Source organism: Microbacterium sp. M1A1_1b (genome assembly GCF_053345565.1).
Window position 1 is genome coordinate 790,792 of the sequence record NZ_JBKFAJ010000001.1, and the last position, 56,944, is coordinate 847,735.

52 protein-coding genes, 1 pseudogene and 1 riboswitch (1 of these 54 cut by a window edge) are annotated in these 56,944 nt (G+C 72.0%); of the genes and pseudogenes, 13 read left to right on the top strand and 40 right to left on the bottom strand.

Annotated features, from left to right (window positions below):
- The 16 genes from ACLBWP_RS03925 to ACLBWP_RS04000 form a co-directional block, all read right to left on the bottom strand.
- Nucleotides 1-138 carry the start of a cell division protein SepF gene (locus tag ACLBWP_RS03925; RefSeq protein WP_447654138.1) on the bottom strand. The gene continues 429 nt to the left of window position 1, outside the view, so only the first 138 of its 567 coding nucleotides appear in the window; its start codon is at nt 136-138; its stop codon lies beyond the left edge, outside the window.
- 61 nt (nt 139-199) lie between these two features.
- The gene (locus tag ACLBWP_RS03930) at nt 200-925 is read right to left on the bottom strand and encodes a YggS family pyridoxal phosphate-dependent enzyme (RefSeq protein ID WP_447654139.1); all 726 of its coding nucleotides are present in this window, start codon (nt 923-925) and stop codon (nt 200-202) included.
- 43 nt (nt 926-968) lie between these two features.
- Nucleotides 969-2,132, bottom strand: a complete 1,164-nt coding sequence (ftsZ, locus tag ACLBWP_RS03935) for a cell division protein FtsZ (protein WP_447654140.1) — start codon at nt 2,130-2,132, stop codon at nt 969-971.
- 311 nt (nt 2,133-2,443) lie between these two features.
- Nucleotides 2,444-3,670, bottom strand: coding sequence for an FtsQ-type POTRA domain-containing protein (locus ACLBWP_RS03940; protein ID WP_447654141.1), 1,227 nt, complete (start codon nt 3,668-3,670; stop codon nt 2,444-2,446).
- Nucleotides 3,667-5,106, bottom strand: coding sequence for a UDP-N-acetylmuramate--L-alanine ligase (murC, locus tag ACLBWP_RS03945; protein ID WP_447654142.1), 1,440 nt, complete (start codon nt 5,104-5,106; stop codon nt 3,667-3,669). Before murC ends, ACLBWP_RS03940 begins: the two co-directional genes overlap by 4 nt.
- Complete coding sequence (locus ACLBWP_RS03950) at nt 5,103-6,236, bottom strand: UDP-N-acetylglucosamine--N-acetylmuramyl-(pentapeptide) pyrophosphoryl-undecaprenol N-acetylglucosamine transferase (RefSeq protein ID WP_243563715.1); 1,134 nt, start codon at nt 6,234-6,236, stop codon at nt 5,103-5,105. The genes murC and ACLBWP_RS03950 overlap by 4 nt, the downstream gene beginning before the upstream one ends.
- Nucleotides 6,233-7,540, bottom strand: coding sequence for a putative lipid II flippase FtsW (ftsW, locus tag ACLBWP_RS03955; protein WP_447654143.1), 1,308 nt, complete (start codon nt 7,538-7,540; stop codon nt 6,233-6,235). Before ftsW ends, ACLBWP_RS03950 begins: the two co-directional genes overlap by 4 nt.
- Nucleotides 7,506-9,050: a UDP-N-acetylmuramoyl-L-alanine--D-glutamate ligase gene (gene murD, locus ACLBWP_RS03960; protein ID WP_447654144.1), complete on the bottom strand. Its 1,545-nt coding sequence runs from the start codon at nt 9,048-9,050 to the stop codon at nt 7,506-7,508. Before murD ends, ftsW begins: the two co-directional genes overlap by 35 nt.
- A complete protein-coding gene (mraY, locus tag ACLBWP_RS03965) occupies nt 9,043-10,146 on the bottom strand; it encodes a phospho-N-acetylmuramoyl-pentapeptide-transferase (protein ID WP_243563719.1) in 1,104 nt (367 codons plus the stop codon). Before mraY ends, murD begins: the two co-directional genes overlap by 8 nt.
- On the bottom strand, nt 10,143-11,651 hold the full coding sequence (locus ACLBWP_RS03970; RefSeq protein WP_447654145.1) for a UDP-N-acetylmuramoyl-tripeptide--D-alanyl-D-alanine ligase: 1,509 nt from the start codon (nt 11,649-11,651) through the stop codon (nt 10,143-10,145). The genes mraY and ACLBWP_RS03970 overlap by 4 nt, the downstream gene beginning before the upstream one ends.
- A complete protein-coding gene (locus tag ACLBWP_RS03975) occupies nt 11,648-13,279 on the bottom strand; it encodes a Mur ligase family protein (protein ID WP_447654146.1) in 1,632 nt (543 codons plus the stop codon). Before ACLBWP_RS03975 ends, ACLBWP_RS03970 begins: the two co-directional genes overlap by 4 nt.
- 35 nt (nt 13,280-13,314) lie before the next feature.
- A complete protein-coding gene (locus ACLBWP_RS03980) occupies nt 13,315-15,084 on the bottom strand; it encodes a peptidoglycan D,D-transpeptidase FtsI family protein (RefSeq protein ID WP_447654147.1) in 1,770 nt (589 codons plus the stop codon).
- Between the two features lie 60 nt (nt 15,085-15,144).
- On the bottom strand, nt 15,145-15,855 hold the full coding sequence (locus ACLBWP_RS03985) for a hypothetical protein (RefSeq protein ID WP_243563723.1): 711 nt from the start codon (nt 15,853-15,855) through the stop codon (nt 15,145-15,147).
- A 1-nt stretch (nt 15,856) separates the two neighbouring features.
- Entirely contained in the window at nt 15,857-16,828 is a 972-nt protein-coding gene (gene rsmH / locus ACLBWP_RS03990; protein ID WP_447654148.1) for a 16S rRNA (cytosine(1402)-N(4))-methyltransferase RsmH, read from the bottom strand.
- Between the two features lie 105 nt (nt 16,829-16,933).
- The gene (gene mraZ, locus ACLBWP_RS03995; protein WP_123653803.1) at nt 16,934-17,365 is read right to left on the bottom strand and encodes a division/cell wall cluster transcriptional repressor MraZ; all 432 of its coding nucleotides are present in this window, start codon (nt 17,363-17,365) and stop codon (nt 16,934-16,936) included.
- 410 nt (nt 17,366-17,775) lie between these two features.
- Complete coding sequence (locus ACLBWP_RS04000) at nt 17,776-18,162, bottom strand: DUF3040 domain-containing protein (protein WP_243563725.1); 387 nt, start codon at nt 18,160-18,162, stop codon at nt 17,776-17,778.
- Nucleotides 18,163-18,245: 83 nt separating this feature from the next.
- On the opposite strand from ACLBWP_RS04000, the gene ACLBWP_RS04005 reads away from it, so the two are divergent.
- Complete coding sequence (locus ACLBWP_RS04005; protein WP_447654149.1) at nt 18,246-19,364, top strand: polyprenyl synthetase family protein; 1,119 nt, start codon at nt 18,246-18,248, stop codon at nt 19,362-19,364.
- 206 nt (nt 19,365-19,570) lie between these two features.
- On the opposite strand, the gene ACLBWP_RS04010 is transcribed toward ACLBWP_RS04005, so the two are convergent.
- Nucleotides 19,571-19,927: an Rv2175c family DNA-binding protein gene (locus ACLBWP_RS04010; RefSeq protein WP_447654150.1), complete on the bottom strand. Its 357-nt coding sequence runs from the start codon at nt 19,925-19,927 to the stop codon at nt 19,571-19,573.
- 231 nt (nt 19,928-20,158) lie between these two features.
- On the opposite strand from ACLBWP_RS04010, the gene ACLBWP_RS04015 reads away from it, so the two are divergent.
- On the top strand, nt 20,159-21,349 hold the full coding sequence (locus ACLBWP_RS04015) for a LysM peptidoglycan-binding domain-containing protein (RefSeq protein ID WP_447654250.1): 1,191 nt from the start codon (nt 20,159-20,161) through the stop codon (nt 21,347-21,349).
- 147 nt (nt 21,350-21,496) lie between these two features.
- Nucleotides 21,497-23,515, top strand: coding sequence for a Stk1 family PASTA domain-containing Ser/Thr kinase (pknB, locus tag ACLBWP_RS04020; RefSeq protein ID WP_447654151.1), 2,019 nt, complete (start codon nt 21,497-21,499; stop codon nt 23,513-23,515).
- Between the two features lie 73 nt (nt 23,516-23,588).
- On the opposite strand, the gene ACLBWP_RS04025 is transcribed toward pknB, so the two are convergent.
- From ACLBWP_RS04025 to ACLBWP_RS04035, 3 genes are all read right to left on the bottom strand, one after another.
- Nucleotides 23,589-24,974 carry a class II 3-deoxy-7-phosphoheptulonate synthase gene (locus ACLBWP_RS04025; protein WP_447654152.1) on the bottom strand — a complete coding sequence of 462 codons (1,386 nt, stop codon included), beginning with the start codon at nt 24,972-24,974 and terminating at the stop codon, nt 23,589-23,591.
- A gap of 61 nt (nt 24,975-25,035) precedes the next feature.
- Nucleotides 25,036-25,761 carry a lysophospholipid acyltransferase family protein gene (locus ACLBWP_RS04030; RefSeq protein ID WP_243563732.1) on the bottom strand — a complete coding sequence of 242 codons (726 nt, stop codon included), beginning with the start codon at nt 25,759-25,761 and terminating at the stop codon, nt 25,036-25,038.
- Between the two features lie 35 nt (nt 25,762-25,796).
- Nucleotides 25,797-26,750 (bottom strand): ROK family glucokinase, encoded by a 954-nt coding sequence (locus ACLBWP_RS04035; protein ID WP_243563733.1) that lies wholly within the window; start codon nt 26,748-26,750, stop codon nt 25,797-25,799.
- 122 nt (nt 26,751-26,872) lie between these two features.
- Here ACLBWP_RS04035 and ACLBWP_RS04040 point away from each other — a divergent pair, with 122 nt between their 5' ends.
- The gene (locus ACLBWP_RS04040; RefSeq protein WP_447654153.1) at nt 26,873-28,768 is read left to right on the top strand and encodes an AMP-dependent synthetase/ligase; all 1,896 of its coding nucleotides are present in this window, start codon (nt 26,873-26,875) and stop codon (nt 28,766-28,768) included.
- Nucleotides 28,769-28,863: 95 nt separating this feature from the next.
- On the opposite strand, the gene ACLBWP_RS04045 is transcribed toward ACLBWP_RS04040, so the two are convergent.
- The 3 genes from ACLBWP_RS04045 to ACLBWP_RS04055 form a co-directional block, all read right to left on the bottom strand.
- Entirely contained in the window at nt 28,864-28,998 is a 135-nt protein-coding gene (locus ACLBWP_RS04045; protein ID WP_279397084.1) for a hypothetical protein, read from the bottom strand.
- Nucleotides 28,999-29,127: 129 nt separating this feature from the next.
- Entirely contained in the window at nt 29,128-29,631 is a 504-nt protein-coding gene (locus ACLBWP_RS04050; RefSeq protein ID WP_243563735.1) for a peptide deformylase, read from the bottom strand.
- A gap of 1 nt (nt 29,632) precedes the next feature.
- Complete coding sequence (locus ACLBWP_RS04055; RefSeq protein ID WP_447654154.1) at nt 29,633-33,043, bottom strand: pyruvate carboxylase; 3,411 nt, start codon at nt 33,041-33,043, stop codon at nt 29,633-29,635.
- A 60-nt stretch (nt 33,044-33,103) separates the two neighbouring features.
- On the opposite strand from ACLBWP_RS04055, the gene ACLBWP_RS04060 reads away from it, so the two are divergent.
- Complete coding sequence (locus ACLBWP_RS04060; RefSeq protein ID WP_243563737.1) at nt 33,104-33,916, top strand: ParA family protein; 813 nt, start codon at nt 33,104-33,106, stop codon at nt 33,914-33,916.
- Between the two features lie 479 nt (nt 33,917-34,395).
- Here the strand turns inward: ACLBWP_RS04060 and ACLBWP_RS04065 are convergent, their stop codons facing one another.
- The 5 genes from ACLBWP_RS04065 to ACLBWP_RS04085 form a co-directional block, all read right to left on the bottom strand.
- Nucleotides 34,396-34,920, bottom strand: coding sequence for a MerR family transcriptional regulator (locus ACLBWP_RS04065; protein WP_395868411.1), 525 nt, complete (start codon nt 34,918-34,920; stop codon nt 34,396-34,398).
- 255 nt (nt 34,921-35,175) lie between these two features.
- A complete protein-coding gene (ftsR, locus tag ACLBWP_RS04070) occupies nt 35,176-35,880 on the bottom strand; it encodes a transcriptional regulator FtsR (protein ID WP_243563739.1) in 705 nt (234 codons plus the stop codon).
- A complete protein-coding gene (locus tag ACLBWP_RS04075) occupies nt 35,880-36,359 on the bottom strand; it encodes an FHA domain-containing protein (protein WP_243563740.1) in 480 nt (159 codons plus the stop codon). The genes ftsR and ACLBWP_RS04075 overlap by 1 nt, the downstream gene beginning before the upstream one ends.
- Before the next feature lie 463 nt (nt 36,360-36,822).
- Entirely contained in the window at nt 36,823-37,815 is a 993-nt protein-coding gene (locus ACLBWP_RS04080; RefSeq protein WP_243563741.1) for a FecCD family ABC transporter permease, read from the bottom strand.
- Entirely contained in the window at nt 37,812-38,846 is a 1,035-nt protein-coding gene (locus ACLBWP_RS04085; RefSeq protein ID WP_447654155.1) for a FecCD family ABC transporter permease, read from the bottom strand. Before ACLBWP_RS04085 ends, ACLBWP_RS04080 begins: the two co-directional genes overlap by 4 nt.
- A 158-nt stretch (nt 38,847-39,004) precedes the next feature.
- Between ACLBWP_RS04085 and ACLBWP_RS04090 the strand changes: the two genes are divergently transcribed.
- Nucleotides 39,005-40,531 (top strand): S1C family serine protease, encoded by a 1,527-nt coding sequence (locus ACLBWP_RS04090; protein ID WP_447654156.1) that lies wholly within the window; start codon nt 39,005-39,007, stop codon nt 40,529-40,531.
- On the opposite strand, the gene ACLBWP_RS04095 is transcribed toward ACLBWP_RS04090, so the two are convergent.
- Together ACLBWP_RS04095 and ACLBWP_RS04100 are read right to left on the bottom strand one after the other, a co-directional pair.
- Complete coding sequence (locus ACLBWP_RS04095; protein ID WP_447654157.1) at nt 40,528-41,715, bottom strand: hypothetical protein; 1,188 nt, start codon at nt 41,713-41,715, stop codon at nt 40,528-40,530. The two genes, ACLBWP_RS04090 and ACLBWP_RS04095, sit on opposite strands and share 4 nt — an antisense overlap.
- 217 nt (nt 41,716-41,932) lie before the next feature.
- Nucleotides 41,933-42,190 carry a hypothetical protein gene (locus ACLBWP_RS04100; protein WP_447654158.1) on the bottom strand — a complete coding sequence of 86 codons (258 nt, stop codon included), beginning with the start codon at nt 42,188-42,190 and terminating at the stop codon, nt 41,933-41,935.
- 34 nt (nt 42,191-42,224) lie between these two features.
- Here ACLBWP_RS04100 and ACLBWP_RS04105 point away from each other — a divergent pair, with 34 nt between their 5' ends.
- A complete protein-coding gene (locus ACLBWP_RS04105) occupies nt 42,225-42,587 on the top strand; it encodes an RNA-binding S4 domain-containing protein (RefSeq protein WP_243563748.1) in 363 nt (120 codons plus the stop codon).
- A 28-nt stretch (nt 42,588-42,615) separates the two neighbouring features.
- Here ACLBWP_RS04105 and ACLBWP_RS04110 read toward each other — a convergent pair whose 3' ends face one another.
- From ACLBWP_RS04110 to ACLBWP_RS04125, 4 genes are all read right to left on the bottom strand, one after another.
- Nucleotides 42,616-43,557 carry a DnaJ domain-containing protein gene (locus tag ACLBWP_RS04110; protein WP_447654159.1) on the bottom strand — a complete coding sequence of 314 codons (942 nt, stop codon included), beginning with the start codon at nt 43,555-43,557 and terminating at the stop codon, nt 42,616-42,618.
- Between the two features lie 98 nt (nt 43,558-43,655).
- Nucleotides 43,656-44,750 carry a winged helix DNA-binding domain-containing protein gene (locus ACLBWP_RS04115; RefSeq protein WP_447654160.1) on the bottom strand — a complete coding sequence of 365 codons (1,095 nt, stop codon included), beginning with the start codon at nt 44,748-44,750 and terminating at the stop codon, nt 43,656-43,658.
- Nucleotides 44,751-44,782: 32 nt separating this feature from the next.
- Nucleotides 44,783-45,529 (bottom strand): phosphotransferase enzyme family protein, encoded by a 747-nt coding sequence (locus tag ACLBWP_RS04120; RefSeq protein ID WP_447654161.1) that lies wholly within the window; start codon nt 45,527-45,529, stop codon nt 44,783-44,785.
- Between the two features lie 168 nt (nt 45,530-45,697).
- On the bottom strand, nt 45,698-46,603 hold the full coding sequence (locus ACLBWP_RS04125) for an NUDIX domain-containing protein (protein WP_243563754.1): 906 nt from the start codon (nt 46,601-46,603) through the stop codon (nt 45,698-45,700).
- Between the two features lie 68 nt (nt 46,604-46,671).
- A riboswitch (TPP riboswitch) is annotated at nt 46,672-46,767 on the top strand.
- On the opposite strand from ACLBWP_RS04125, the gene thiM reads away from it, so the two are divergent.
- The 3 genes and pseudogenes from thiM to thiD all read left to right on the top strand — a co-directional run.
- Complete coding sequence (thiM, locus tag ACLBWP_RS04130) at nt 46,756-47,601, top strand: hydroxyethylthiazole kinase (protein ID WP_447654162.1); 846 nt, start codon at nt 46,756-46,758, stop codon at nt 47,599-47,601. Its footprint overlaps the riboswitch before it by 12 nt.
- Nucleotides 47,598-48,347 carry a thiamine phosphate synthase gene (gene thiE, locus ACLBWP_RS04135; RefSeq protein WP_447654163.1) on the top strand — a complete coding sequence of 250 codons (750 nt, stop codon included), beginning with the start codon at nt 47,598-47,600 and terminating at the stop codon, nt 48,345-48,347. Before thiM ends, thiE begins: the two co-directional genes overlap by 4 nt.
- 14 nt (nt 48,348-48,361) lie before the next feature.
- Nucleotides 48,362-49,717 (top strand): annotated as a pseudogene (thiD, locus tag ACLBWP_RS04140) (bifunctional hydroxymethylpyrimidine kinase/phosphomethylpyrimidine kinase); the annotation flags it as partial.
- 53 nt (nt 49,718-49,770) lie between these two features.
- Here thiD and ACLBWP_RS04145 read toward each other — a convergent pair.
- The 4 genes from ACLBWP_RS04145 to ACLBWP_RS04160 form a co-directional block, all read right to left on the bottom strand.
- Entirely contained in the window at nt 49,771-50,313 is a 543-nt protein-coding gene (locus tag ACLBWP_RS04145) for a metallophosphoesterase family protein (RefSeq protein ID WP_447654164.1), read from the bottom strand.
- On the bottom strand, nt 50,310-50,831 hold the full coding sequence (locus ACLBWP_RS04150) for a MarR family winged helix-turn-helix transcriptional regulator (RefSeq protein ID WP_447654165.1): 522 nt from the start codon (nt 50,829-50,831) through the stop codon (nt 50,310-50,312). Before ACLBWP_RS04150 ends, ACLBWP_RS04145 begins: the two co-directional genes overlap by 4 nt.
- A 189-nt stretch (nt 50,832-51,020) precedes the next feature.
- A complete protein-coding gene (locus ACLBWP_RS04155) occupies nt 51,021-51,482 on the bottom strand; it encodes a VOC family protein (protein WP_243563759.1) in 462 nt (153 codons plus the stop codon).
- A 21-nt stretch (nt 51,483-51,503) separates the two neighbouring features.
- Entirely contained in the window at nt 51,504-51,800 is a 297-nt protein-coding gene (locus ACLBWP_RS04160; RefSeq protein ID WP_243563760.1) for a GNAT family N-acetyltransferase, read from the bottom strand.
- A 51-nt stretch (nt 51,801-51,851) separates the two neighbouring features.
- On the opposite strand from ACLBWP_RS04160, the gene ACLBWP_RS04165 reads away from it, so the two are divergent.
- Entirely contained in the window at nt 51,852-52,502 is a 651-nt protein-coding gene (locus tag ACLBWP_RS04165) for an NADPH-dependent F420 reductase (protein ID WP_447654166.1), read from the top strand.
- 258 nt (nt 52,503-52,760) lie between these two features.
- A complete protein-coding gene (locus ACLBWP_RS04170) occupies nt 52,761-53,630 on the top strand; it encodes a hypothetical protein (protein WP_447654167.1) in 870 nt (289 codons plus the stop codon).
- Nucleotides 53,631-53,713: 83 nt separating this feature from the next.
- On the opposite strand, the gene ACLBWP_RS04175 is transcribed toward ACLBWP_RS04170, so the two are convergent.
- Nucleotides 53,714-54,571, bottom strand: coding sequence for a LysR substrate-binding domain-containing protein (locus ACLBWP_RS04175; protein WP_243563763.1), 858 nt, complete (start codon nt 54,569-54,571; stop codon nt 53,714-53,716).
- A gap of 122 nt (nt 54,572-54,693) precedes the next feature.
- On the opposite strand from ACLBWP_RS04175, the gene ACLBWP_RS04180 reads away from it, so the two are divergent.
- The gene (locus ACLBWP_RS04180) at nt 54,694-56,019 is read left to right on the top strand and encodes an MFS transporter (RefSeq protein ID WP_447654168.1); all 1,326 of its coding nucleotides are present in this window, start codon (nt 54,694-54,696) and stop codon (nt 56,017-56,019) included.
- 189 nt (nt 56,020-56,208) lie between these two features.
- Here the strand turns inward: ACLBWP_RS04180 and ACLBWP_RS04185 are convergent, their stop codons facing one another.
- Nucleotides 56,209-56,856 carry an NAD(P)-dependent oxidoreductase gene (locus ACLBWP_RS04185; protein ID WP_447654169.1) on the bottom strand — a complete coding sequence of 216 codons (648 nt, stop codon included), beginning with the start codon at nt 56,854-56,856 and terminating at the stop codon, nt 56,209-56,211.
- Between the last annotated feature and the right edge of the window lie 88 nt (nt 56,857-56,944).

Consider the following 56,944-nt stretch of genomic DNA (forward strand, 5'->3'; position numbering starts at 1 on the left):
GGCGTCGTGGTGCGTCGCCGCGGGTGCCGAGGCCTGCTGCGCGCGCTGCTGGTGCTGCGTCGGCTGCTCGTCCTCGTACTCGAGTTCCTCGTCGGCGAGGCCGAGGTAGACCATCGTCTTCTTCAACGGACCGGCCATGGTTCCTCCAGGGGTGTGCGTGCACGTCGTGCCCCGCTGCTCGGGATGTACTGTGTCGAGGCTAGGGCGCGGTCGGCCGGTTTCCCGTGATTGCCGTCCCGATCCGCAGGTGTGTCGCGCCCTCGGCGATCGCTTCGGCGTAGTCACCGCTCATGCCGGCGGAGATGTCGGTCGCACCGGGGGCGATCAGGCGGACGCGCTCGGAGATGCCGCGCAGCCGGGCGAACGCCGGACGCGGGTCCTGGCCGAGCGGGGCGACCGCCATCACGCCACGCAGACGGATCGTGCCGGTGGCCAGCACACGCTCGACCATCGCGTCGACGGCCTCGGGCTGGACGCCACCGCGGTCGGGGTCGTCGGTCAGGTTCACCTGGACGAACCCGTCGATCACGGGCGGCTCCGGCTCGGCCTCGGTCGGTGCGAACGCGTCCACCACCGAGTCGCGGTCGAGGGACTGCACGACGTGGGCGTAGCGGCGTGCCTGGCGGGCCTTCTTCGACTGCAGCTGGCCGACGAAGTGCCACGTGAGCCCGAGGTCGGCGAGTTCGGCGGCCTTGGCCTGGGCCTCTTGGTGGCGGTTCTCCCCCACGTCGGTGACGCCCAGCGCGGCGAGCTCGCGCACGAGCGACGCCGGGTGGTACTTCGTCACGACGACCAGCGTCAGCTCGTCGGCGGACCGCCCTGCGGCTCGCGCCGCGTCGGCGATGCCCTGTCTGACGGACGCGAGTCGAGCCTCCGGTCCGGTGTCGGACGGGAGGCTCGGCTCACGCTGGGCGGCGTCGCTCACGCGCGCAGACGGGTCACTGCAGGACGGGTCACTGCAGGACGGGTCACTTCAGGAAGTCGGGGACGTCGAGCTCGTCGTCGTCACCGTCGAAGGCCGGGTCGGCGGCACGCTGCGTCGGCGGCTCGTGCTCGGAGGACGCCCACGACGGGCTGGACGTGGTCGAGTCCTCGATGGCGTGCGAGCCACCGGCAACGGGCGCCGTGGCGTTCGACTCGGGGTCGACCCAGCTGGCCCGACGTTCCTTGACCTGCGACGATGGCTCGCCGCCGTCGAAGCCGGCGGCGATGACCGTGACTCGGACCTCGTCGCCGAGGGTGTCGTCGATGACCGCACCGAAGATGATGTTCGCCTCGGGGTGGACGGCTTCCTGCACCAGGCGTGCGGCGTCGTTGATCTCGAAGATGCCGAGGTTCGAGCCACCCTGGATCGAGAGCAGCACGCCGTGCGCACCGTCGATCGAGGCCTCGAGCAGCGGCGACGCGACGGCGAGCTCGGCGGCCTTGATGGCGCGGTCGGCCCCGCGCGACGACCCGATGCCCATGAGCGCGGAACCCGCACCCTGCATGACGCTCTTGACGTCGGCGAAGTCGAGGTTGATCAGACCCGGGGTCGTGATCAGGTCGGTGATGCCCTGCACGCCGGCGAGCAGCACCTGGTCGGCGGTCGCGAAGGCCTCGACCATCGAGATGCCGCGGTCCGAGATCTCGAGCAGCCGGTCGTTCGGCACGACGATGAGCGTGTCGACCTCGTCCTTGAGCCCGGCGACACCGTTCTCGGCCTGCGACTGACGACGCTTGCCCTCGAAGCTGAACGGCTTGGTGACGACGCCGATGGTGAGCGCGCCGATCGACTTCGCGATGCGGGCGACGACGGGAGCACCACCCGTGCCGGTCCCACCGCCTTCACCGGCGGTGACGAAGACCATGTCCGCACCGGCGAGGGCCTCTTCGATCTCCTCGGCGTGGTCCTCGGCGGCACGTCGGCCGACCTCGGGGTCCGCGCCGGCGCCCAGGCCGCGGGTGATCTCGCGGCCGACGTCGAGCTTGACATCGGCGTCGCTGAGCAGCAGCGCCTGGGCGTCGGTGTTGATCGCGATGAACTCGACCCCACGGAGGCCCAGCTCGATCATGCGGTTGACGGCGTTGACGCCGCCGCCGCCGACACCGACGACCTTGATCACGGCGAGGTAGTTGTGGTTCGTGGTCACGTGAGTCCGGCCTCCGTTTGAACCCTCAACCTTTACTTGAAGTTCAGGGTCTTTGCTGCTAGGTGTGGTGCTTGCGACGACGCTACGGGGGCGCTCGCCACGGTGTCGTCCCGCCACGCCGCGTGTCGGCGATGTGGTGCCGCAATTCTGTCCGCTCGTGCCGCCAGGCGCGAGCCGGCCGCGCCGAGTCTCGGCCCCGCGGACAGTTCGCGGCGTCTGGAGCGCACGATCTGTCCGCAGCGGCGAGACTCGGCGCGCAGACGCGACGGGTGGCAGGCGCGCAGGTAGGCGCGCAGGCACGCAGGCGGGCGTCAGGACTGGTTGCGGATGATGCCGTTGTCCGGTGCGGAGACGTCGTACTCCACCGCGGTGCCGGGGTCGCGGCTGGCGTGGTCCTTGACCAGGGCGTCGAGCAGCGCGGCCTTGGCGTCCGAGTCGTCGGGACTCCCCCACACCACGCGTGAGCCGTCCTGCATGGTCAGGGTGACGTCGTCGGCGGTCGAGGCCGCCACACCGGCCACCTGAGCGCGCACGGTCGACGGCAGCGCGAGCACGACCTCGGTCATCGTGCGGAACACGCTCGACCCGAGCTTCGCGCGACCGATGTCCGCGACGGGCATCGACTCAGGCTGCTTCGGCGACGACTGCACGACGATCCCCGCGGGGTCGACGAGCTGGAACGCATCACCGCTCTTGACGGCGACGACCGGGGTGCGCTCGGTCACGGTCACCACGAGCGTGTGCGGCGGCTCCTCTTCGGTGACGTAGCTCTCGATGAGCGGGAACCCGGCGATGTCCCGCCTGATCGCGCCGAAGTCGAGCCGGGCGAGCGGGGTCCCGATCTGGCCGGACAGCGCCTGGCGCAGCTGCGTGTCGTCGACGCGGCTGGTCCCCTTGATCTCGATCGTGCGGAGGGCCATCAGGGGCGAGAACACGGCGACCAGGATCGACACGCCCAGCACGAGCACGACGCTGGCGGCGGTGATGCCGATCGCTCGGCGGTGCCGCGAGCGCCGGGTGAACCGTCGGACCTCGGCGCGCTCGAGCAGCCGTCGCCGCTTGCGGGCGGCCCGCGCCTCGCGGGCGGTCTCCGCCGCGCGGACCTTCGTGCCGATGGGCGCGTCCGGCACGTCGGCTGCGTCCGTGTGCTCGGGACTGGAGGCCCGGTGCAGGTCGATCACGTCGGTCACGCCGGCGACGTGGTCACCCTCGTCCGCCGTCGCCCACTCGGACCCCGTCGCGTGGTCGGACCCCGTCGCACCCCCGGGTGCACGTCGCGCCCCGTCCTGCGCGGGCGCGACGTCCGCGACGGGGTGCGACGCTCGCAGGCCGGAGGTGGTGGGGGCGTCCGAGGCGACCGTCTCGTCGGCCGCAGCCGGCGTGTCGGTGTCGGGCCGGGCCTCCTGGGCGTGGCCCGCACCGCGACGGACGGACAGCCGCGGCATGCGCGGGACCCGACGCTCACGCGGCGCGCGCTCGCTCGCTGCCGACGCGTCCGGGGCCGCCGGACGGTCGTCGAAGCCCTCGGGACGCTTCACCGGGTGGGTGCTCCCTCGACCCGGAGCGTGCTGTCGTCCTGCAGCGCGCTGAGCACCTGCGGGATGATCCGGTACACGTCGCCGCAGCTGAGGGTCATGATGATGTCACCGTCACGCGCGACCTCGGCCGCACGGGCCGAGGCGTCGGCCCAGTCGGGCAGGTACTCGACGCGCGACTGGTCGACGAAGCGCTCCTGCACCAGGGCGCCCGTGACGCCGGGGACAGGGTCCTCGCGCGCGCCGTAGACGTCGAGCACGACGGTGTGGTCGGCGAGGTCCTCGTAGACCTTCGCGAAGTCGCCCGCCATCATCTGCGTGCGCGAGTACAGGTGCGGCTGGTGGATCGCGATGATCCGGCCGTCGCCGACGACGTTCCGCGCGGCCTTGAGCGCGGCCGCGACCTCGGTCGGGTGGTGGGCGTAGTCGTCGTACACCGACACGCCGCGCTCGACACCGTGCAGCTCGAAGCGCCGCTCGGTACCGCCGAAGGCCTCCAGCCCACGGATCGCGTCCTCGGGTGCGACGCCCAGGCCGACCAGCACCGCGAAGGCACCGACGGCGTTGATCGCGTTGTGGCGCCCCGGTACCCGCAGGGTCAGGTGGTGCGAGCGCCCGTCCGCACGGAAGTCGACCTCGACCCCGGCGGACTCGACGATGCGCTCGATGCGGACGTCGGCGTCCGCGGCCTCGCCGAAGGTCAGGATCTCCGGTGCGTCCGGCCGGGCACGGACGCCCTCGGTGACGCGCTTCGCCCCGGCGTCGTCGCTCGACACGACGACCCGCTCGCTGGCCTTTCCCGCGAACTCGACGAAGGCCTCGATGAACGCGTCCTCGGTGCCGTAGTGGTCCAGGTGGTCGGCGTCGACGTTGGTGATCAGCGCGACGGCGACGTCGTACAGCAGGAACGAGCCGTCGGACTCGTCGGCCTCGACCACGAACAGGTCGCTCGAGCCCGGCGCCGAGCTGGTGCCGAGCGACTGGATCACACCGCCGTTGACGAAGCTCGGGTCGAGGCCCAGCTCGACCATCGCGGTGACGATCATGCCGGTCGACGTGGTCTTGCCGTGCGCACCCGCGACGGCGACCAGGCGGTGCTCGGCGATGAGCGCGGCCAGGGCCTGGGAGCGGTGCAGCACGGGCAGACCGCGGCGCTGGGCCTCGAGCAGCTCGGGGTTGTCCGGCCACAGGGCGCTCGTGACGACGATCGTGTCCGCGTCGCCGACGTTCGCGGCGTCGTGCCCGATGTGCACCTGGGCGCCGAGCTCGCGCATGCGGCCGGTGGTGGCGGTCTCGCGGGAGTCACTGCCGGTGACGGTGTGCCCGGCGGCCAGGAACAGCCGGGCGATGCCACTCATGCCGGAGCCGCCGATGCCGACGAAGTGGACCGTGCCGAGGTCGTCCGGGATCGGCTGGGTCAGGTCCGGCTTGATGGTCATGGTCGTTCCTCCGTGGTGCTGCCGGTGCGCTCGGTGCTGCCGGTGCGCTTGCTGGTGGCGGTCCGCGCGGCGTCGAGCGCGAGCTCGGTCATCCGGTCGGCGCCGTCGCGGTGTCCGACACTGCCGGACCGGACCGCCATGTCCGCGATGCGGGCACGGTCCTGCAGGACGTCCAGCAGGTGGAACGTCACCCAGTCCTGGTCGAACTCCTGGTCGTCCACGAGCACCGCTCCACCCGCCTGCACGACGTCGCGGGCGTTGTGCCGCTGCTCGCCGTTGCCGACAGGGTACGGCACCAGCACGCTCGGCAGCCCGACCGCGGTGAGCTCGCACACCATGCCCGCACCCGAGCGCGAGACGACGAAGTCGGAGGCGGCGTACGCCAGGTCCATCCGGTCGCAGTACGGCAGCACCGTGTAGCCGTCCAGGTCGCTCGGGCCGATGTCGCTCGCGGCGCCCACCACGTGCAGCACCTGCCAGCCAGCGCCCACGATGCTGGCGGCCGACCGGTTGACGGTCCGGTTGATGCTCCGGGCACCCGAGGACCCGCCCGTGACCAGCAGGACCGGCCGCGCGGGGTCGAGCCCGAACTCCGCCAGCCCCTCGGTGCGGCTGGCGCGCCGGTCGAGGCGCTCGACCTCGCGTCGCAGCGGCATGCCGACCACGCGCGCATGGCGCAGGCGGGTGTTGGAGAACGTGACCCCGACGTGCGTGGTCAGGAACGCGGCGAGCCGGTTCGCCAGCCCCGGCTTGGCGTTCTGCTCGTGCACGACGATCGGGGTGCCGGTGCGCTTGGCGGCGATGTAGGCCGGCGCGGACGCGTAGCCCCCGACACCGAGCACCACATCGACACCCCGGTCGCGGATGATCGCCTCGGTCTGCTTGACGGCACGCCAGAACGCCGCGGGGAACCGGAGTGCCGCAGCGTTCGGCTTCCGGGGGAACGGCAGACGCGGGATCGTCAGGAGCTCGTACCCGCGCATCGGGACCAGGCGGGACTCGAGCCCCTCGGCCGTGCCGAGCACGATGACCCGGTCGTCGGGCGATCGCTCGGTCAACCGGTCGGCGACCGCGAGCAGGGGGTTCACGTGCCCGGCGGTGCCGCCGCCGGCGAACAGGTAGGTGTTCATCGGAGTCGCCCGTCGACGAGCGGCTCGCGGTGCGCGTCGGGAAGGCGCCGCGCGGTCCCGCCGGCTGCCAGCGTGTGTCGGCTCGGCAGGTCGCGGGCGAAGGACAGCACGACGCCGATGGCCACCAGGGTCATGATGAGCGCCGAACCACCGGCCGAGATGAGTGGGAGCGGCACGCCGAGCACGGGCAGCAGGCCCAGGACGACGCCGATGTTGACGAGCGCCTGGCCGATGATCCAGGCGAGCACACCACCGGTGACCGTCCGGACGAACGGGTCGTCGGAGAGCCGGATGATGCGGACCATGCTGACGGCGAGCACGACGAAGAGCGCCAGGACGACGACCGCGCCGATCAGGCCGAGCTCTTCACCGATGATCGCGAAGATGTAGTCGTTGTCCGCCTCGGGCAGCCAGGACCACTTCGCCTTGGAGTTGCCGAGGCCGACGCCGAACACGCCACCGGAGGCCAGCGCCCACATGCCGTGGACGGGCTGCCAGCACAGGTCCTGGTACTGGCTGGTGTCCGTGCAGCCCGACAGCCACGCGCTGATGCGGGACGACCGCGAACTCGACGCCATGGTGATGAACGGCAGGAGCACGAGGATCGCGCCGACGCCGATGCCGAGGTGCCGCAGCCGGACCCCGCCGACGAACATCGCGCCGAAGACCAGGATCATCATGACCATCGCGGTCCCCTGGTCACCGCCGAACAGGACCAGGCCGATCGACCCGGCGGTGACCAGGCCGATGGGCGGCAGGATCTGCTTCCACTGGTCGAGCTTGTTGCGCTTCTGGTAGATGATCGTGCCGATGCCGAGCACCAGCGCGAGCTTGAGGATCTCGGACGGCTGCGCGGTGAAGCCGCCGAGCTTGATCCAGTTCCGGTTGCCCTGGATCGAGTAGCCGAGCGGCGTCAGGACGACCGCGGCCTGCACGATCAGGCCGAGCACGATCACCCAGCGCGAGTACTTGCGCCAGACCCCGGTCGGGATGCGGCTCGCGACGAGCATCAGGGGCACGCCGATGATCGCGTACAGCCCCTGCCGGGTGAAGGCGCCGAAGAAGTCGTGGGTCTTGGCGTACTGCTCGACGCTCGACGACGACAGCACCATGACGACGCCGAACACGACCAGGAACAGGGTGACGCCGAGGATCGAGTAGAACGTGCTCGACTCGGCGACGAAGACGTTCTTCACCGCGACGACGGCGCCGTTCGGCCGCCGACCGCCGGCGCGCTGCGTCGTCGTGGTCGAGCCGGTCGTGCGCGGGCTACGCGTCCCCGCCGGGATGTCCGGTGTCGCCATCGGTGTTTCCTCCCAGGTGATCGTGGACCGCCGCAGCGAATCGCTCGCCCCGGTCCGCGTACGAGACGAACTGGTCGAACGACGCAGCCGCCGGGGCGAGGAGGACCGTGTCGCCCGGTCTCGCGACCGATGCGGCATGTCGGACCGCCTCGGGCATGACCTGATCAGTGTCCGGTGCTTCGACCTGCAGGACCGGCACCGCGGGCGCGTGTCGCGCGAATGCCTCGAGCACGGGACCCCGATCGGCGCCGATCACGACGACACCACGCGCGGTCGGACCGAAGCGCGCGACGAGCCCGTCGATGTCCACGCCCTTGAACTGCCCGCCGAGGATCCACACGACGGTCTCGAACGACGACAACGAGGCGGTGGCGGCGTGCGGGTTCGTGGCCTTGGAGTCGTCGACCCAGGCGATGCCGTCAGGGCCCGTGGCGACGAGCTCGGTGCGGTGGTGGTCGGCGCGGAAGGCCTGCACGGCGCGCTGGATCGAACTCGGGCGGACGGCACCGGCCCGGGCCAGCGCGGCGGCGGCGAGCACGTTCATCGTCATGTGCGGGCTGGCCAGACCGGCCTGCACCAGGTCGGCGTGGGTGGCGAGTTCGAGGGCGCTGTTGCGTCGGTCCTCGGTGAAGGCCCGGTCGCACAGCACGTCGTCCACGATGCCGACCTCGCTCGGGCCCGGGATGCCGGGTGTGAACCCGACGGCCCGGCAGCCCTCGACCACGTCGGCGTCCTCGACCATGCGCCGGGTCGCCTCGTCCGTGACGTTGTAGACGCACGCCAGCACCGTGCGCTCGTAGACCTTCGCCTTGGCGGCGCGGTAGGCGTCGGCGGACCCGTGCCACTCCAGGTGGTCGTCGGCGATGTTCAGGCAGGTCGACGCGAGCGGCAGGACCGCGCCGTCGCCGGCGTCGGCCAGGTAGTGCAGCTGGTGGCTGGACAGCTCGACGACCAGCACGTCGAATCCGTCCGGGTCGCGCACGACGTCGAGCACCGGCACGCCGATGTTGCCGCACGCGACGGCGCGCAGCCCCTCGGCCTGGAACATGGCGGTGGTGAGCTGGGTGGTCGTGGTCTTGCCGTTGGTGCCCGTGATGGTCACCCACGGCGCGGCGACCGGCCCGCGCACGACCTTGTCGCGGACGCGCCAGGCGAGCTCGATGTCGCCCCAGACCCTGCTGTTGACGACGGACCACTGCACGCTCGCGTTGTGCGGGGGCAGCCCGGGCGACACCACGACCACGTCGGGAGCCTGGTCGACCAGCGCTGCGGGCACGACGTCGAGCGGGGTCTGCACGAACCGTGCACCGATCACGTCGAGCAGCTCGACGCTGTCCGCCGGCGCGTCCGTCGAGTAGACCGTCACCGTGCTGCCCAGCTCGACCAGGGTGTCGGCGACCGAGAACCCGGTCGCACCGAGCCCGAGCACCGCCACGTCGAGGCCCTTCCAGCCCTCGGCGTACCAGCTGTCGAGTCCCTGCAGCCGCTCCGAGGAGCCGTGGTCAACCAACGCGCGCGATCCATTCGAGGTAGAAGAGGCCGACACCCGCGGCAACGCAGAGTCCGGCGATGATCCAGAACCGCACGACGACCGTGACCTCGGCCCAGCCCTTGAGCTCGAAGTGGTGGTGCAGGGGACTCATCCGGAAGATCCGCTTGCCGTGGGTGATCTTGAAGTACGCCCGCTGCAGGATGACCGACCCGGTGACGATGAAGAACAGGCCACCGATCAGGATGAGCAGGAGCTCGGTGCGGCTGAGGATGGCGAGTCCGGCCAACGCGCCGCCCAGGCCGAGCGACCCGGTGTCGCCCAGGAAGATCTGTGCGGGCGAGGTGTTGTACCAGAGGAACCCGATCAGGCCACCGCAGACCGCGGCGGCCACCACGGCCAGGTCGAGCGGGTTCGTCACGGTGTAGCAGGCGTGCTCGGTGCTGGCGTCGAGCCGGGCACCGCCGCAGATCTGGTTCGACTGCCAGAACCCGATGATGACGTACGAGCCGATCGCCAGGATGCTCGAGCCCGTCGCCAGGCCGTCCAGACCGTCGGCGACGTTGACGCCGTTCGACGTGGACACCGTGAGCAGGACGATCCACGCCAGGAACAGGATCGTGCCGATGACCGTGCCGAGTGCCATGAAGTCCAGCCACGGGATGTCCCGGATGGCGGAGATCATCGTGGACGCGGGCGGCTTGCCGGTCGAGCTCGGGACGACCAGCGCCACGGTCGCGAAGATCACGCCGACGATGACCTGGCCGAGCACCTTGGCCCAGCCGCCGAGCCCGAGACTGCGCTGCCGTCGGACCTTGAGGAAGTCGTCGACGAAGCCGACGAACCCGAGCCCGACCATCAGGAACAGCACGAGCATGCCGGACAGCGTCACCGAGTCGCGCCCGGCCAGGTGTCCGACGAAGTAGCCGATCACCGTGCCGAGGATCAGGACGATGCCACCCATGGTCGCGGTGCCGCGCTTGGTGTGGTGCGACTGCGGACCGTCGTCGCGGATGAACTGTCCCCAGCCCAGACGGTGGAACAGCTTGATGAACAGCGGCGTGAGCAGCAGGGTGAACACCAGCGACACGCCGCCGGCGATCAAGAGGGCGATCATGCGGACACACCTCCGAGGCGGTCGCCCAGGTGACGCAGCCCGGCCGACTTCGAGGACTTGACGAGGACGACGTCGCCGGGGCGGACCATCTCCTGCAGGGTGTGGACGGCGTCGTCGACGTCCTCGATGAACACGGACTCGCCGTCCCACGATCCCTCGAGGGTGGCGGCCTGGTGGATGGGCATGGCGCCGCGGCCAACGACCACGAGCTGGCCGATGCCGAGCCGGACGACGAGTCGACCGATGCGGTCGTGCTCCTCGACCGAGAACTCGCCGAGTTCGGCCATCTCGCCGAGCACGGCGATGGTCCGCTCCCCGGGGCGCACGACCTGCGCCAGGGTGCGGAGCGCGGCCGACATCGAGTCGGGCGATGCGTTGTAGGCGTCGTTGATGACCGTGACGCCCTCGGGTCCGTCCTGCAGCAGCTCCATGCGCCAGCGCTCGGCGCGCGTCATCGACGCGAGCGCCGCGGCGCCGTCGGCCAGCGGGACGCCCCAGCGGTGGGCGACGGCCAGGGCGGCCGTCGCGTTCATCGCGTGGTGCTCACCCAGGATGGCGAGGCGGACGTCCACGGTCTCGGGGACCGGCACCGGGCCTCCAGGCAGGCTGCCCTCCGACGTGCCGTCACCGCTCGGACCGACGGGAGGCGCGGTGAGCGTGAAGCGGGTGCCGTCGCGGTCCGTGGACACATCGGACAGGCGGTAGTCGGCCTGGGCGGACGTGCCGAAGCCGACGACGTGGGCCGCGGTCACCGCACGCATCGACGCGACACGGTCGTCGTCGACGTTGAGCAGCGCGGTGGCCGTCGCCGGCAGGTCGGTGACCATCTCGGACTTGGCGCGCTGGGTCGCCTCGATGCCGCCGAACTCGCCGGCGTGCGCGAGCCCCACCTTGAGGACGACGCCGGTGTCGGGTTCGGCGATGCGGACGAGCTTGGCGATGTGGCCCGTGCCGCTCGCGCCCATCTCGACCACCAGGTACCGGGTGTCGTGGGTGACGCGGAGCATCGAGATCGGCGCTCCCACGTGGTTGTTGAACGAGCCCTCGGGCGCGACGGTCTCGCCGTGCGTGGACAGGATCGTGCGCAGCATGTTCTTCGTGCTGGTCTTGCCGTTCGAGCCGGTGATGCCGACGACGCGCAGCGGTGCCGGGGTGCCGTCCGTGTCCACGCGGTCGGCACTCGACGTGCGGACGCGCGCGACGACCTCGTGCGCGAGCGCGGCCAGGGCGGCGTACCCGTCGGCGACGACGATCTGCGCGGTCGTGGCGTCCGCGGGCAGGTCGACGCGGCGTCCGGTGACGACCAGGGCCGCACCGGCCTGGGCCGCGGCGGGCACGAAGCGGTGCCCGTCGGTCTCCTCGCCCAGCAGCGCGAAGAACACGCTGCCGGGGCCGACCAGGCGGGAGTCGGTCTCCACCTGGCCGTCGATGACGGTGTCGGGGGCACCACGAAGCAGCTCGCCGTCGATCGCGGCGGCGACCTCGGCGAGGGACAGGGCGATCATCGCGCTTCCTCCACCGGGCCGGAGTTCGGTTCCCAGCCGGCCTCGCGCAGCGCCGCTCGGGCTTCGTCGCGGGCCGAGTACGGCGTCCGCTCCCCCGCGATGTCGCGGTAGTCCTGGTGACCGGGGCCGGCCCACAGGATCGAGTCACCCTCGCCGACCAGACCGACCGCGGTCCGGATGGCCGCCTCGGGTGGGCTCACCTCGTGGATCTCGTGCTCGGGGTACGCGGCACGGGCGGCGTCCACCAGGGTCTTGCGGATGGACGCGGCGTCCTCGAACCGGGGGTGGTGGTCCGTCACGACCAGGATGTCGGAGCCCTCGGCGGCGACCCGGGCCATGTCGGCGCGCTTGGTGGTGTCGCGGTCGCCGTCGGCACCGAAGAGCATGACGACCTTGCCCGGGGTGAACTGGCGGACCGCTGCCAGGGTGTTGAGGAAGGCGTCGGGGCTGTGCCCGAAGTCGACGTAGACGCTCGGACCGCGGTCACCGGAGACGCGTTCGGTCCGGCCCGGCAGGTAGCACTCGATCGCGCTGACGGGCTGGTCGTCGCCGTCGGCAGCGTCCTCGTAGTGGCGGTGGTTGCTCTCGAGCGCGTGCGCGATGGCACCGAGCTCGAAGCCGCCCTCGACCAGCATGACGATCGCCAGGGCGGCGTTCGCGGCCATGTGCCAGCCGATGAGCGGAACCCGGGTGGTCAGCTCGCGGCCCTCGGGACCCGTCAGACGGAACTCGGTGTACGCCGCGTGTGCCTCGACCACGTCGACGTGCCACTCGGCCTCGACGTCCGGGTGCACCGTGATGGTCGTGACCGGGATGCGGGAGTCCTGCACGACGCGCTGGCCCCACTCGGAGTCCAGCGACACGACGCCGCGGCGCCCGTGCTCGGGCTGGAACAGCGGGAGCTTCGCCTGGTAGTACTCCTCCATGTCGGCGTAGTCGTCGAGGTGGTCGTGGCTGAGGTTCGTGAAGGCGACGACGTCGAACACGATGCCGTCGACCCGGTGCCGGCTGAGGGCCTGCGCGCTCACCTCGACGGCGACCGCACGCACCTCGCTCTCGCGCATCCGCGCCAGCAGCGCGTGCATCTCGCTGGCCTCGGGCGTGGTCAGGCGGCTCGTCACGCTGAGCGAGCCGATGTGGCGCTCGGCGGTGGAGCTGAGTCCCGTGACCAGGCCGAGCTGCTTGAGGATCCCCTCGAGGATGTACGACGTGCTGGTCTTGCCGTTCGTGCCGGTGACGGCGAACAGCTGCGGCAGGTCGGTGGCCTCGTCCGGGTGGGTGCGGTAGACCCACGCGGACACGTCGCCGAGGGCGGCGCGGGGGTCGTCGACGACGAGCACGGGGAGCCCGGAGGCCTGGGCGGCCCCGACACCGTCGGCGTCGGTCAGCACCGCGACGGCACCGCGCTCGGCGGCCTCGGGTGCGAACTGGGCACCGTGGCGGTTCGCACCGTGCACGCCGACGAACAGGTCACCCGGCTGCACCTCGGCGGCACTCAGCGTGACGCCGGTCGTCTCGACGGCGTCGAGCGACCCGACGACCCGCAGCCCGAAGCCGTTGGCCAGCTCGGCCACGGCCCTCGGGGTCGGGTGTTCGGGACGGAGGACCGGGGGGATCCGTGCGGACACGTGCTCCTTCTTCCTCTCCACCTGGGCGGGTCGGCCTACCACGTCGAGGGGTAGGTCTGCGCCTGGGTCGTGGAGGGGGCGACGCGGTACTTCTCGAGCACCTGGGACATGAGTGTGCGGAACGCCGGAGCCGCTCCGGATGAGAACTTGCTCGTCTGCGGCTTCGTGAACGTCACCGTGACAACATACTGGGGGTCCTCGGCGGGTGCCATTCCGGCCACCGAGATGATGCGCTGAGCGCCGTACCCCTTGCCGCCCTCGGCCACCTCGGCGGTGCCCGTCTTGGCGGCGATGTTGTAGCCCGAGATCGGCTTCATCCCCACCAGGGTGCCGCCCGTGACGACGCTCTGCAGCATGTCGGTCACCTGCGTCGCCGCATTGGCGGACACGACGCGCTCGCTCTGCACGTCGGGCGCGTCGATGGTCTTGCCGTCGGCCGTGGTGCAGCCCTTGACGAAGTGCAGCGGGATGCGCACGCCGTCGTTCGCGATGGTCTGGTAGATGCTCGCGACCTGCATGGCCGTCGTCGAGATGCCCTGGCCGAACATCGAGTTGATGTTCGTCTGCTGGTCCCAGTCCGGGCTCGCGCCGTACTGCATGCCGGGCTGCCCCGGGTAGTCGATCGCCGACTCGGGCTGGAACAGGCCGAACTTCTTCATGACGTCGTACCGCTGTTGCTCGGTCAGGCGCGTCCCGAGCTCGGTGATGCCGACGTTGGACGAGTCCCGCAGGATGCCGGTCAGCGTCAGGTTCTCGGTCGGGTGGAACTCGGCGTCGTGGATCGTGCCACCCCAGGGGAACGTCCGCGAGTACGGCACGCTGACGCCGGTGGTCGGTGTGGCCTTCCCCTGGTCGATCAGCGCCGCCGCGATGGCCGCCTTGATCGTCGAGCCGGGCTCGTACGTGTCGGTGAGTGCACGGGAGCCGTACGCACCCTTGTCCTGGGTGGCGTCGACGTCGTTCGGGTCCACCGTCGGGTAGTCCGCCACCGCGAGGACCTCGCCGGTCTTCACCTTGGTGACCGTGGCGGTCGCGGAGACCGCCTGCAGCTGCTGCGCGGCGTCGGCGATGTCCTGCGACGCCATGTACTGCAGGTCGCTGTCGATCGTCGTCTGCAGCGTGCCGCCGTCCTTGGCCTGCTTGGTCGTCACGGTGCTGCCGGGCAGCTGCACGCCGTCCTCGCCGCGCTCGTACGTCTGCGAACCGTTCGTGCCCGCCAGGCACTGGTCGTAGGCGTACTCCAGGCCGGCCTGCGCACCGTCGGTGCCCATGAAGCCGGTGATGTTGCCCGTGGTGGCGCCCGTCGGGTACGTCCGGGCCGACTGCTGCTGCGGGTACAGCCAGGGCACGTCGAGCGCACGCACGGCCTCGTAGTGGCTGACGTCCAGGCCCTTGACCAGGTACGCGAAGTCCGAGTTCGGCTGGGCGTCGATCGCCTTCTGCATCGCCGTGGCGTCCCCGCCGGACGCGCTCGCCACGGCCTTCAGGGCATCGGTGACACTGACGTCCTTGACGCGCGTGCCGCCGAGCTTGCCCTGGAAGTCCTTGACCAGCCGCGGGGCCGTCGTGATGTTGTACCGGGTCACGCTGTCGGCGAGTTCGGTGCCGTTGCGGTCGACGATCGAGCCACGCGTGCCGTAGAGCGTCACCGGGATGCTGCGCTTGGCGCTCGAGGCCCTGTTCAGCTCTGCCGCCTGCACGACCTGGATGTCGACCAACCGGATCACGAAGACCGCCACCAGGGCGATCACGGCGACGATGACGACGCTGTATCGGAGTCGGCGGTTGCGGATCGTCTTCGTCACGCGGTGCGGTCCTTCCCGGCTGGTTCTGCTGACCCGCAGGTCACCTGGCTGACCCGCAGGTCACCGGGTGGACGGTGCCTGGAGCTGGTTCGGGTCGGACTCTACGGAGGACGGCGACGAACCCCCGGCCGACGCGCTGGCGCCGCCGGTCTTCTCAGCGCCGGTCTTCTCAGCGCCGCTCTTCGTAGCGTCCGCCGTGCCGGAGGTCCCGGCGTCGGCGGTGGAGCCCGTCGCGGAGGTCCCCGCGCCGTTCTCCTTGCTGGTCGCCGTGTCGCCCGGCTTCGCCACCAGGGGGACGTCGTCCAGCAGGGAGTTCGGCACCTGGTTCGCGGTGTTGCCCGTCGCCTCGGCCGGGGTCGCGGGCGTCGGCGTGCCGTACACCCGACCGGTCTTCGGGTCGAGGTACACCGGTGTCGAGTTCGCGATCATGCCGAGCGACTGGGCGTTGCGTGCCAGGTTCTGCGGCGAGTCGAGCACCCGCAGGTTCTCGGACAGCGACTGCTGCGTGCGGCTGAGCGAGGTCTGCTGGGCGTTCAGCGCGTCGAGCTCGTACGCCCCCTGACTGAGCACCATGCTGATGCCGAGCTGCGCGAGCAGCAGGGTCCCGAGGGCGCCCACCGCGACGATCGCGTAGGCGATCTTCGGGCGAGCGCGGCGCTGGGCCCGGGTCGACGTGACCTCGACGAGCTCCGGACGGTGTCGGTCTGCCGTGGGACGCGGCGCGCGCGACGGGACGACGGCAGGGTCGACGAGTGCGAGGTTCGTGCTCATGTCACTTCCGGATCCGCTCGGCCGCGCGGAGTCGCACGGGTGTTGCTCGGGGGTTGGCTGCACGTTCGGCCTCGTCGGCCAGCTCCGCGCCCTTGACGACCAACGAGAAGGTGGGGGCGTGCTCGGGGAGCTCCACCGGCAGGTCGGCCGGGGCGCTCGACGTGGTCCGTGCGACGAGGGCCCGCTTGACGATGCGGTCCTCGAGCGACTGGTAGGACTCGACGACGATCCGGCCGCCGACCGCGATGGCGTCGAGTGCCGCCGGGATCGCCCGCTCGAGCACGCTCAGCTCGGTGTTGACCTCGATGCGCAGCGCCTGGAACACGCGCTTCGCCGGGTGTCCCTGCCGCTGGATTGCGACCGGGGTGGCGTCGTGCAGCACCTGGACCAGGTCACCGGACATCGTGAAGGGCTGCTCGGCCCGACGCTCGACGATGGCCTTGGCGTAGCGGCCGGCGAGCTTCTCCTCGCCGTAGCGCTGGAAGATCCGGCGGAGTTCGCCCTCGTCGTAGTCGGCCAGCACCTCGGCCGCGGTGATGCCCTGCGTGCGGTCCATCCGCATGTCGAGCGGCGCGTCCTGGCTGTACGCGAAGCCGCGCTCGGCCCGGTCCAGCTGCAGCGAGGACACACCGAGGTCGAACAGCACGCCGTCGACCTGGTCGAACCCTTCGCCCCGGATCGCGTCGAGGATCTCGTCGTACACGGTGTGGACCAGGCGCACCCGGTCGCCGAAGCGCGCCAGACGGTCGCCCGCGATGCCGAGGGCGTCGGTGTCGCGGTCCAACCCGATGAGCGTGAGCTCGGGGAACCGTTCGAGCAGGCCCTCGGAGTGGCCGCCCATGCCGAGCGTGGCGTCGACGACGACCTTGCCCGGGCCCTCGAGCGTCGGGGTGAAGAGGTCGACGATGCGCTCGAGCATCACCGGGGTGTGCGGGAACCGCTGGGGGGTGTCGCCGTTGGTGTGGTCTGTCATGTGCAGCCCTGATCTCCTGGGCCGCTGACCCGGATCCCCATCCATACCGACCTGACACCGGGGAAGGTGCATCAGGGCAGACGGCTGGGAGTCCCGGTCCGCGGATCAGAAGATGCCCGGGATCACCTCCTCGTCGTTCTCTGCGAAGGCCTCTTCGGCTTCGGCGTAGTAGGCCTCCCACGCGGTGGTCGACCAGATCTCGGCACGGTCACCGGAGCCGATGACCGTGAGGTCCCGCTCGAGCCCCGCGTACTCACGGAGGTTCTGCGGGATCGTCACGCGGTTCTGCTTGTCGGGCTGTTCTGCGCTGGCCCCCGAGAGGAACAGGCGCATGTAGTCCCTGGTGCGCTTCGACGTCATCGGCGCCTGACGGATGCGCTCGTGGATCTCCTCGAACGTCCGAGCGCTGAAGACCACCACGCACCGCTCTTGACCGCGGGTCATGACGAGCCCCCCGGACAGTTCGTCGCGGAACTTGGCGGGGAGGATCACGCGACCCTTCTCGTCGAGCTTCGGGGCATGGGTACCGAGCAGCACTCGGGGCCTCCCCTCAGCTCCACCGGTCTTCGATGGACCCCACGGTACTCCACTTCCCTCCACCACGGGGCAAAAGTGCTCCCAGAATCGTCGCTGTGCCCCCTTCTGGGGCAGCGGCGAAGACCGCCGGGCAGCACAGAGGCCCGGAATCCCGGGCCAGTGGGCGGCAGTAGCTGCGGTGGAGCGAAGTGGAGGACTTTCGCAGCCATCGCGGCGCGGTGGAGGGGTCGACACGACGGACGGGAGGCCCGTGGCGGCGTCGCCACGGGCCTCCCGTCCGTTTGTTGGTCACCTCACCCGCGTCACCCGCGCATCAGGGCAGGTCGGACCGCGCGCGGAACGGCCCCGGACGCACGGAACGGGGCCGGCCCGAGTGGGCCGACCCCGTTCCGGGAAGTCAGTTCATCGTCTCAACTGGGATCGTTGCGCTTGTCCCATCGATCGTTCATCCGGTCCATGAAGGACCCGCCGGAGGAACTCCCCCGTGCCCCACCGGACGACGGCGTCCGCGGTGCCTTGGAGGAGGACTTCGGCGCACGCATGCCCGGGCGGAGTGCGAAGAGCACCCCGGCGAGCATCACGACGAAGCCGAGGACTCCGATCAGGGGCTGGCGCATGGCCAGCCCGAGGATGACGACTGCGACTCCAGCGAGCGCGCCCAGAACCCCGAGCGTGATCGACGTGTACGTCGGCCGCCCTTGTCGCCGGGTGACGCGCGCCACGAAGTCGGAGTCGTTCTGGTAGAGGCTGCGCTCCATCTCTTCGAGAAGTCGCTGCTCTTGCTCCGAGAGTGGCATCTTGATTCCCTCTTTGTCCCTGGGATCAACGCGTTGTTGGTTGGCCGATTCTATGTCTCGACCACTCCACTAGGGTAGGCACTGTGGCTGAGAGTACGCGATTAGTGGACCTCGTCTCGGCGCGGATCGATCGGGCGCTCGACGAGCAGCGCGATCGACTCGCCGCGATCAGTCCGGACCTGGCTCCGTTCGACGAGTTCGCCCGAGACCTGTTGTCCGGAGGCAAGCGCTTCCGGGCCCTGTTCTGCTACTGGGGGTGGCAGTCCGTGGCGGGACGTTCCGGGTCGTTCGACCCCTTGGCGGAAGGCTCGCGCCAGACCACGGCCGAGGCGGTCGTCACGGTCGCTGCTGCGCTCGAGGTCTTCCACGCGGCCGCCCTGGTGCACGACGACATCATGGACCGCTCGGACACCCGCCGCGGGCGTCCGGCAGCGCACCGACGGTTCGAGTCGCGGCACGCCGACGCCGGGTGGGTCGGTGACCGCGGGCTGTACGGCACGAACTCGGCCCTGCTGCTCGGCGACCTGCTGCTGTCCCTGAGCGACGCCGTGTTCGACGAAGGACTGGCCTTGCTCGACCCGGCGCGGGCACGGATCGTCCGCCAGGAGTTCCACGCGATGCGGCTCGACGTGACCGCCGGGCAGTACCTCGACATCCACGAAGAGACGGCCTGGCCGACGGTCGACGAGAGCGAGCACCTGCTCCGTGCGCAGCGCGTCGTCGTGTTCAAGTCCGCCAAGTACTCGGTCGAGGCGCCGCTCGTCATCGGCGCCCTGGTCGCCGGGGCCTCGGAGTCCCAGCTCGAGGGACTGCGGTCGTTCGGTCTGCCCCTCGGCGTGGCCTACCAGCTGCGGGACGACATGCTCGGTGTGTTCGGCGACCCCGAGCTCACCGGCAAGCCCGCGGGCGACGACCTGCGCGAGGGCAAGCGCACGGTCCTCATCGCGACGGCGCGCAAGGCGCTGCCGCAGGGCTCGCGGTCGTTGCTCGACGAGCTGCTCGGCGACCCCGACCTCGACGAGGACCAGGTGCAGATGCTCCGCGCGACCCTGACCGACTCGGGCGCGGTCGCCGCGGTGGAGCGCTCGATCGACCGGCACGTCCAGCGGGCGAAGGCGGCACTCGACGCATCGCCGCTCACACCGTCAGCGCGCGAGCAGCTCGCGTCGCTGGCGGACACGGTCAGCCGCCGCCAGGCGTAGGCGGCGCGGCGCGGCACGTCCGGCCCGGCCGGCCCGCCGCTGGCCGCTCGTCGCTCGCCGCTGGCCGCTGGCCGCTCGCCGAGACTCGGCCCGGCGGACATCGTGCGCCGTCGGCAGGCCGCAGGGTGTCCGCGGAGCCGAGACTCAGCGCGGCGAGGGCCGTCCGGCGGGGGCGGCCCGGCGGGGGCCGCGTGGCGGGGCGTCGCCTACAGCAGCGACTGCGCGACGCGGCGCACCTCGGCCTTGCGGCCGGCGCGCAACGCGGCGATCGGCGAGGTACCGAGCACGTCGTCGACGCTGAGCATCCAGCGCACGGCCTCGTCGTCCGAGAAGCCGTTGTCCGACAGCACGATGAGCGTGCCGCGCAGCTCGGGCAGCGGCTCGGCCTCGTCGAGGAACTCGGTCGGGACGCGCAGCACACCGCCGACGCGCGCCGGCAGCAGCGTGTGCTGCTCGAAGAGCCGGTGGACGCGGCCGGGGCTCACGCCGAGCAGGTCGACGAGGTCGGGGACCGTCAACCAGCGTTCGGAAAGGGTCAGGTCATCCCCACGTGTGGCACTCACACGTTCATGGTGCCAGAGTGCCGCCCGACTGCGAACCACAACACAAGTCACATTCGTCACGTGCACCACATCAAGCTCTCTGGTTGACTTGCGATTCACGACATGCCAGCGTGGAGTCGCCTGTGAATGCGCTCTCGCGTGCGCGCACGGCTCACCCCGAGACAGGAGCACCCCGTGGACACCGCAGCAGACGACCACGTTCGACGCCTACGATCCGCCCGCTTCGCCACCATGCCGATCGTCCTGGCGGGCACCATCGCCGTCACCGCGGGGCTGACCGGGCCCGTCGCCCACGCCGAGCCGCGGCACGACGACGACGGCTCCAACAAACGGCACGTCGACCAGGACGGCAACGTCGGCCACCGCTCCGTGTTCACCACGGCCGTCGCCCGTCCCGCGCAGACCGTCGCCACCACCGTCGCGTCGGTGTCGAGCGCGCCGACGACGTACACGGTGCAGCAGGGCGACACCGTCTCGGCGATCGCGGCTCGCCACGGCCTGTCGGCACAAGAGGTCCTGGTGCGCAACGGCCTGGGCTGGAACACGATCATCCACCCCGGGCAGGTGCTCCACCTGGCTTCGACCCCGGTGGTCACCACGGTGCGCTCCGCTCCGGCGACCTCGACCAAGTACCACGTCAAGTCCGGCGACACGATCTCGGGCATCGCGGCCCGGACCGGCGTGTCGACCTCGGCACTGCTCGGCGCGAACAACCTGACCCTCAGCAGCGTGATCTACCCCGGGCAGAGCCTGACCGTGCCGAAGGCCGGCGCCGCGCCCGTCGCACCGGCCCGCACCACGTCGGCCCCCGCCACCTCATCGGCACCCGCGGCGTCGACGGCGACCGCCGGTTCGGTCACCATCACGGCCGGTCAGACGATCGCCACGATCGCCGCCGCCCACCACGTCTCGGTGTCGGCGCTGCTCTCCGCCAACGGCCTGACGTACACGAGCACGATCTACGCCGGCAAGACCCTCGTCCTGCCCGCTGCCGGCCCGGCCGCTGCGTCCGGCACCGCACTGACGGCCGAGCAGCGCGCGAACGCCGAGACGATCGTCCGCGTCGGCCGGTCGCTCGGCGTTCCGCAGCGCGGCCTGGTCATCGCGCTCTCCGCCGCCATGCAGGAGTCGAGCCTGCGCAACCTGCCCCACGGGGACCGCGACTCGGTCGGTCTGTTCCAGCAGCGCCCGAGCCAGGGCTGGGGCACCGCCAGCCAGCTGCAGGACACCACCTACGCGACGAAGCTGTTCTTCGGCGGGCGCTCCAACCCGAACGCCGGCACCACGCGTGGGCTGCTCGACGTCCCCGGCTGGTCGTCCAAGAGCGTGACCGACGCCGCCCAGGCGGTGCAGATGTCGGCCTACCCGAAGGCGTACGCCCAGTGGGAGCGGTCCGCGACCGCTTGGCTGGCGACGCTCTGACACCGCTCGGGCGCGGGGCCGTCCGGCGCCGCACGTGACCCGGGACCGCTCCGGGGGCGGCCCACACCTCATCCCTGAGATCGAGATTGCATCACGACCGGTGCGCCGATGCGACGGTCCGCATCCTCGCTTCGTAGAATGCCGCCGATGACCACGAACGCCGCCACGGACCCGATGATCGGTCGCATGATCGATCAGCGGTACCGCGTCCGATCCCGCATCGCGCGCGGGGGCATGGCGACCGTGTACCTGGCGACCGACGTCCGACTCGAGCGCCGGGTCGCGATCAAGATCATGCACGGCCACCTGGCCGACGACGCGGCGTTCCGCGAGCGCTTCATCCAAGAGGCCCGTTCGGCGGCTCGGCTGTCCCACCCCAACCTGGTCGGGGTCTACGACCAGGGCGCCGAGGACGACACCGCGTACATCGTCATGGAGTACATCCCCGGCATCACGCTGCGGGACCTGCTGCAGGAGCACCGCGCGCTGACGCCCGAGCAGACGACCGACATCCTGCGCGCCGTGCTCGCCGGTCTGGCATCGGCGCACCGGGCGGGGATCGTGCACCGCGACCTCAAGCCCGAGAACGTCCTGCTCGCCGACGACGGCCGGATCAAGCTCGGCGACTTCGGGCTCGCCCGCGCCTCGACGCAGAACACCGCCACGGGGGCGGCGCTCCTCGGCACGATCGCGTACCTCTCCCCCGAACTCGTCACCCGCGGCGCTGCCGACTCCCGCAGCGACATCTACGCCGTCGGCATCATGCTGTACGAGATGCTCACCGGCGAGCAGCCCTACAAGGGCGAGCAGCCGATGCAGATCGCGTACCAGCACGCCCACGACACCGTGCCCGCTCCGAGCCTGGTCGTGCCGGGCGTGCCCTCCGAGCTCGACGACCTGGTCGCCTGGTCCACCGCGCGCGAGCCCGACGACCGACCCCGCGACGCCCGCGAGATGCTCGAGCACATCAACGGCAACCAGCAGCGTGCGACCGGGCAGTACCGCACGGCCGTGCTGCGCCCCGAGAACGCGACCGCGATCCTCCCGGCCGGTGCCCCCGGTCCGGACGCGACCGACGCCACCACCGTCATCCCGCCACAGGGCGGGTCCGGAACGGGCCCCACCGGCCCCGCCGGCCGCGGCCGGAACGCACCGGGTCCGCGCCGGACGGGCCAGGCACCGGGCGTCCTGTCCCCCGCCAGCCAACGACTCGCCGACAAGACGGCGAAGCGCCGGAAGCGTGGGTGGATCGCGCTCGTGGTCTTCGTGGTGATCGTCATCGTCGGCGCCGGCCTCGGCTGGTGGTTCGGACCGGGCCCCGGTGGCAACGTCCGGATCCCCGAGGTCGCCGGCAAGTCGGTGTCCCAGGCGCGACAGATGCTCGAGGCCGAGGGACTCCGCGCCGCTGACCGGACCCGTGCGCGGTTCGACGCCGTCGTGGCGAAGGGCGAGGTCTCCGCCACCGCTCCGGCGGCACGGCACGAGGTCCGCAAGGGCACCGCGGTGCAGATCCTGGTGTCGAACGGTCCGAAGATGATCACCCTGCCGGCGATCGTCGGACAGTCGGCGACCACCGCCCAGGCCGCGCTCGACGACGACTTCGACCTGCAGGACCCGCAGTACCAGTTCTCCGCCGACGTGCCGAAGGACACCGTGATCGCCGCGACCGGCCGCGACACCGACGGCAACACGGTCGACCTGACCACCGTGCAGGAGTACGGCGAACGCGGGCCCATCACGCTGACGGTGTCGCTCGGGGCCGTCCCCGACGTCACCGGCAAGTCCGTCGACGATGCGCGGGCCGCGCTGCAGGACGTCGACCTGACCGTGGGTACCCAGACCGACCAGTTCGACGAGGACGTCCCGTCCGGCCAGGTCATCTCCGCGAAGGCCGAGGCCGACCCCGTCGTCAAGGGCACGGCGATCGACCTGGTCGTGTCGAAGGGCCCGGCGCCGATCACCCTGCCCGACGTCACCAAGCAGACGATCAACCAGGCGGCGTCCACACTCGAGGCACTGGGCCTCAAGGTGTCGTACCCGGACTGCAAGAACGTGCTGTGCGGCTTCTACGACTGGAAGTCCACGCTGCCCGTCACCGGGACCGACCCGGGCGCGAACGCCACGGTGCACAAGGGCGACACCGTCCGCCTGTCCTACGACCAGTAGGAACGCGACGACGAAGGAGACAGGAGGCCCGGTGCCAGCTGGCACCGGGCCTCCTGTCTGCAGGATGCGTGCGTCAGCGCGCGGGGTACGGGTGCGCGCCCAGTTCCTCTGCCACGAGGAACGCGAGTTCCAGCGACTGCATGTGGTTGAGCCGCGGGTCGCACAGGGACTCGTAGCGGGTGGCGAGGGTGGCCTCGTCGATCTGCTCCGAGCCGCCCAGGCACTCGGTGACGTCGTCGCCCGTCAGCTCGACGTGCATGCCGCCCGGGTAGGTGCCGGCCTCGCGGTGGACCTCGAAGAAGCCGAGGACCTCGTCCACGACGTCGTCGAAGCGGCGCGTCTTGTAGCCCGTCGGGGTGGTCAGGCCGTTGCCGTGCATGGGGTCGGTCACCCACAGCGGGTTGGCCTCCATGCCCTTGATGGCCTGCAGCAGCTTGGGGAGCTCGTCGCGGATCCGTCCGGCACCCATGCGGGTGATGAACGTCAGACGACCCGGCTCGCGGTTCGGGTCGAGCTTCTCGATCAGGGCTTCCATGTCGGCGACCGTGGTGGTCGGGCCGAGCTTGACGCCGATGGGGTTGCGGACCCGCGACAGGAAGTCGACGTGCGCGCCGTCGAGGTCGCGGGTGCGCTCCCCGATCCAGATGAAGTGCCCGGAGGTGTCGTAGGCCAGACCGGAGCGCGAGTCGATGCGGGTCATCGGGCGCTCGTAGTCCATGAGCAGTCCCTCGTGCGAGGCGAAGAACTCGACGTGCTTGAGCTGGTCGAAGTCGGCGCCGCACGCACCCATGAACCGGATCGCGCGGTCGATCTCCTGGGCGAGGTGCTCGTAGCGGGCGTTCGCCGGGTTCGACGCGAAGCCCTTGTTCCACGAGTGCACCTGCCGCAGGTCGGCGAACCCGCCCTGCGTGAAGGCACGGACCAGGTTGAGCGTCGACGCGGCCGTGTGGTAGCCCTGCACGAGCCGGCGGGGGTCGGCCTGGCGGCTCTCCGGCGTGAAGTCGTAGCCGTTCACGATGTCGCCGCGGTAGGCCGGCAGCGTGACGTCGCCGCGGGTCTCGAAGTCGCTCGAGCGCGGCTTGGCGAACTGCCCCGCCATGCGGCCCATCTTGATGACGGGCATCGACGCGCCGTACGTCAGCACGACGGCCATCTGCAGGATCGTCTTGACGCGGTCGCGGATGGAGTCGGCCGTGGCGCCCGCGAAGGTCTCGGCGCAGTCACCGCCCTGCAGCAGGAAGGCCTTGCCCTGGGCCGCGGCGGCGAGCCGGTCGCGCAGCTGGTCGACCTCGCCCGCGAAGACGAGCGGCGGCAGCGTGGCGAGCTCGGCCGAGGCGGCTTCGGCCGCTGCCTGGTCCGGCCACGTCGGCTGCTGCTTGATGGGGAGCGTGCGCCAGTAGTCGAGACCGTCGATCGCGTCCGGTTCCTGCAGGGCGACGAAGTCGGTCGACTCGGACAAGGCGGTACCTCGGTGTTCTCTCGCTGGCGGTGGCCCGGCAGGGTGCCGGAGCCGTCCCACCCTACCGTGCAGGGGTGCTGCGGCGCTCTCGCATGACCTGCTCGCGGGCCGTGCTGGCGCGCTCCTTGACACTCGTCGCGTAGACGTCCTCGTACTCCTGGCGGCTCAGACCGGCGAGCTCGTGCATGATCTCGTCCGTGACGCTCCGCAGGATGAAGCGGTCGGTCTCGAAGCCCTGGAAGCGCGAGAAGTCGAGCGGCTTGCCGAAGACGACGCCGACACGTTTGAACTTCGGGAAGCGCTGCCCGATCTGCTGGACCTCACGCGTGCCGACCATCGCGACGGGGACCACGACGACCCGGCCCTCGAGGATCATCCGGGCGATGCCGGTCCGGCCGCGGTAGAGCTTGCCGTCGGGGCTGCGGGTGCCCTCGGGGTAGATGCCGAGCTGCTCGCCGCGCGCCAGCACCTGCAGTCCGGTGCGCAGCGATGCCTCGGACGCCTTGCCACCGGAGCGGTCGATCGGCAGCTGGCCGATGGCGTTGAAGAAGGTCTTGGTCGCCCAGCCCTTGAGCCCACGGCCGGTGAAGTAGTCGCTCTTGGCCAGGAAGGACATCCGGCGGTCGAGCACCGCGGGCAGGATCACCGAGTCGATGAACGAGACGTGGTTCGACGCGAAGATGACCGGCCCGGACGTCGGCACGTGCTCACGACCCACCACCCACGGCCGGAACAGCGTGAGGATGAGCGGGCCGAGCAGGAAGTTCTTGAGCAGCCAGTAGAGCATCGTCGACTCCGTTGCGGGTGGGCGGGCGCCGGGGGTCAGGCGGTCCGGGCGTGGATCCGTGCGAGGTCGGCCGCGCCGACGACACCGGCGTCGTTGACGAGCTCGGCGATCACGAAGTCCGGCTCGGGGTGGTACCCACGGGCCGGCAGGTTGTTGAGGTACGCCTGGCGGATCGGTTCGAGCAGGCGTTCCCCCGCGCTCGCGACGCCGCCGCCGAACACGAAGAGCTGCGGGTCGAGCACGGCGGAGAGCGACGCGCAGGCCTCGCCGAGGTGCCGTCCGAGCCGCCGCAGTGCCGACAGGGCACCCGGGTCGTCGGCCAGGATCAGCTCGCCGACGATCGCACCGTCGAGCTGGCCGCCGTTGTCGTCGCGGGCCTGGGCCAGCGCGACGCCGATGCCCCCCGCGTCGGCGACGTCGTTCGCCATGCGCTGCAGGGCACGACCCGAGCCGTACTGCTCGATGCAGCCGCGGGCACCGCAGCCGCACGGCAGGCCGTTCGGGACGATGCGCAGGTGGCCGATCTCGCCGCCGGTGCCGAAGCCGCCGCGGAACAGGCGGTCCTCGGTCACGATGGCGCCGCCGACACCGGTGCCGATCGTCAGCATGGTCATGTCCGACACCAGGCGACCGGCGCCGAAGCGGAACTCGGCCCACCCGGCGGCGTTCGCGTCGTTGTCGACCGTGATGTGCAGGTCGCCGAGGCGCTGCTGCAGCTTCTGGCGCAGGGGCTCGTTGCGCCAGCGGATGTTCGGCGTGTAATAGACGATCGACTGCGAGGCGTCGATGAAGCCCGGGGCGGCGACACCGACCGCGCCGACGTCGTTCGCGTCGCGCAGTCGCGAGACCATCGCGACGACGTCGTCCAGCATGGCGTCCGGGTCCGCAGCGTTCGTGGCGACGCGGTCCTCGGCGACGATCTCGCCCAGTTCCGTGACGACCGCTCCCGCGATCTTGGTGCCCCCGATGTCGATTCCGATGGCGTGCACGAGCACCGAGCCTACCGGTTCGCTGCGTCCTCATCGAACGTGCGACATCCGCCCCTATGCTGGGATCAGAGCCGCCGATCTGAGGCGGACTCGTCATCGAACCGGTCGACAAGGGAGTTGCCGTGAACGATCACCGACCCGTCCCCACCAGCGCGTCACCCTCGGCGGAGGCGACGGCGACGGCGCAGACGTCCGCCCCGGCGCCGGTCGCCCCCGACCACGGCTCGGCAGCACGACTGCTGACGGACCGGGCCCGCGCGACGCCGGACCGGCCGATCCTGGCCGAGCGCCACGGTGACACCTGGACCACGATCACCGCCGCCGAGGTCGAGCGCCGCGTGCGCGGCATCGCGAAGGGCTTCGTCGCCGCCGGGCTCGAGCCGGGCGCCCACGTGGCGATCCTGTCCCGCACCCGCCTGGAGTGGACGCTCGTCGACTTCGCCGTGTGGACGGCCGGGCTGGTGTCGGTCCCCGTGTACGAGACCAGTTCGCCCGACCAGGTCCGGTGGATCCTCGGGGACTCCCAGTCGGTGGCGATCGTCGTCGAACAAGAGGAACACGCACGCCGGGTCGCCGGGATCGCGCCCGACCTGCCGCACCTCGGCCAGCACTGGACCATCGACGGCGGCGGGCTGGACGACCTGACCCGCCTGGGCGAGGACGTCACCGACGACGAACTCGACGCCCGGACGGCCACCGTGCACGGCCATGACGACGCCACGATCATCTACACCTCGGGCACGATGGGGCGCCCGAAGGGGTGTGTCCTGCGGCACGACAACTTCACCGCGACCGTCGAGGGCGCGACCGAGGCGATGCCCGAAGTCGTCGCCGACGGCTCGTCCACCCTGCTGTTCATCCCGCTCGCCCACGTGTTCGCGCGGTTCATCGCCGTGATGAGCATCTCCACCGGCGTGCTGGTCGGCCACGAGCCGGACACCAAGGACCTGATGCAGGCGGTGTCCACGTTCCGGCCGTCGTTCCTGCTGGCGGTCCCCCGCGTGTTCGAGAAGATCTACAACTCGGCCGAGCAGAAGGCCGACCTGGGTGGACGGGGCAAGGTCTTCCGCGCCGCCGCCGCCACGGCCGTCGCCCACTCCGAGGCCCTGGCGACCGGACGGGTACCCCTCGCACTGCGCCTGCGGTTCCGGGTGTTCGACAAGCTCGTCTACAGCAAGCTGCGTGACGCGCTCGGTGGGCGTGTGCAGTACGCGATCAGTGGCTCCGCACCGCTGTCCCCGCGCCTGTCCCACTTCTTCCGGTCCATCGGTGTGCTGATCCTCGAGGGCTACGGCCTGACCGAGACCACCGCGCCCGCCACCGTGAACCGCGCCGGCGAGCTGCGCATCGGCTCGGTCGGGCGGGCACTGCCGGGCGTCGAGGTGCGCATCGCCGAGGACGACGAGATCCTGATCCGCGGCGTCGACGTGTTCGACCGCTACTGGAACAACCCCGAGGCGACCGACACCGCGTTCGCCGACGGCTGGTTCCGGACCGGTGACCTCGGCCGGCTCGACGGCGACGGGGTCCTCGCCGTCACGGGTCGCGCGAAGGAACTGATCGTCACGGCGAGCGGCAAGAACGTCGCGCCCGCGCCGCTCGAGGACGGCATCCGCGAGCACCCGCTCATCGGCCAGGTCGTCGTCGTCGGCGAGGCCAAGCCGTTCGTCGCCGCGCTCGTCACCCTCGACCGCGACATGCTGCCCGGCTGGTGCGCGTCCCGCGGGATCAGCCCGGCGCTCTCCCCGCGTGAGGCCGCCTACGACGAACGCGTGCACGCTGCCGTCCAAGAGGCGATCGACACCGCCAACAGCCGGGTCTCACGCGCCGAGTCCGTTCGGTCGTTCACGATCCTCGACACGGACCTGACCGAGGCGTCCGGGCACCTCACCCCGAAGCTGACGATCAAGCGCTCGGTCGTGATGCGCGACTTCGCGGCTGACGTCGAGCACATCTACTCGGGGTCGAAGGTGCAGACGACCGCGACGCCGGTGGTCCAGGGACGACGCCGGCGGTGAGCGGGCGGGCCGGAGCCCGCCACGGCACGACGCGCACCTGACTGGAGGCCCGGTGCCGGTCCACGGGACCGGCACCGGGCCTCCTGTCGGTTGCGTCAGACGGCTGCGGCCTGGTCCGGCACGTCCGTCGGCTCGAGGACGGCCGTCGCGGCCGTCGTCGCTGGGGCCGGCTCGGGGCGCCGGTTGGTACGGGTGCGGTGCGAGCTGAGCTCGTCGTTCTGAGGGGCCATCGTGAATCCTGGGGTGTGGGTGACCGTGTCGGCAGGGAGTCCGACCCGGATACGGTACCGCTTCGTCAGGACATGTCGACAATCCCACGTCCGGGTGTCACGATCGTGCGGTGAACCGCAGCGGAACGGTCAGTGGAACCAGTCCTGCTCGCGGATGTCGCGGAGCGCCTGACGGCGGGTCTCCGGCGCGAGCGTCATGACGTAGACCGTGCCGTCGAGGTGGTCGACCTCGTGCTGCAGCGCCTCGGCCATCAGCCCGGTGCCCTCGACCTCGACCGGGTTGCCGTCGACGTCCACGCCACGCACCTTGGCGTACGGGTGACGGCTGGTCGGGTAGGCAAGACCGGGGACGGACAGGCAGCCCTCGTCCATCAACTCGGGCTCACCGCCGACCTCGACGACCTCGGGGTTCAGCACGTAGCCGACCTCGCCGTCGACGTTGTACGAGAACGCGCGCAGCCCGACACCGATCTGCGGCGCGGCCACACCGGCGCGGCCGGGCTCGCGCACGGTGTCGATGAGGTCCTGCACCAGGTCGCGGATGCCGGGTGACCCGAGGGCAGCGGGTGCGATCGGGTCCGCGGGAGAACGGAGGACGGGGTCGCCGAACAGGCGGATGGGACGGACGGTCACGTTACTGCAGCACCACCAGGAGGTCTCCGGCATCCACCTGCTGGGTCACCGGGATCGCGAGTCGGCCGACGGTCCCCGCAACGGGAGCCGTGATGGCCGCTTCCATCTTCATCGCCTCGATGCTCGCCACGGCCTGCCCGGCCACGACGGTGTCACCGACGGCGACCTTGAGCGTCACCACACCGGAGAACGGTGCCGCGACGTGGTTCGGGTCGGAGCGGTCCGCCTTCTCGGCGGCCTTCGTCTCGACGTGGATCGAACGGTCGCGGACGGCCACCGGGCGGAGCTGCCCGTTCAGGGTCGCCATCACGGTGCGGATGCCGCGGCCGTCGGCCTCTCCGATCGCCTCGAGCCCCACGAACAGGTCCACGCCCTTGCCGAGCGACACGACGTGCTCTTCACCGGCGCGCAGGCCGTAGAGGTAGTCGGTGGTCGGGACCGGGGACAGGTCGCCGTACTCGTCGCGGACCCGTTGGAACGCCTCGGTCGGCCCCGGGAACAGCAGCCGGTTCAGGGCCTGCCGTCGCTCGGGCCCGGACGCGGTGAGGCGTGCCCGCTCGTGCTCCGGCACGGGCGTGATCGTCGGCGTGACGTCGCGCCCGGCCAGGACCTTCGAACGGAACGGCTCGGGCCAGCCGCCGGGGAGTTCGCCGAGTTCACCCGCCATGAAGCCGATCACCGAGTCCGGGATGTCGTACTTCTGCGGGTTCTGCTCGAAGTCGACGGGGTCGGCGTCGACCGCGGCCAACTGCAGCGCGAGGTCGCCGACGACCTTCGAGGACGGGGTGACCTTGGTCGGACGCCCGAGGATCCGGTTCGCCTCGGCGTACCAGTCCTCCACCTGCTCGAAGCGGTCGCCGAGCCCGAGTGCGATCGCCTGCTGCCGGAGGTTCGACAGCTGCCCGCCCGGGATCTCGTGCTTGTAGACACGACCGGTCGGGCCGGCGAGACCGGACTCGAACGGCGCGTACGCCCGACGCACGGCTTCCCAGTAGGGCTCGAGGTCGCCGACGGCCGCCAGGGACAGACCGGTGTCGCGATCGGTGTGGGCGAGCGCGGCGACCAGAGCCGACATGCTCGGCTGACTCGTCGTGCCGGCCATCGGCGCGGCGGCCACGTCGACCGCGTCCGCACCCGCCCGGGCGGCGGCCAGCAGCGTCGCGAGCTGGCCGCCGGCGGTGTCGTGCGTGTGCACGTGGACGGGCTGGTCGAAGCGCTCCCGCAGGGCGGCGACGAGCCGCTCGGCCGCTCCGGCACGCAGCAGCCCCGCCATGTCCTTGATGCCGATGACGTGGGCTCCCGCCTCCACCATCTGCTCGGCCAGGCGCAGGTAGTAGTCGAGCGTGTAGAGGTCCTCGGCGGGGTCGAGCAGGTCGCCGGAGTAGCAGAGCGCGGCCTCGGCGACGGCGGTGCCCGTCGCGAGCACGGCCTCGAGCGCGGGGCGCAGCTGGCTGACGTCGTTCAGGGCGTCGAACACCCGGAACACGTCCACACCGGTCGCCGCTGCTTCTGCCACGAAGGCGTCCGTCACCTCGGTCGGGTACGGCGTGTACCCGACGGTGTTCCGGCCGCGCAGCAGCATCTGGATCGGGATGTTCGGCATCGCTTCGCGCAGCGAGACCAGACGCTCCCAGGGGTCCTCGCCCAGGAACCGGAGGGCGACGTCGTAGGTCGCACCGCCCCAGGCCTCCATGCTGAGCAGCTCGGGGGTCAGGCGTGCGACGTGCGGCGCGACGGCGATCAGGTCCTTGCTGCGGACCCGGGTGGCCAGGAGCGACTGATGGGCGTCGCGCATGGTGGTCTCGGTGACGGCGAGCGGGGTCTGCGCGCGGAGAGCCGCTGCCCATGCCGTCGGGCCGAGCTCGAGCAGCCGCTGCCGCTGCCCGGCGGGCGGCGGCGTGCCCAGGTCGACGTGCGGGAGCTTCAGCGCGGGGTCGACGATCTGCGCGCCGCGGTCGCCGTTCGGCTTGTTCACCGTGACGTCCGCCAGCCAGTTGACGACCTTGGTGCCGCGGTCCTTGGACACGTGCCCGCTGAACAGCTGCGGGCGTTCCTCGATGAACGCCGTCGACACGTCGCCACGGGCGAAGTCCGGGTCCTCGAGCACGGCCTGCAGGAACGGGATGTTCGTGCTGACCCCGCGGATCCGGAACTCCGCCAGGGCCCGCTTGGCCCGACCGACCGCGGTCGTGAAGTCACGGCCGCGGCACGTCATCTTCGCCAGCATCGAGTCGAAGTGCGGGCTGATCTGCGCGCCCGTGGCGACCGTGCCGCCGTCGAGCCGGACGCCCGCGCCACCCGGGCTGCGGTAGGTCGTGATGCGACCGGTGTCCGGTCGGAACCCCTGCGTCGGGTCCTCGGTCGTGATGCGGGTCTGCAGTGCGGCACCGTGCACGGCGACGCGGTCCTGCGTCAGCCCCAGGTCACCCAGGGTCTCCCCCGCGGCGATGCGCATCTGTGACTGCACCAGGTCGACGTCGGTCACCTCTTCGGTGACGGTGTGCTCGACCTGGATGCGGGGGTTCATCTCGATGAACACGTGCTGGCCGGCACGCTCGCCGACCGTGTCGAGCAGGAACTCGACGGTACCGGCGTTCACGTAGCCGATCGACCGCGCGAACGCGACGGCGTCGCGGTGCAGGGCGGCAGCGACCGCGGGGTCCAGGTTCGGCGCCGGCGCGATCTCCACGACCTTCTGGTTGCGGCGCTGGACCGAGCAGTCACGCTCGAACAGGTGGATGGTGCCGGCGTCGTCACCCGTGGCGTCGGCCAGGATCTGCACCTCGATGTGCCGGGGACGCAACACCGCCTGTTCGAGGAACATCGTCGGGTCGCCGAAGGCACTGTCGGCCTCGCGCATCGCAGCTTCGAGCGCGGGACGGAGCTCGTCCGCCGTCTCGACCCGGCGCATGCCACGACCGCCACCGCCCGCGACCGCCTTCGCGAACACCGGGAACCCGACGGCGTCCGCGCCCGCGATGAGTTCGTCGACGTCGCGACTGGCCGGGGTGCTCGCCAGCACCGGGACCCCCGCCGCGACGGCGTGCTGCTTCGCCGTGACCTTGTTGCCCGCCATCTCGAGCACGTGCTGCCCGGGGCCGATGAAGGTGATGCCGGCTGCTTCGGCTGCCGCGGCCAGGTCCGGGTTCTCGGACAGGAAGCCGTAGCCCGGGTAGATCGCGTCCGCGCCGGACTCGCGCGCCACGCGGACGATCTCGGCGACGTCGAGGTACGCGCGCACCGGGTGCCCGCGCTCGCCGATCAGGTAGGCCTCGTCCGCCTTGAGGCGGTGCAGGGAGTTCCGGTCTTCGTAGGGGTAGACGGCGACGGTGCGAGCGCCGAGTTCGACCGCCGCGCGGAAGGCACGGATCGCGATCTCGCCACGGTTGGCGACCAGGATCTTGCGGAACACGCGGGCCCTTTCAGCGCTGGGTCAGGTGGGACAACCTTAGTGGCGGTAACGTTGCTCAACGTGCATGTACTCAGCGTGAGCTCTCTCAAGGGCGGTGTCGGCAAGACGACGGTCACACTCGGTCTGACCTCGGCCGCGTTCGCCAAGGGCCTGCGAACGCTGGTCGTCGATCTCGACCCCCAGTCCGACGTCTCCACCGGCCTCGACATCAACATCGCCGGTCACCTCAACGTGGCCGACGTGCTCGAGAACCCGAAGGAGAAGATCGTCCGGCAGGCCATCGCGCCCTCCGGCTGGACCAAGGGCTCCCAGGGCAAGATCGACGTCCTGGTCGGCTCGCCCTCCGCGATCAACTTCGACGGACCGCACCCCTCCATCCGCGACATCTGGAAGCTCGAAGAGGCACTCGCCAACGTCGAGCAGGACTACGAACTCGTCCTGATCGACTGCGCCCCGTCGCTGAACGCGCTCACCCGCACCGCCTGGGCAGCCTCCGACCGCGTGACCGTGGTCACCGAACCGGGACTGTTCTCCGTCGCGGCCGCCGACCGTGCCCTGCGCGCGATCGAGGAGATCCGTCGCGGACTCTCCCCCCGCCTGCAGCCCCTCGGCATCATCGTCAACCGGGCGCGCGTGCAGTCCCTCGAACACCAGTTCCGGATCAAGGAACTCCGCGACATGTTCGGCCCGCTCGTGCTCTCGCCGCAGCTGCCGGAGCGCACCTCGCTGCAGCAGGCCCAGGGAGCCGCCAAGCCCCTGCACGTGTGGCCCGGCGAGTCCGCGCAGGAGATGGCGCGTAACTTCGACCAGCTGCTCGAGCGTGTCATGCGCACGGGCAAGATCGGCCCGTACGCCGACGGCACCCCCGCCTGACCCGGCAGATCGGCACGCACCCACACGGCGCGGACGGCACCCCCGCCTGACCCGGCAGATCGGCACGCACCCACACGGCGCGGACGGCACCCCCGCCTGACCCGGCAGATCGGCACGCCCGCCAGACCCGGCGTCCCCGACCGGTCACGACACCCCGCTCACGTCCGCCGACCGGTCACAGAGCGTCGGCTGGCGGCCGGATCAGCGACGATCTCCGACCACTCGACGCCGCGCACCCGGGGTGTCGTGACCACTCGGTCCGGTGCAGCACCCATGCGCACGCGTCGACATCACGCCGACTTGGTCAGCACGACTCCCGCGCACGCGGTCGGACCTCGACGGTGCAACACTCGCCGTTCAGTTCTGCGGCGGGCGCACCGACGCCGGCTCAGGACGCTCCAGATGCAGCAGTGCTGGAGCCTCGACGCACGACACGACGGCACCGCACACACGCGACGTGCCGGATCGCCCGCGTGGGATCAGGAAGCGCGTGTGGCGCGGCGCGCTGCGAGCTCGTCGGCGGGGTCGGCCGCCGGCGTGGCGTCGAGCTCGACCAGCGAGGACTCGACCTCGCGCAGGACCTTGCCCACGGCGATGCCGAACACGCCCTGCCCGCGGGAGACCAGGTCGATGACCTCGTCGTCCGAGGTGCAGAGGTACACGGACGCGCCGTCGGACATCAGCGTGGTCTGTGCAAGGTCCGACACGCCCGACTCGCGCAGCTGGTTCACCGCGGTGCGGATCTGCTGCAGCGAGATGCCGGTGTCGAGCAGGCGCTTCACGAGCTTGAGCACGAGGATGTCGCGGAATCCGTAGAGCCGCTGCGAGCCGGAGCCCGCAGCGCCGCGGATCGTGGGCTCGACGAGCTCGGTGCGAGCCCAGTAGTCGAGCTGGCGGTAGCTGATGCCGGCGGCCTTGGCGGCGACGGTGCCGCGGTAGCCGTTCTGTTCGTCGTGTTCCGGCAGGCCGTCGGTGAAGAGCAGACCGAGGTCGTACCGCGTCATGTCTGACGGGGTACCGGGGGTGCCACTGTCGCTCATAGAACTACCCCACTCATTGGACTGCCTTCCAGGACGATCGAGCCCTCACCCGAAGCTTCAACGACGGGTTGAGAGTTGTGCCGAGGTCCACGGTAGCGACTCGGACGGCTCCGGCGCGGGACATCCGACTCGGCGCGTCCGGCGTGTCGAGGATACGCCCAGCCGGGGACAGTGAGCCAGCCCCGGGACGAGCGGCCCGGGCGCACGCGATGCCGCGACTCATCCATCCATCCGACCGATGGCGGCCCGGATCAGGTTGGACCGGATCACCTCGAGGTGCCCGGCGATCTCGCGCGCAGCTTCGAGCGCCTTGGCCTTCGAGGTGGCGTCGCCACGGCGCGAGACGGGCATGAGCGCCGACTCGATGAGCCCGACCTCGCGTTCCGCAGTGGTGCGGAACGTGCGCAGGTGACGCGGCTCGATGCCGGTGCGCTGCAGTTCGACGAGGGCCTTGAGCACGACGACGGCGTCTTCGCCGAAGGTGTCGGACGCCGGCAACAGGGACGCCGAGACGGCATCGGCCAGCAGCATCGGCGACGCGCCCGCCGCACGGACCAGGTCGTCGCGTGTGTACCGCTTCTCGCCACCCAGGATCGAGGGCCTGGGGCCGTCTCCGCCGCCGGGCAGCACGGGCTCACGACCGGCGTCGAGGTCGGCGAGGTACTCCTTGATGACCTTGAGTGGCAGGTAGTGGTCGCGCTGCAACCCGAGGACGACCCGCAGGCGCTCGACATCGGCCGGCGAGAACTTGCGGTAGCCGCTGGCGGTGCGGACCGGCGTGACGAGCTCGCGCTCCTCGAGGAACCGGAGCTTCGAGTTGGACAGCTCGGGGAACTCGGGCTTGAGACGGGCGAGGACCTGTCCGATCGTCAGCAGGTCCGCGGCTGGCGAACCCGACCGTACTGCGGCCGAGCGCGCAGCCACTACGCGTTCGCCAGGCGCGCCAGGTCGACGCGGGAGGCGTAGAAGGTCAGGCGGAACTTGCCGACCTGCACCTCGGACCCGTCGGCGAGCACCGCTTCGTCGATGCGCTCCCCGTCGAAGTAGGTGCCGTTGAGTGAGCCGTTGTCCTTGACGGTGAACGTCGTGCCCTGCCGCAGGAACTGGGCGTGCTTGCGCGACACCGTGACGTCATCGAGGAAGATGTCGGCGTCGGGGTGCCGACCGGCCGTCGTGACGTCGGAGTCGAGCAGGAACCGGGCCCCGACGTTGGGGCCACGGCGCACGACGAGCAGTGCGGAACCGGACGGCAGCGCGTTGATCGCGTCGCGTTCTTCGGGCGAGACACCGGACTCGGGCGTCAGGGCCGCTCCGAGTTCCATGCTGAAGGTCAGCGTCGTGTCGACCAGCCGCTGCTCCGGGGTGTTCTGTCCCTCGGGCTGCGGGACCACTGGATCTGGCATCGGTGGACCTCCTCCTCTTGGCGTCCAAGCGTATCGGAAACGCGGGGCGCGTCGAGAGCCCCGTGGACGGGTGACACGACCTGTCCGCGACGAGCGGACACGCCGTGTCCTCCGCATGGCGGACAGCACGCTCGCTCGGTGCGCCACCGCTCAGCGAGGGTGCGCGTCCGAGATGCGTCGCGTCGCCCCGCCCCTCACGACCGGTCACGACACCCCGCTCATGACCGCCGAATGGTCACGGATCGTCGGCCGACGGTCCGGCGAGCGACAGGAACCGACCGGTCGACCTGGTGCGCTCGGGGTGTCATGACCGGTCGGGCGACGGGCTCGGTGCCGGCCCGCACCGCAAGCGCCGGCCTTCGGGCGACAGGCTCGGTGCCGGCCCGCACCGCAGGCGCCGGCCTTCGGACGGGAGGCCCAGTGCCGGCCCGCACCGCAGGCCCCGGCCCGGCGCCAGGTCGGGTCAGCGGCCCCGGGCCAGCAGCCAGAGCAGGTACGGCGCGCCCACGACACCGGTCACGACGCCCACCGGCAGCGCGGTGCCCGGGATCGCGAACTGGCCGATCAGGTCGCTCGCCAGGACGACCACGGCACCGACCACCGCTGCGGGCGCCAGCGCGACGCGACCACCGCCCACCAGCCGCCGCGCGATCGGGGCCGCCATCAGCGCGACGAACGACACCGGCCCGGCGGTGGCGACCGCGCCCGCCGTCAGGCACACCGCGGTCAGCAGGAGCAGGACCTTGGCGCGGTCCGGCCGGAGCCCGAGCGAGGCCGCGACCTCGTCCCCGAGCGTCAGGATGCCCAGACGGGGTGACTGCAGCAGCGCCGCCGCGACGAGCACCACGAACGCGATGCCGAGCAGTCCGACGACCCCGCGGTCCACGGCGTTCAGGCTGCCGGACAGCCAGAGCAACGCGGTGCCGGCCTGTTGCACGGAACCGCTCGTCAGCAGCCACCCCGTCACGCTGAGGCACATCGCCGCGACACCGATGCCGACCAGGACGACCCGGTTGCCGGTGATGCCGCGACGCCAGGCGAGTGCGGCGATCACGGCCGAGACCACGAGCGCACCGACGACGACGGTCGCGAACAGGCTGGTGCCGGACGCCCCGAACAGCACGATGGCCGTCAGTCCGGACGCACTGGCGCCCGAGGTGATGCCGATGACGTCCGGGCTCGCGATCGGGTTGCGGACCACGCTCTGCACGATCGCCCCCGCGACGCCCAGGCACGCACCGACCAGCAGTGCCGCCAGGGTCCGGGGGCCGCGGAGCTGGCCGATCACGAAGTCCGACACCGTGTCGCCGTGTCCCACCAGCGCCGCGACGACCTGGGTGGGCGCGAGCGGGATCTCGCCGACGCCCAGTCCGACCAGGACCAGCGCGACGAGCACCACGAGCAGCGCTCCGAGCACCACGAGTTCTCGCCGGACGCCGACCGTGCGCGTCCTCACAGTCCGCGCACCGCCTTGGACCGCACGAGCGCGATGAACACCGGCGCGCCGAGGAGCGCGGTCACGATGCCGACCTGCAGCTCCCCCGGGTACGCCACGACCCGGCCGATGACGTCGGCGACGAGCAGCAGCGCCGGTGCGACGACCGCCGACAGCAGGATCGTCCAGCGGTTGTCGGGGCCGCTCAGGCGACGGACGGCATGAGGCACCGCCAGGCCGATGAAGGCGATGGGCCCCGCAGCGGCGACGGCCGACCCGGCGAGCAGCACGGTGACGAGTCCCCCGACGGCGCGGACCAGCACGACCCGCTGCCCGAGCGAGGCCGCGAGCTCGTCCCCGAGTGCCAGCGTGTTGAGCGAGCGACCGAGTGCGATCGCCAGGACGAGCCCGACGAGCACCGGGACGGTGACGACGCCGGCGGTGCCCAGGTCACCGCCCGCCAGCGCGCCGACCTGCCAGAAGCGCAGCTGGTCGAGCAGGCTCTGGCTCGTCACGAGGACCGCGGTCGTGACCGAGGCCAGGGCCGCGGCGACGACCGCTCCGGACAGGGCGAGCCCGACGGGGGTGAGCCCGCGCCGGGCGACGGCAGCTATGCCGTAGACCAGCAGCGCCGCCAGCCCGGCGCCGGCGAACGCGAAGGGCAGGTAGGCGGCGGTCCCGCTGATGCCGAACACCGCGATGCCGGTGACCACGGCCAGGGCTGCTCCCGAGTTGATGCCGAGGATGCTCGGGTCGGCGAGCGGGTTCCGCGTCACGCCCTGCATGACGGCTCCGGCGACGCCGAGGGCCGCCCCGGCGAGCAACCCGACGACGGTGCGCGGGATGCGGTTGCCGATGACGATGAGCCCGACCTCGTCGTTCCGGCCGGGGTGCAGGACTGCGTCGAACACCGTGCCGAGCGGGATCGGCCGTGACCCGAACGCGACGCTCAACGCCACCGCGACCCCGAGGACGACGACCGCGAGGACGGTCGCGCCGACGAGTCGTGGCACGGAACTGGGCGCCGGTGGCGCAGGCGACGGGGAACGCATGAGGGGTGAGGCAACCCTAACGTGGACACCCGTTCGGTGATCGCCGAGCGAGTCATGAGCAGGCGCAGGGCCCGTTCATAGCTCCGTCATGGGTTCGAGGCCTGTACTCGTACCCATCGACGCCCGACCGGGACGTCGAGAGCGACCGGAGAGCACCGATGAACGAGACCCCGAACCCCGACGCCGAACCGGGCACCACGCCGATCGACGCACAGGACGCCGCACCCCGCTCCACGTGGGAGGCCCCGCACGCGGACGCGTCGACGCTCCGCCCCGCCTACGCCTTCGACGGCTCCGGTCCGTACCTCTACGCTCCCGATGGTTCCGGCCCGTACGCCTACGCTGCCGACGGCCGCGGCCCGTACCTGATCGGCAGCCCGGCGCTGGCCGGCACGCACACCTGGGCCCACGCGGCGCAGCACGGCGAGCACGCCGGCGCACCGTACGGCGGCGCGCACGCCCCGCAGGGCTGGAGCGGCGCGTTCGGCACGCAGCCCGGCACGAAGAAGCGCCGTCTGGGCCTGATGATCGGCTCGGGCATCGCCGCACTGGCGATCGTCGGCGCTGCCGGTGGCACCGCACTGGGTCTGTCGTCGCACGGCACCCAGACCACCTCGAGCCAGTCGCAGGGCACCACGACCCTGCCCGGCACGGGCTCGGGCAGCGGCACCGGGTCGGACGGCAGCGGGACGAACGGCTTCACGGTGCCCGGTGACGGCAGCGGGAGCGGCAGCAGCGATGGCAGCTCCGGCACGAGCACGCAGAGCCCCGCGACCGCCGCGACCGCCGCGCAGAAGAAGGGCGTCGTCACGATCAACACGGTGCTGAACTACGACGCGTCGTCGCAGGCGGCAGGCACCGGGATGGTCCTGACCAGCGACGGCACGATCCTGACGAACAACCACGTCATCCAGGGTGCGACGAGCATCACCGTCACCGACGAGACGACCGGCAAGGAGTACAAGGCCGACGTGGTCGGCGCCGACGCCACCAACGACGTCGCCGTGCTGAAGCTCGAGGGCGCCTCGGGCCTGTCGACCGTGTCGCTCGACGACGACGGCGGCGCGAAGACCGGCGACGCGATCACCGACGTCGGCAACGCCGAGGGCACGGGGAACCTGGTGGCGGCCGAGGGCAGCGTCACCGCGACCGACCAGGACATCCAGGTGCAGAGCGAGTCCGGCACGGGCACCGAGTCGCTGACCGGCCTGATGGAGCTCGCGGCTGACGTCGTGTCCGGCGACTCGGGCGGTCCGGTGCTGGACTCCGAGGGCGAGGTCGTCGGCATGGCGACCGCGGCGTCGTCGGGCTCGGCGGACGTCACCGGCTACGCGATCCCGATCGCGACGGCGAAGTCCATCGCGGACAAGATCCTCGACGGCCAGGCCGGTGGCACGATCACGATCGGCCTGCCCGCGTTCCTGGGCGTGCAGGTCAGCGGCACGGCGACCAGCGGTGGCGTCGCGGTGGCCGGCACCATCGCCGAGTCCGGCGCGGCGAACGCGGGGCTCGTGGCCGGCGACACGATCACCTCGATCGACGGCACGGCGATCACGAGCGCGGACCAGCTGACCCAGGTCATCCAGTCCAAGTCCGTGGGTGACAAGGTGCAGGTGGGTTACACCAACACCACCGGCGCATCGACCACCACCACGGTGACGCTCACGGCGGGACCCGCCGTCTAGGAAGCAGCGGGCAGGAACGCCCGCACCAGCGACCGGTACACGTTGGCCGGCGACTCCGCTCCGAACGCGGTGGCGCCGGCTTCCGTGCGTCCGACGCGCGCGAACCCGATGCCCTCGGCCCGGACGATCGTGACCGGCCGCGGCTTCCCCGGACGGCGCAGGTACGACACCGTCCACGGCGCGGCCCAGAACCGTGCCAGCCGCGGGTCGGCATCGGCCACCTCCGCTGGCAGGTCGGGTGCGTCGTCGCCACCGGCCAGGCGCCGGCCGACCAGGTCGGCCCGCAGCGTCCCCGTGCGGAACGGGAAGGTCCATGCCGGACCGACACCGAGCCTCCCGGCCGCGGTCTGCAGCACGCGCTCGGCTGACAGCTGCGCGAGGACCGAGCCGCGGTCGTCCGGTGTGTCGACCACCGTTCCGGACCAGGCCTGGAGGCGCGTCACGCGCCCGTCGGGCAGGTGCTGTTCGAGGGTGGTCGGTGCCTGGTCGTCGCTCCACGGCTCCAGCAGCGCCTGCGTGGTCGCGGGGAGCGTCCCGAAGCGGCCGACCAGGCCCGCCTCGACGAGCTCGCGGCCCCCGGCCGACCGCAACAGCGTCGGGCTCCAGCGCTTGCCGGCCATGCTCTGCAGGGTCGCGAGGGCCTCGTCGCCGATGCGGGGCCCGGCGAGCTCGGTGGGTGCGGGTGGGACGGGCAGTGCCTCGAGGTCGCGGGTGTCGCGGGCGGTGACGGGCCCGGTCGCCCGGACGGACTCGAGGACGGCGAACACGACGTCGTCGGTGGCCTGGAGTCGGGCGAGGGGGCGCTCGACCGTCACGTCGACGCGGTGCCGGCCGGTCACGAAGAGCAGGTGGGCGCCGGCGATGTCCCCGTGACCGTCCTCGTCGTCACCGCCGGTGTCCGGCCGGACGTACTCGACCAGCCGTGCCGGCGCGCCGACGCTCGTCCACACGTCGCACCCGACCAGCAGCAGCCCGTCGACGGCTCCCGGCAGCCGGTCGAGCAGCGAGGCTGTCTCGTCGCCGATCGCACGGTCGCTCGGCCGGGAACGGACCGTCAGGACGACGTCGTCGCCGGTGATGCGCAGGTCGGCCTGGGCGGTGTCCTCGCGCTGCCAGGAGTCCGGGTGGCGCAGGGCAAGGCGTGCGGTGCGGTCCTCGGTGCCGAGTGGGACGGGGACAGGCATGGGCCGAGGCTACGACGGCGGGGTGCACCGGTCGGTCGCGGCTCGCCGGGGTCGGGCGGGTTGGCGCCGCGCGGTGCCGGTCTGCGCGCTGGTGCGAGGACGACCGGCCCGTGCGAGGAACGTTCCCCTCACCACCCGATCGACCTCGCACCGGCGACCAACCTCGCACGGTGCCGACCCGCGCACGGTGCGGCGCCGGTGCCGGTGCCGCGGTGTCTCAGCGCCCCCGTGTCCGCGGAGCCGGCGGCGGCGGCACGCGCTTCGCGGCGACGACGTCCGCCAGGGCCACCACCACGGGTCCCCGGCGGGTGTCGATCGTGACGGCGTCCGCCGTCCGCACCGCGACCTGCCCGAGGGCATCGCGCGCACCGTCGCCGTCGTGCGCCCGGACGACGACCCGCTCGCCGACCTGCACCGCCGCGAGCAGCTCGAGCGCGAGCCCCCGTGCGATCACGTCCTGCGCCTCGGCACCCATGCACCCGAGGGTACGGCGCGCCTAGGGTGGGGACATGGACAGGGCCCGGGTGGACGCATGGATCTGGGCGGTCCGGATCACCAAGACCCGGTCCGCCGCCACGACCGCGTGCAAGGCCGGGCACGTCAAGGTGAACGGCGAACGCGCGAAGCCCGCGCAGCCCGTCGGCCCCGGGGACGAGGTCCGCGTGCGACAGGCCGGGTTCGACCGGATCGTCGTCGTGAAGAGCATCATCCTCAAACGCGTCGGTGCGACCGAGGCGGCGAAGCACCTGGACGACCGGACGCCGCCGCGGCTGCCCGCCGAAGAGGCCGGGTTCGTCCCGATGCGCGAGCGCGGTGCCGGTCGACCGAGCAAGCGGGAGCGCCGAGACCTCGAGAAGCTCCGCGGCTACTGAGCGCCCGACCCGCCAGCTCCCCGACCTGTCAGACGAAGCGGACGGTCTGCTGCAGCCGGTCGCGGACCTCGAACACGTCGACGGCACCCTCGGGCGACCACACCCCGTTCAGCACCTGCCCGAGCGCACTCCGCCGCACGACGAAGGCGGTCGGCTTGCGCTGCGGACCGACGAGTTGCACGTCCACGTCGACGGCCGAGTCCGGCACCACCAGCAGTCGCCCGGTGAACCGCACGCGGGTCTGCTTCTGCACCGCTCGAGCGGCACGGACGAGCTCCTTGACGGGACGCTCCCCCGGCTCGAGGGTCTCGCCGACGACCTCGCCGTGCTCGATGCGCACCGGGCCGCCCCAGTCGATGGACTCGAGCGCCCAGAGCCCGCTCGGCATGAGCACGACGTGGTCGAGCTTGCCCTCGGCCCCGGCGTCCAGGTCGTGCCAGACGGTCACGCCGATGCCCATGTCGGCGACGATCGACGCGGTCGCCTCTTCGGCGAGTGCCTCGCCCAGCAGCCGGCGGATGAACCGGGGCGCGGAGCGGATCAGCGACGGGTCGTACGGGTCGTCGATCGGGTCGCCCAGCCCCACCCACTCGCGTTCTGCGGCCAGGAAGACCTCGCGCGACCGACCGCCGGGATGTCCGTGGGACCGGGCACGGGGGCGGGAGTCGCGACGTGCCGTGGGCGGTGCGTAGGCGTCGCGGGCCGAGCCGGTCCTCCAGTCCGATCCACCGGACGGGGCGGTGGGGGCGGACGTGGGCCGGGATCCGGTGTCGTAGGCGCGGCGGGCGGCGGGGGTGCCCACGCGCTCCCAGGCGATCTGCACGCGGCGGAACCGGACGGCGTCGCCGCCCAGGTCGGGGTGGGTCTCGCGCGCGGCGCGGCGGTAGGCGCGACGGAGTTCCTCGTCGTCGGCGGTCGCGGCGACGCCGAGGACTTCGTACGGGGTGGCGTCGGCCGGGCTGTCGGTCATGGCCCTGGCACAGTACCCGACCGTTCGTATGGACCAGCCGCATGCGCGCTGCGGACTGCCTGGAGGTCCCACCGACGCTGCGGGAGCGGTGCGGACCGTCAGGTGGCCGGGTCCAGGACCTGCAGCACCACGGGCAGGTCGAGGAACCGTCCGACGTGGCCGGCGGCGGCCTCGACGGCACGGGTGGCCGCGCCGGACAGTGCGGCGAACGGGGTCACGGTGATGCGGACGTCGCGGGTGCGTTCGGTGGTGCGCCAGGTGCCGACGACCTGTCCGCGGTGCACGACCATCGCCAGGAACATGCCGTTGGCGCCGGGGACGACCCGGTGCGCGTGCTCGGGGGCCAGGTGGCCCGTGCGGTCGGCGTACCCGAGCAGGTACTCGTCGAAGCCGGGCAGCAGGTGCGCGCGGGTCAGCTGCGCTGGGTCTGGCTCGGGCCGGTCGGTCAGGTCGAGGAGTCCCGCGCCGAGGTCCTCGATCGTGTCGCCTGCTGCAGCCCGGGCCCGGCGGAGGTCGCCGAGCGGCAGCTTCGTCCAGTGCGCGGCGTCGGACTCGGTCGCCGGTCCGCGGCCCCGCAGGTACCCGACCAGTGTGCGGCGGAGTGCCTCGTCACGCTCGGGCACGGGTTCACCGGCCGGTGCCCACTCGTCGAGCAGGACGAGCTCCTGTCCCACGCGGCCGGTCGGTCCCCACGCGACGAGTCCCTGCTGCGACAGGTGCAGCAGCAGGTGGTACCCGCGCTGGCCCGCGGGGTCGATGCCCGCGTCGCGCCAGCGGGCGAAGACGTCGTCGCGACCGAGGGACCTCCCGCCCTGCAGCATGGCGATCGTGGCGTCACGGGCCCGCCCGACCAGCGCGTCGTCGATCTCCAGCTCGCGCGCCCGCCGGGTCAGTCCGCGCAGGGTCCGCTCGGCGGTCAGCGACAGGATCGTCCGCAGCGTGTCGGCGTGCAGGACGTGCAGGGTCCCGCGCATCGGCCACGACCGGACGAAGTCGCCCCGGTCGAGCGCGGCACGGACGTCGGCGCGCGTCACGCCGAGGGCACGGGCGCCGATGGCCCACAGGGACTGGCCGAGGTCCTGCCCCTGCAGCGCGTGCAGGTGCTGCACGACATCGAGCGGTGTCCCGCCCCGGTGCCCGACGTGCTGGGCGGCCAGGCGCATCGCGCGCAGCTGCACGGCGGTCGGGGACACGGGGACAGAGCCGTCGGGTGCGGTGCTCGTGCTCAGGCGACCGCGCGGGTGATCGCGTCGGCGTGCTCGTCGAGGTAGGCGACGTCGGCGCGGTACAGCTCGGCGTGTCCGTGCTGCAGGTCGCTGACGAACTTCGGGTTGCCGGCGGCGGCCTCGGACTCCAGCGTGGTCACGAGTGCCACGATCGAGGCCACCATCGTCGGCGCGAGCCGGGCGCGGGACTCGGCGTCGAGCCCGTACGCGCCGCAGAACTCCGCCGCGCGGGCCAGGCGTTCGTCGAGCGACGGCGCGGTACTGCCTTCGACCACCCCGGTGGTGAAGGGCGCGAACCGGTAGACCGCGCTGGCGACGTCCCAGACGCGGGGGCCGGGGTGCGCCGTGTCGAAGTCGATGACGCCGACGGCCTGGATGCCGTCGTACACGCAGTTGTAGGGCGCGAAGTCCCCGTGCACGACGGTCTCGACGGGCGACCGCGTGGACTGCGACCAGACGTCCACCGCGTCGTCGAGCGGGAACGTGGCGGCGGCGTCGTGGTAGTGCCGGAGCAGCCGGGCGCTGGTGACGAGCGCGGCCTCGCTGGCGATGTCCTCGGTCCACGGGTACTCGCCCGCGACGCCGGGGACGAACGACACGGTCTCGAGGGTGTCGCCGAGGGCGATGGGTTCCGGTGCCGCGACGAAGCCCTGCTCGTGCAGGTGCCCGAGCAGGCGGTGCACGGTGGGGGTCCACGGTCCGGCCGGCCGGTGCACGCGGTCCGCTGCCCTGGTGATGCGCTCCATGAGAGCCCTCCTGTCGCGGTCGTCGTCATTGACGTGCTGCTGACGTGTCGGTCAGCGTAGCGGCTCGGTGCCGCCGATGTCGCGATCCATCCGTGATCGGACAAGGCCGTCGCGGCACCCACGCTCCAGCCGCTCGTGCGCTCCGACAGCTCGCTCGGTCGGCCCGCGCTACCGCTGCTCGCGCAACCAGCTCGGCCCGTGGACCACGACCTGGTCGCCCAGCGCGCTCACCCGGGCCCGCAGACCCCGGTCGGCGGTCACCACGACGACCGGTGCGGCCCCCGCGGCCACGGCTGCGGCGGCCGTCTCGACGACGGCGTCGTCCCCGGAGCCGTCGGCACGGACGACCGCGACGGTGTCCGGCCGGTCGTCGGAGGCGTCGGCGTCCCGTGCAGCACCCTCGAGCACCACGGACCAGCGCGGCCACCACCGGTCGAACCCGAGTCCGAGCGCGGCGGCGGGGAGCCCCGAGGCGGCGAGCGCCGTCACCCCGTCGAGCAGCCGGGTGGCCGCGCCGGCACGGTCCTTCCACCAGCCGTCGGGCACGCTGCCGACGACGTTCGCCGCGTCGACGACCACGTGCGGGGTGACGTCGATCACCGCGCGGAGGGCCGGCCACGACGCGCCGAAGCCCGGGTGCAGGGGCAGGTCGTCGACCTCGGCGACCGGGACCCACGACAGCGCCAGGCTCTCGCGGTCGGCGATGACCGGCTCGAACGGACGGGCAGCGCGGCCGACGACGGTCGTGTAGGTCCAGAACCCCAGGTCGAGCACGGCCGTGTGGCGCAGGTCGACGCCGCCGTCGGGCACCCCCGCTTCTTCCGCGGACTCGCGGAGCGCTCCGGTGACGGCGTCCTCGTGCTGGTGGCGAGCACCGCCGGGGATCCCCCACGTGCCGCCGTGGTGGCTCCACTCGACACGGTGCTGCAGCAGCACGCGGCCGGCGCCGTCGTCGACCAGCAGGCCGGCGGCTCCGAACAGTCCCCACGCCTTGGTGCCGTCGGGTCCGTACGCCCAGGCGTCGCCGGGATCGCGGGGACCGGGTGGCGGACCAGGGGGCAGGACGTCGGGCACGTGTCCACCCTTCCACACGCGCCTCGCACGCGGCCGTGATGCGTCGCTCGGCGTCGTGTACGGTGCTGCCCAGAGACACGGGGTGCCGCATCCAGCGGCTGAGATCACACCCGTCGAACCTGCTCGAGCTCGTACTCGCGAAGGGATCGTCCATGGAGAACGCTGCGCCCGCACGGGCTGCGCACACCGCCGAACTGCTCGAGGCCGTCCGTGCCCGGAGTCCCCTGGTGCAGTGCATCACGAACACGGTGGTGCAGAACGTCACCGCGAACGTGCTGCTGGCACTCGGCGCCTCGGCCGCGATGGTCGACGTGCCGACCGAGGCCGGACCGTTCGCCGGGATCGCCGACGCCCTGCTGGTCAACACCGGCACACCGCACGCCGAGCCGCGTGCCGCGTCGGTCGAGGCCGCCAGGGCGGCCACGACTGCCGGGACGCCGTGGGTCCTGGACCCGGTGGCCGTCGGGTCGCTGCCGGTCCGGACGGCCCTGGCGCGCGAGCTCCTCGCGCTCCGACCGACGGTGCTGCGCGGCAACGCGTCCGAGGTGCTCGCCCTGCTCGGGACGTCGGCCGGTGGGCGCGGGGTCGACAGCACGGCGGGTACCGAGGACGCGCGCGGATCGGCGGTCGCCGCAGCCGGGAGGACCGTGGGCGCGGTGGCTGTTTCGGGTCCCGTCGACCTGGTGGTCGGCCCCGGGGCACCCGGCGGCCCCGGCACGCTGGTCCGGGTCGGGAACGGCACCGACCTGCTCACGCGGATCACCGGTGGCGGGTGCGCCCTCGGCGCGGTGATCGCCGCGTTCACGGCGGTGACCGACGGCGATGCGGTCGCCGCCGCGGTGGCCGGAACGACGGTGCACACCGTTGCAGCCGAACTCGCCGCACGGGACGCCGCCGGTCCGGGGACCTTCCAGCCGCTGTTCCTCGACCGGTTGGCCGCGCTGACAGCCGAGGACGTCGTCCGGCACGCCCGGGTCACCGAGGAGTCGACGGCGTGACCGGGGCGTGGACCGACGACCCGTGGGAGGTCGGCGTGTACCTGGTGACCGACGGCACGCTGTGCGACCGGCACGGACACGGGGTGCTCGCCGTGGTCCGGGCGGCCGTGTCGGCGGGGGTCCGGACGGTGCAGGTGCGGGACAAGGACGCGAGCGCGCGGGACCTGCTGGCGCTGACGGCCGCCGTGGCGGACGCGGTCGGCGACACCGCGCGGGTGGTGGTCGACGACCGGCTCGACGTGGTGCTGGCCGCGCGGCACGCGGGGCACCGCGTCGCCGGTGTGCACCTCGGGCAGTCGGACGTGCCCGTCACCGCAGCGCGTGCCCTGCTCGGCCCGGCGGCGCTGGTCGGCCTGACCGCGAACACCCCGGAGCACCTCACAGCGCTGGACCGGCTGCCCCGCGGCACGGTCGACCTGCTCGGGGTCGGTGTCGTGCACCCCACGGCGACCAAGCCCGACCACCCGCCGGCGCTCGGGATCGCCGGGTTCGCCGGCATCGCCGACCGGGCGGAGCTGCCCTGCGTGGCGATCGGCGGCGTGACGCTCGACGACGTCGCCCCACTCCGGGCAGCCGGCGCTGCCGGTGTCGCCGTGGTGTCGGGCATCTGCGCGGCCGCCGACCCGGGGGCTGCTGCGGCCGCGTTCGTGTCGGCGTGGCGCGGTGCCGGACCCGGCCGTGCGCCGGACGGGCGGGTGGGCGTCGGACGGCTGCCGGGCCTCCTGGCCGACGGGGGTGCGCGGTGAGCGGGCCGGTGCGCGTGCTGAGCATCGCCGGGACCGACCCGACCGGCGGCGCCGGGCTGCAGGCCGACCTGAAGGCGATCGCCGCGCACGACGGGTACGGGATGGCGGTCGTGACCGCGGTGGTCGCGCAGAACACGCGCGGCGTGCGGTCGGTGCACGTGCCGGGCGTCGAGGTGCTGCGCGACCAGCTGGACGCGGTGTCGGACGACGTGGTCGTGGACGCCGTGAAGATCGGGATGCTCGGCACGACCGCCGTCGTCCGGCAGGTCGCCGAGTGGCTCCGTGCGCACCGGCCACCCGTCGTGGTCGTCGACCCGGTGATGGTCGCCACGAGCGGTGACCGGCTGCTCGACCCCGACGCCGAACGCGCGGTGACGGAGCTGTTCGCGCTCGCGGACCTGGTCACGCCGAACTGGTCCGAGCTGGCGGTGCTGGCGGGGCTCGTGGCTCCGTCGGCACCGGACGCAGACCCCGTGGCCGCCGCCCGTGTGGTGGCCGCCGCGTTCGACGTCCTGGTGCTGGCGAAAGGTGGGCACGGGGACGGGCCGAGCTCGGAGGACGTGCTCGTGGCACCCGATGGCAGCGTCCGGGTGTTCCGGGCGGCACGGGTCGCGACGACGAACACGCACGGCACGGGCTGCTCGCTGTCCAGCGCGATCGCGACCCTGGCCGCGCAGCACGGCGACTGGGAGGTGGCGGTGGGGCTCGCGAAGGACTGGCTGACCGACGCACTGCGCGGAGCGGACACCCTGCACGTCGGGACGGGCGCCGGGCCGATCGACCACGGCGCCGTCGTGCGGGCGGCCCTGCCGGTCGTCCGGTGGACCGATGCGTGGTGGCGGGACGTGCACGAGGTGCTCGACGCCACGATCCGCTCCCCGTTCCTTCGGGCGCTCGGAGACGGCACGCTCGAGGACGCCGTGTTCGCCGGGTACCTGGCGCAGGACGTGCACTACCTGCGGGCGTACGAGCGGCACCTGGCGGCGCTCGGCCGAGGTGCGACGGGCGACGCCGCCGCGTTCTGGACCCGGGCAGCGGCGGGGTGCGCGGACGAGGCGGCGGCGCTGCACCACCGTCGACTGGGCGGCACCCGGGCGGACGACGGCGTGCACCCGACCTGTGCGGGCTACCTGGCGCACCTCGACGCGGCGGCACGGGACTCGGACGCCGTGCTCGCCGCCGCCGTGTTGCCGTGCTTCCGCGTGTACGCGTGGGTCGGTGAGCAGCTGGGGCAGCCGGCGGCGGGACACCCGTTCGCCGACTGGGTCAGCGCCTACGGCGACCCGGCGTTCGCGGCGGCGAGCCGGAGTGCGACCGACCACGTCGAGGAGCTGGCCGCGGCGTCGACCCCGGCGGTCCGGGGACGGATGGCGCGTGCCTTCCGGACGTCGACCGCGTGGGAGGCGGCGTTCTTCGCGATGCCCTACGACCTCGGCGAGGGTTCCTCGCGCGGCGTGGCCGCACCCGGAGCGAGCCGCACCAGCCGGACGTCGAGCGCGCCGTCGTCGGACACCGTGCAGCGCATCCAGGTGTGGTCCGGCTGACGACGACGGTCGGTGGGTGATCCGGGGTTGAGCAGCCGCAGGCCACCGGGGGCCGCGGTGTCCCAGGGGATGTGGGAGTGACCGAAGACGAGCACGTCGGTGTCGGGGTACGCGGCCTCGGCGCGACGTTCCCGCCCGGTCGCCGAGCCGGTCTCGTGCACGACGGCGAACCGCAGTCGCTCGACGGTGACCCGGGCGACGACGGGCAGCCGGTCGTCGAACTCCGGGCCGTCGTTGTTGCCGCGGACCCCGACGAACGAGCGGCTGCGGGCCTGCAGGGCGTCGAGGGTCGCCAGGTCCACCCAGTCGCCCGCGTGCACGACCAGGTCGGCGGCGTCGATGTCGTCCCACAGTGCCGCGGGCAGGTCCTTCGCCCGCTTCGGCAGGTGGGTGTCCGACAGCAGCAGGAGCGCGGTGCTCACGCGTCGGCGTCGGGATCCGCGTGCGCGTCGGCGTCCGCGTCGGGATCCGCATCCGCGTCACGGTGCGGCATCGGCAGGCCCGCCTCGTCAGCTTGGCCGAGCCGTTCGAGCAGGCCGGCCAGCAGGGCGATGTCGTCGTCGGACCAGCTCGCGATCCGCTCGTCGAGCGCGTCCCGGTGCAGCTGCACGGACCGGTCGAGCGCCGCGCACCCGGCGTCGGTCGCCTCGAGCGGCTTCGCGTTGCCGGTGCCACCGTCCGTGGTGCGGATCAGCCCGGCCGCCAGCAGGCCCGCGAGCTGGCGCGAGATCGTCGAGCGGTTCAGGTGCAGGTAGCGCGCGATGTCGATCGCCATGCAGCCGGGGTGCTGCACGACGAAGTCGACGAGCGACTGGTCGACGATGCTCAGGACCGCATCGGTGCCGCGTGCCCGGATGCTCGCTCGCCGGGTGATGCGCGACAGCTCGGTGTACGCGCGACCGATGTCGGCGGTGCGGACGTCGGGCCTCGGCTGGTTCATGGTGCCTCCAACCATCGTGTTCCCTCGGCGGTCACCATACCTGTGGGTCTCCGCACCAGACCGCGACGCACCGGGGTCGTCTGCGCGATCCGGCCTGCTCGTGCGTCTTCGCGCACGCGGTCACGGTTCGACCGTCAGACCGACCACGACCCGTCCCGGCCGTCGCACCGACGCGTGGGACGGCCGCCGTCACTCGCCGCGGATCGCCGCCTGCAGGGTCGGGATGTCGAGCTTCACCATCTGCATCATCGCCTGGAACGCCCGCGCCGACGCCTCGGGGTCGCCGCCCGCGCTCATCAGCTCGCCCCAGTTCGCCGGGGTGACCTGCCACGACACCCCCCACGCGTCGGTGAGCCAACCGCACATCGAGGGCGTCGCTCCGTTCGCCAGGAACGCGTCCCAGATGCGGTCGAGTTCGTCCTGGTCGTCGACGTCGACCTGGAACGAGATCGCGTCCGAGTGCGGGTGCCCGGGGCCGGCGTTCATCGCCCGGTACGGCTGACCGTGCAGCCGGAACTGCACGACGAGCGTCGACCCGTCGGGCAGGCGGTCGACGTGGTCGACCGACGAGTCGGGGATGACCGACGCGTAGAAGGTGGCGGCCTCTTCGGCCTGCCCGTCGAACCAGATGAAGGGGACGATCTGCCGCATGGTGTGTCCTGTCGTCGTGGCTCAGCCCGCGGCGGTGCGGGTGAGCAGTGCTGCCTTGTCGGGATGTTCGTCGAACCACTTCGCCACGAACCAGCACATCGGCACGATGCGCTTGTCCGTCCGCTGTTCGACGTCGGCCACGGCGAACGCGACCAGCTCCGCCGCGTACCCGTGACCCCGGTGCGCGGGCACCGTGACCGTGTGCGGGAACGCGACGGCGTCGTCGTTCTCCCGCTCGTCGAGCACGCTCACCAGTGCACCGTCGACGTACATCGCGTACCGCTGCCGATCGATCTCGTGGTGGAACTCGTGTGCCATGCCGCCATCATGCCGCGGAATGCCTTCGCGGGGCGCGGAGTTGCATCGTGCATGACAACCATCGGCATCATCGGCGCAGGACACATCGGCTCACAGCTCGCACGACTGGCGGTGCAGCACGGCCACGACGTGGCGATCGCGAACTCCCGCGGCCCCGAGACCCTGCAGGACCTGGTCACCGAACTGGGTGACCGCGCCCGGGCCGTCACCCGCGACGAGGCCGCAGCGGCCGGCGACCTGGTCGTCGTGACCACGCCCCTCGCCGCCATCGAGACGATCCCCGTCGAGCCCCTGGTCGGCAAGGTCGTCATCGACACGAACAACTACTACCCCGAGCGCGACGGACACATCGCGGCGCTCGACGACGAGTCGACCACGACGGCGGAGCTGCTGCAGGACCACCTGCGGGGCGCGAAGGTCGTCAAGGCCTTCAACCACATCGGCGCCGCCGAGCTGACCACCGCCGGCACGCCGTCCGGCACCCAGGGCCGTCGTGCCCTGGTGATCGCGGGCGACGACGCCCAGGCCAAGCGCGTCGTGTCCGACCTGCTCGACGAGTTCGGCTTCGACGCCGTCGACGTGGGCGCCCTGGCCGAGGGCTGGCGCATCCAGCGCGACACCCCCGGCTACGGCAAGCCGGCCGACGTGACGGAGCTCGAGCAGCTCGTCGCCGACGCCAAGCGCTACCGCGACATGGCGTAGCCCGCGCCCCCGGAACTGGGGCTGGGTGGGCCGGCACCTCCGCCGATAGAACTGACGATGGATCAGCCGACGGAGGGAGCTGCGCACGTGGCGTCGCATCGCATGCCCGATTCCGATCGACCCCGCCGGAGCGTCCCGGCCTGGGTGACGGCCCCCCACGACGACGGCCAGGAGGCCCCGGTCGCGTCCACTTCGCAGGCCTCCGCGACCGAGCCCCCGGCTCCGCAAGCCCCGCCCGCAGCCGCACCGGCGCCGTCCGTGTCCGGTGCGGCACACGGGTCCTCTGCGACGCCGGCCCCGGCCCCGCGGCTCGACCCGCACGCGGTCGTGCCGGACTACCCGCCGTCCCAGGAGTCGCTGCCGCCCGCGCCGACCTCGCCCGCGCTGCACACCGCGCCACTGGGCTCGTCGTCCGCCGAACCGGTCGTCGCGACCGCCGCGCCGGTGTCCCCGATCGACGCCGTCCGCGAGCCGGCACTCGCCGGTCCCGCACACCAGGGGCCCGTCGTGCCGCGCACCGGCCAGCCCCGGTTCTCGGTCCCCGGACTCGAACACGTGCTCGTCGAGGGCACCGAGCCGGAGACCACCGGACCCGTCGGCTACCGCACGCCCGCACGCTTCGCCCACCAGCAGGCCGGCTCCGTGGTGGCACCGGACCGGTCGTTCGATGCCGTCCTGGCCGCACCCGCGGTGCAGCCGGAGACGGTGACCCGACACCTGCCGACGGCGGACCTGCCGGACGTGACCGTTGCCGGGGAAGCCGACCCGGGCCTCCCGTCCGCTCCTGCTGCTGACGCTCCCCGCGCACTCGGGGCGACGCCGGCCGCTGCCCTGGGCGCGGTCGCGGGGATCGCGACGCTCGGCCTCGCCGCGTGGTGGTTCACCGCTCCCGCAACGGTGCACGCCGTCGGGCTGCTGCTCGGCCTGGTCGCGATCGTGTGCTCGTCCGTCGCACTGCGTGACCGCGCGGCCACGTGGCAGCGTCCGGTGGCGCTGCTCGGAGCCGTGCTCGGCGCGGTCGGCACCGTGGTGCTGCTGTGGGCCGTCGCGACCGCCCTGCTGCCGATGGCCGGTATCACCCTGCCGGACCTGACCGGCACGGCCACGGTCCCCACGCTCGCTCCCTGACGCGCGCCTCCTCCCGCGCTCCTCTTGGCGCTTCTCTCGACGAACGGGACGCGCGGGGGCGGGCGAGGACGGGCGCGCGCGCGTCAGACCGCGCGGACGACGCCGCGGGACGTGATCGCGTTCGTCAGGGCGTCGATCGGCTCGCGCTGCACGGTCGGGTTCGCGATGAGCACGTAGTCGACCGCGGGCAGGTCGGGCAGCCCGAGCCGCTGCGACACCTTCACCAGGTCGGCCGGGATCAGCGAGTGCGGGAACACCGCCACGCCGATGCCCGCACGCACCGCCGCGAGCACCCCGTTCACGTCGCGGGTGTTGCACGTGATCCGCCAGGTCCGACCGGCGGCCTCGAGCGCGTCGATCGCCATCTGTCGGCTGATGCTCGGCGCCTGGTAGGCGATGAGCGGCACCGGCTCGTCCCGCTCGACCACGATGCCGTCCTGCGCCATCCACACCATCTGGTCCGTCGCGACCCGCGTGCCCTCGGCCGATTCGCCCGCGGTCTGCTTGATGAACACCAGGTCGAGCGCCCCCGCGTGCACCCGGCGCAGCAGCGGCGCGGACTGGTTCACGGTCAGCTCGAGGTTCACCTGGGGGTGCAGCCGCCGGAAGTCCCGCAGGATCCGGGGCAGCTGCGTGATCGCCAGGTCGTCGGCCGCGCCGAACCGCAGTCGCCCGCGGGTCGCCGAGCCGGAGAAGTACGCGTCCGCGGTGGCGTGGGCCGCCAGGATCGTCCGCGCGAACCCGGCCATCGCGTCGCCGTTGTCGGTCAGGCGGACGCCCCGGGTGTCCCGCGCGACCAGGGTGCGCGACACCGCGGTCTCGAGCCGACGGACGTGTTGCGACACGGTCGGCTGACTGATGCCGAGTCGGGCGCCGGCCTGCGTGAAGCTCTGCGTCTCGGCGACGGCCAGGAAGGTCTGCAACAGGACGGGATCGAGCACGCGGGTGCCTCTCATTCGACATCGCAATGGAGTGATAGCAACCATACGGGGATCGAATGGGTCGGTGTCACGTAGTTTCGTTGGGGTACCAGTCCGCATCCGACGTCCGGAGTCCCTGCACCGTGAGCGCGTCACCGACGACCCTCCCCCCGCCCACCGAACCGCTCCCCATCCAGACCACCCGCCCGCCGTGGCGCCACACCCTGATCGCGCTGTCCGTGCCGAACTTCCGGCTGTTCACCGCGACCAACCTGGTCGCGATGACCGCGGGCTGGATGCAGCGCATCGCGCAGGACTGGCTCGTGCTGCAGCTGACGGGCTCCGTCGCGCAGGTCGGCATTACCGTGGCGTGCCAGTTCGCCCCGATGCTGTTCTTCGGGCTGTTCGGCGGCGTCATCGTCGACCGGTTCTCCAAGCGCGCGCTGATGATGATCACCCAGGGCGCCTTCGCGGTCCTGTCGCTGCTGCTCGCGGTGCTGACGCTGACCGGGGTGGTGCAGGCGTGGCACATCTGGGCGATCGCGTTCGTCGTGGGCATGGTCACCGTGATCGACAATCCCGCCCGCCAGGTCTTCGTCACTGAGATCGTCGGTCACGAGCACCTGCGGAACGCCATCAGCGTGAACTCGTCGGTGTTCCAGCTGGGCGGCATGATCGGCCCGGCGCTGTCCGGTGCGCTGCTGGTGGCCGTCGGTGCCGGGTGGTCGTTCGGCGTGAACGCCGTGGCCTGCGTCGCGGTCGTCGTCACGCTCGGGTTCCTGAGGACCTCGGAGCTGCACCGAACGCCGGCGGCCCCCCGCGGCAAGGGCCAGCTCGTCGAGGGGCTGCGCTACGCCGTCGGCAAGCCCACGATCATCGTGCCGGTCATCCTGGTCGCGTTCTTCTCCGTCTTCGCCCTGACGATGCCGGTGCTGCTGTCCGCCTTCGCCTCGAAGGTCTACGACGTCGGTGCCGGCGGGTACGGCCTGTTCAACTCCGCGGTCGCGGTCGGCGCCCTGGTCGGAGCGCTGCTGTCGACCCGGCGCGCGGTGGTCCGGCTGCGCACGATCGTCGGCGGGGTGTTCTGGACCGGGATCCTGCTGGTCGTCAGCGGCAGCATCCCCGTCATCGCGCCGTTCACCGTGATGCTCGTCGCGGTCGGCATGTCGCAGCTGCTGTTCATGACGGCGTCGAACTCGCTCGTGCAGCTGTCCTCGAACATCGCGATCCGCGGTCGGGTGATGTCGCTGTACATCCTGGTGCTGCTGGGCGGGCAGGCCATCGGCGGGCCGCTGATGGGCCAGGTCGTCGACCACTTCGGCGCCCACGTCGGGATGATGGTCGCTGGCGGGGTGCCGGCCGCCGCCGCGGCCGTGATCGGCGTGGTGCTCGCCCGACGCGGAGGCTTCCACCTGGGCGTGCGGGTGCGGCACCACGTGCCGCTGCCGGCGATCGTCGGGCACCGCTGACGGCGATCGACGCAGGCCGCTGACGGCGCTCGACGTGCACCGCTGACGGACGGGAGGCCCGGTGCCAGCTGGCACCGGGCCTCCCGTCCGATGGTGGTCACCATCTGCGCGTCGCACCCCGCCACGAGCATCGCGCCCCGTCGGGACAGGGCGCGATGCTCGTTCAGGGGTGGGATCTGCCGCGGTGGATCAGTACGCGACGCCGAAGCGCGCCTGGTGGTGCGCCGGACGCTCGACCTCGTCGACGAACGCGATGGCGTAGTCGGCACCGGAGATGTCCGAGTTGCCGTCGGCGTCGGTCAGCAGGACGTCGTCCGACGTGCGGTACGTACCCCGACGCTCGCCGGGGTTGTAGCCGCCGAAGGCCGCCGCCGGGCTGACGTAGAACCAGTCGACGTCGGTGCCACTGGAGCGCAGCGCCTCGAGGACCTGCGCGTGGCTCTTCGCCTCGGCCTTGAAGGCGTCCGGGAACTCGGCGGTGTCGAACAGCGCGGGGCCGCCCTCGGCGACCAGCAGCGAGCCCGCACCCCCGACGATGCCCAGGCGTGCGCCGGCCGCAGCGGCAGCGTCGACGAAGTGCTGGAACTTGTCCTTCAGCTCGCTGCCGTCGGCCTGCACGGCGTGCAGGGACACCACGACGACGTCGGCGTCCTTGGTGACCTCGGTGACGAAGGCCGCGTCGAACGCGTCGCCCTGGGCCAGGGTCAGGCCGTCGGCCGGGTCGAGCTTGGAGGTGTCACGGGCGACGGCGACGACCTGGTGGCCGCGCGAGAGTGCCTCGTGGGTGATGGCGGAGCCGGCGTAACCGGTGCCTCCGAAGACGACGATGGTGCTCATGCGTGTTCCTCTCGTGGTGGTGCGGTCTGTCCTGACTCACTCTAGGGGTGTTACTCTCTTTGAGTAAGTAGGCACCTCGTGGTGCGTG

Coding starts and splice junctions, on each gene's coding strand:
- ACLBWP_RS04185 (WP_447654169.1), bottom strand. CDS start 56,856: ATGAGCACCATCGTCGTCTTCGGAGGCACCGGTTACGCCGGCTCCGCC.
- ACLBWP_RS04095 (WP_447654157.1), bottom strand. CDS start 41,715: ATGCCTGTCCCCGTCCCACTCGGCACCGAGGACCGCACCGCACGCCTT.
- ACLBWP_RS04100 (WP_447654158.1), bottom strand. CDS start 42,190: ATGGGTGCCGAGGCGCAGGACGTGATCGCACGGGGGCTCGCGCTCGAG.
- ACLBWP_RS04075 (WP_243563740.1), bottom strand. CDS start 36,359: ATGCCAGATCCAGTGGTCCCGCAGCCCGAGGGACAGAACACCCCGGAG.
- pknB (WP_447654151.1), top strand. CDS start 21,497: ATGACCACGAACGCCGCCACGGACCCGATGATCGGTCGCATGATCGAT.
- ACLBWP_RS04165 (WP_447654166.1), top strand. CDS start 51,852: ATGACAACCATCGGCATCATCGGCGCAGGACACATCGGCTCACAGCTC.
- ACLBWP_RS04155 (WP_243563759.1), bottom strand. CDS start 51,482: ATGCGGCAGATCGTCCCCTTCATCTGGTTCGACGGGCAGGCCGAAGAG.
- ACLBWP_RS03985 (WP_243563723.1), bottom strand. CDS start 15,855: ATGAGCACGAACCTCGCACTCGTCGACCCTGCCGTCGTCCCGTCGCGC.
- ACLBWP_RS04085 (WP_447654155.1), bottom strand. CDS start 38,846: ATGCGTTCCCCGTCGCCTGCGCCACCGGCGCCCAGTTCCGTGCCACGA.
- ACLBWP_RS03950 (WP_243563715.1), bottom strand. CDS start 6,236: ATGAACACCTACCTGTTCGCCGGCGGCGGCACCGCCGGGCACGTGAAC.
- ACLBWP_RS04000 (WP_243563725.1), bottom strand. CDS start 18,162: ATGCCACTCTCGGAGCAAGAGCAGCGACTTCTCGAAGAGATGGAGCGC.
- ACLBWP_RS04150 (WP_447654165.1), bottom strand. CDS start 50,831: ATGAACCAGCCGAGGCCCGACGTCCGCACCGCCGACATCGGTCGCGCG.
- rsmH (WP_447654148.1), bottom strand. CDS start 16,828: ATGACAGACCACACCAACGGCGACACCCCCCAGCGGTTCCCGCACACC.
- ACLBWP_RS04110 (WP_447654159.1), bottom strand. CDS start 43,557: ATGACCGACAGCCCGGCCGACGCCACCCCGTACGAAGTCCTCGGCGTC.
- ACLBWP_RS04030 (WP_243563732.1), bottom strand. CDS start 25,761: ATGCTCTACTGGCTGCTCAAGAACTTCCTGCTCGGCCCGCTCATCCTC.
- ACLBWP_RS04045 (WP_279397084.1), bottom strand. CDS start 28,998: ATGGCCCCTCAGAACGACGAGCTCAGCTCGCACCGCACCCGTACCAAC.
- ACLBWP_RS03970 (WP_447654145.1), bottom strand. CDS start 11,651: ATGATCGCCCTGTCCCTCGCCGAGGTCGCCGCCGCGATCGACGGCGAG.
- ACLBWP_RS04065 (WP_395868411.1), bottom strand. CDS start 34,920: ATGACGCGGTACGACCTCGGTCTGCTCTTCACCGACGGCCTGCCGGAA.
- ftsW (WP_447654143.1), bottom strand. CDS start 7,540: ATGGCGACACCGGACATCCCGGCGGGGACGCGTAGCCCGCGCACGACC.
- mraY (WP_243563719.1), bottom strand. CDS start 10,146: ATGATCGCCCTCTTGATCGCCGGCGGCGTGTCGCTGGTGTTCACCCTG.
- murC (WP_447654142.1), bottom strand. CDS start 5,106: ATGACCATCAAGCCGGACCTGACCCAGCCGATCCCGGACGACCTCGGC.
- ACLBWP_RS04105 (WP_243563748.1), top strand. CDS start 42,225: ATGGACAGGGCCCGGGTGGACGCATGGATCTGGGCGGTCCGGATCACC.
- thiM (WP_447654162.1), top strand. CDS start 46,756: ATGGAGAACGCTGCGCCCGCACGGGCTGCGCACACCGCCGAACTGCTC.
- ACLBWP_RS04090 (WP_447654156.1), top strand. CDS start 39,005: ATGAACGAGACCCCGAACCCCGACGCCGAACCGGGCACCACGCCGATC.
- ACLBWP_RS04015 (WP_447654250.1), top strand. CDS start 20,159: ATGCCGATCGTCCTGGCGGGCACCATCGCCGTCACCGCGGGGCTGACC.
- ACLBWP_RS04120 (WP_447654161.1), bottom strand. CDS start 45,529: ATGGAGCGCATCACCAGGGCAGCGGACCGCGTGCACCGGCCGGCCGGA.
- ACLBWP_RS04160 (WP_243563760.1), bottom strand. CDS start 51,800: ATGGCACACGAGTTCCACCACGAGATCGATCGGCAGCGGTACGCGATG.